Genomic DNA, 57,671 nt, shown 5'->3' with positions numbered 1-57,671 from the left:
TAATAGAATCTCTTTCGGCTTTTGTTGCCAAATATTCCATGTTACTGGAATGTTTACACTTTTCTTCGTAGACCTCTGCATTGGCCGATTTTTCACCATCTAAATACCGTTGTAATAAACGGTGTGCCATGACATCTGGATATCTACGTATAGGAGAGGTAAAGTGACTGTAATAATCGAAAGCTAAGCCATAATGACCAATATTATTTGTGGTATACTCTGCCTTAGACATGGTTCTAATAGTTAAAGTATCTACTAAATTTTGTTCTTTTTTACCTTGAACATCGCTTAATAATTTATTTAAGGATGAAGCAATATTGTTTTTACTTTTAAAATTAAGTTTGTGTCCAAATCGAGCCACAACACCTTGTAAGGCCATTAATTTGCTTTCATCTGGTTCATCGTGAACACGATAAACGAATGTTTTTTCTGGTTTTTGTTTTCCTACAAATTCTGAAACCTTCCGGTTTGCCAATAACATAAATTCTTCAATAAGTTTATTAGCATCTTTACTGGTTTTAAAGAATACACCAACTGGATTAGAGTCTTCGTCCAATTCAAATTTAACCTCAACTTTATCAAAAGAAATAGCACCATCTCGCATACGACGACCACGCATAATTTTTGCTAAGTCATCCATTTTTAAAACAGCATCTGCAATAGCCTGATCTGTTTTATACTCTTTTCCGGTAAGTGAAACTTCAGCTGGAATTAAATTGGTTTTGGTTTCTATAATCGCTTGTGCTTCTTCGTAAGCAAAACGCGCATCAGAATAGGTTACTGTTCTACCAAACCATTCTTTTTTAATTTCTGCTTTGTTATTTAATTCGAAGACTGCAGAAAATGTATATTTTTCTTCGTGAGGACGAAGAGAACATGCACCATTCGATAAAATTTCTGGTAACATTGGTACAACTCTATCTACTAAATAAACTGAGGTAGCACGCTCGTAAGCTTCATCGTCTAATACTGTTCCTTCTTGCAGGTAATGCGAGACATCTGCAATATGTATTCCTATTTCGTAGTTGCCGTTTTCTAATACTTTAAACGATAAGGCATCATCAAAATCTTTAGCATCTTTTGGATCTATTGTAAAGGTTAAATCCTTTCGCATGTCGCGACGCTTTGCAATTTCTTCAGGTTTAATAGTTAAATCGATGTTGTTTGCAAAATCTTCTACTTCTTTAGGGAATTCGTATGGCAAACCGTAATCTGCTAAAATCGCATGAATTTCGGTATTATGTTCACCTGCTTTGCCTAAAACTTTTATTACTTTTCCGTTTGGAGAATCGGCTTTTTCTGGCCATTCTTCCATTGCCACCAATACTTTATCACCATCATTTGCTTGCATGGTTTTATTAATTGGAACAAAAATATCTGTTTTCATTTTGTTACCATCGACCACTACAAAAGCAAAATTATTGTTTTTATGAAGTTGAATAATCCCTACATATTCCGTTTTAGCACGTTTAATAATCTTGGTAATTTCGCCTTCTAATTTGCCACGTTTTCTACGTTTGTAAACATACAACTCTACTTCATCGCCATTTAAAGCTTTATTAACATTGTTAGAAGCTATATAAATATCATCTTCAAAATCATCGCAAATAACATAGCCATTACCACGTTGCGCAGCATCGAAAATACCTGTATGGTATTCTGTATTATTTATTATTTGAAACTTGCCACGCTCAATTTCTTTAATTTCTTCCTTAGCCTTAAGTTGCGCTAATTTTTTTATAATCTGGTTACGACTACTCGCATCGTTAACACCTAATTTAGCAGCAATTTGCTTGTAGTTAAACGTTTGGTTTCTATCTTTTTTTAAAATACTAAGTATTGTATTTGTAAGGTTGGAAATCTTGTTATTTGAAGGTTTCCTGTGTTTCTTTTTTGTCATTTAAATTGTAATCAATTGAATTTCTATTATCCGAAGTGTCGGAGGAAATTCGGTTATTTTTTAGGTAATTATGAAGAAGAGAAGTTATTACCATTATTACAAAGCTACGGTTTTAATATTAAATAGAAATTTATTTAATATTATGTTAACGTAAACACTTATCCACATTTATATACATTATATACTTTTTCTTTTAAAAATTTAAAAAAATAATGATGATGATGATGGCTTGTGAATAGCGGTATAACTTTTTTAACCTTTGGTTTGATTTGTTAGTTTTCTCTTTCTACTAACATATTATAAACAATATAAAGTATTGGTTTTAAAAGGATTTACAAGTACTATTAACAACTGTTTATAACCTGAGTTCACAACTTATTTTTAATAAGTATTTTATTTTTTTATGTTGGTATGTGTTATTTTTTTACTGATAAATAACACAAAAAAACTGGCTAACTTTTTTGGTGATTCAGTTTTGGTTTTGGTTTGGAAAATTAACCGGATTATCCTAATAAAAGTTTTAAAAAACCATGAATAGATATTAACAAGTAGTCATTACTTAAAGTGGGTTTTATTAACACCACGTATAAAGACTATTTTTTAATTCAATTAATAAACCTATAAATTTTGAATAAGTTCATTGCTATAAGGTATTAATAGTTGTAAGCAATTATTAACTTTACATTTTTAGAAAGAAAATAACTTAAAGCAATAACCAATGAAAATTTCAATAGGAAACGATCACGCAGGAACAGATTATAAATTTGCGATAGTAGACCATTTAAAGACTAAAGGCATCACTGTTATAAATCATGGAACAGATGCAAGAGACAGTGTTGATTATCCAGATTTTGTACATCCTGTTGCTAATGATGTTGAAAACAAAACAGCAGATTTTGGTATCCTTATTTGTGGCAGCGCTAACGGAGTTGCTATGACAGCAAATAAACACAAAAATATTCGTGCAGGTATCTGTTGGAACAAAGAAATTACAGCGTTAACAAGACAACACAATAATGCTAATATTATTTGTATTCCTTCACGCTACACAGCAGTACAACAGGCAATAGCTATGGTGGATGTATTTTTAGAAACCGAATTTGAAGGTGGAAGACACCAAAACCGCGTTAATAAAATTCCATGTTAATTGGCAAACAATCATTCTCATAACCATGCTCATGATCACAGCGACCTAAAAGGACGTAATCTTTTAATATCTATACTTCTAAACATTGTTATAACAGTTGCACAAGTAATAGGTGGATTACTCTCTGGAAGTCTTGCTTTATTAAGCGATGCTTTACATAATTTTAGCGATGTAGTTTCTCTTGTTATAAGTTATGTTGCAAATAAACTCTCTAAAAAAGAAGCATCTTTAAATAGAACTTTTGGTTATAAACGCGCCGAAATATTAGCAGCATTTATTAACGCAGCGACTTTAATTATTGTAGCTGTTTTATTAATTATTGAAGCTGTAAAACGTTTTCAAAATCCACAAGAAATTGAAAGCACATTGGTTATATGGCTTTCTGCTATTGCAATTTTAGGTAATGGATTTAGTGTTTTATTACTAAAAAAAGACAGTAATTCTAACATGAATATGCGAAGTGCTTATTTACACTTACTCACAGACATGATGGCAAGTGTAGCGGTATTAATAGGTGGTTTATTAATGCAATTCTATCAACTATTCTGGGTAGACAGTCTACTCACTTTCGCCATTGCATTATATTTAATTTGGATGGGATTCGATTTACTTAAGGCATCTACAAAAGTACTTATGTTATTTACACCAGATACAATTCCTGTAGATGAAATAGTAAAAGAAATTAATAAGTTTGAAGAGATAAACAATGTTCACCATATTCATGTATGGCAGTTAAATGAAGATGAAATTCATTTTGAAGCGCATGTTGATTTTGAAAAAAATATTACTATTACCGAATTTGATGTTATTCTTACTCAAATTGAAGAACTCCTGTTAAATAAGTTTGAAATTAACCACGTTAATATTCAACCGGAATTCGATAAGGATGATGTTAAAGATGTAATAGTTCAAGACTAAAAAATGCTTAAAATAATAACAAAAACTTTTCAAGAATTAACAACCCAAGAGTTGTATAATGTGCTTCAACTACGAAGCGAAGTTTTTGTTGTAGAACAAAACTGTGTATATCAAGACCTTGATGGTAAAGATGAAAAAGCATTGCATGTAATAGGTTTTAAAAATGAAAAAATAGTAGCTTACACGCGCTTATTTAAACCAGGAGATTATTTTGAATTTTCCAGTATTGGTAGAGTAGTAGTAGCTGAAAAAGAAAGAAAATATAAATTTGGCTATGAAATAATGGAAGCCTCTATTAAAGTTATTAAATCTCATTATAATACCGACGAAATTAAAATTTCTGCACAATGCTATTTAAAAAATTTCTATAATAATTTAAGGTTTTTTGAAATAGGAGAGGAGTATCTTGAAGATGGCATACCACATATTGGCATGTTATACAAAGCATAAAAAAAAGTCAGCGCATTGCGCTGACTTTATAAGTAAAAAACCCTACTAAAAATTGATTACTTAGAAATATATCTTATTTTTAATTCTACTCTTCTATCTTCACTTGCATCTCCATTTAAGTTAAACCTTCCTGCCAAACCTTGGTATCTAATTCTGTTAGCGCTAACACCATTTTTAACTAAATAATCTCTAACAAATTTAGCTCTAACAATACTTAAGTTCACTTTTCCTGTTTCCTTATCTCTTGAATCTTTTCCGTTTTCTGTACAACATACATGACCATTAATTGTAAAGAAGATATCGTCTCTTTTAGCTAAATAAGCTGCTAATTCTTTTAAAGTTTCTGTAGACTCTGGTGTTGTGTAACGCAAACCCATTTCGAAGTTTAAATTATTTAATTTTATTAAATCTCCAGTTCTTAAATCTTCACCAAAAAAAGAACCAGCAATTAATTTTTTAGGAGCAACAACTATAGTCACTTTTCTGTTTAATGTTCTTAATTCCTTAAACAGAGCCTCTTCAGATGTTGATAATGCAACCTCTCCTTTTCCATTTACATTTAATACTTTAGGTTGCTTTAAACTTTTTCTGTAATCAACAATAATATTTTTAATAGCATTTGCTCTTTTATTAGATAATGCCTTGTTGTATGCTATACTTCCTCTGTCGTCGCAAAACCCAATTATAGACATTCTTTCTATAGCTACGTTTTCGGTTTCTTTAATAAACGCTAATAATTTTTTGAACTCTTTTTGAGTTAAAGAGTACTCATCTGTATTAAAAAACACATCATGGCTAATTCCAGAAACGTGATTTTTTAAGTTATTATTCTTGTGATTGTCTGAGGCATTTGCTGTAAAAAAAGTAAAAGCAAAACCAATGAGTAGGATTAGGTTTTTCATAATAGCATCATTTGGGGTGATGCATCAAACATAGAGATAGAACAGGTTTTGCGAAAAAATTTTAGTTCAATTTCAAAAATAATTGGTTTAAATGCGTAAAAATGGACAAGCGGTTTAATAATTACGATAAACAACAGTGCTTATCAACCGTTATTATTGACCTTTCAAAGATGCCTCTAAAAACCGTGTATAAAAAAACCATCAAAAAAAGATGGTTTTTACTGCCTGAAATGTATTTTAAGCTATTCGGAATTTCCAACATAAGTAACCAAAATCTCCACTCGTCTATCAAATTTTGGTTCTCCTCCAAGAGGAAATTTTCTACGCATGCCAACATACTTCATACGCTTTTTATCAACTCCTTTTTTTGCTAAATAATCGTAAATAAATTTGGCACGCGCTACAGATAAGTTTCGTTTTCTCGTTTTTTTATCTACAGCATCCCGACTGTTTTGTGTGCAACATACATGACCTTGTATGGTAAAATAAATATTTTTATTCTCTACTAAGGTTTTGGCTAATTCTTCAAGTGTTTTTCTAGAATCTGAAGTAACATAACTATAGCTGGTTTTAAAGTATATTTTATCTAAACGAATTTTATCTCCTTTTTTAACTGTACCTTTTTTTATATCATCGGTTGTTTTTTTCTTAGGACCATCGTTTATACCATCGCCTTCATCATTACTACTTGTGGCATCCTTAATATCTTTATACGGCGTTTTTTTAGTAACTATTATTTCAACTTTACGATTTAAACCGCGTATTTGGTGTACTTCTTCTTCATTTAAAACCTTTAAAAGTATTTCGCCTTTACCATTAACATTAGTAATTAAATTAGGATCTATACCATAACCAGAAAACATTTCTTTAATGGCATCTGCACGATTTTGAGAAAGCTCTAAATTATATTCATTAGAGCCTCTGTCGTCTGTAAATCCATAGATGGCTACTTTTTCAACAGGAATAGTATCTAATGAGGAGATAAATAGTAATAATCGGTTTTCTTCGGTAAGTGGTACCACATATTTATCTGTATCGAAATACACATCGTGTGTAAATTTTTCTTGCGAAAAACTGATGTGCGATACAAATAATAGTATGGCTATAAAATATTTCATTGTAAATAAATAGAATGTTAAATATACTTATTTTAAAGTATTTAAAGGATTTGAGAATAACCTCTTAGTTTAAATAGCGCTTGTATTTGGTAGGGCTCGATAGTATTTCGGTTGCCTTTTTAATTTCAGCATTATGTATTTTATAATAATCGTATAAGCCTTCTCTATATACGTAACGTTTAATAATTTCATCGCTTAATAAACTCATAAGTTGAGATTTATTATCGTCTACAGCTTTAAGTTTTGAGTTGTTTAAATTTTGTATTAATGTATTATAATCGCGTTGAATATCGTCGTTCAGGTTTTCTGTTTTAGCCACCTCTAAAGCTTTACTAAAAGACTTTTCTGTTTCTGTTTCAAACGAAAAATCTGAGGTTTTTAAAAAACTTTTAAAATCTTGAAAGTCTGAAGCTGTTAGTTCCCACTTGTTTATATCTTGAATATTAGGGTGACTATAATAGTATTTAGTTGCATAATCGAACACACTTTGATTGCTTAAAATAGCCTTAGTAATGGCCGAATTTTTAGAATAATCTAAAGCCTCATCTGGAAACACGCCTCCACCATCGTAAACTTTCCTTCCGCTTTTGGTTTTAAATACGTTATAATCTTTTTGCTTAACACGTACAGCATTACCTTTTTCGTCCTTATTCCAGTAATCTAATGCTTGAATGCAACGCCCAGAAGGCGTGTAATATCTCGAGATAGTTACTTTAAGCTGTGTACCATAAGTTAATTTTTTAGGACGTTGTACTAAACCTTTTCCAAAACTTCTGGCACCAACAATAACACCTCTGTCTAAATCCTGTAAAGTACCTGCTACAATTTCACTTGCCGAAGCACTGCTGCCGTTTATTAGCACCACGACAGGAATCTCTGTATCTATAGGATCTCTTTTCGTATAATATGTTCGGTTATATTTTTTAACTTTAGACTTTGTAGTTACTACTAATTGACCACTAGGGACAAATAAGTTTACAACATTCACAGCTTCGCTTAAAAGGCCACCAGGATTGCTACGCAGGTCTAAAATAATGCTTTTTGCGCCTTGTGCTTTTAAATCTTTTAAGGCATAGCCTGTTTGTTGCGAGGCTTTTTCGTTAAACTTTCTAAGCACTATGTAACCTGTTGTTTCATCAATCATTGAGAAATGAGGGACAGCATCTATTTCAATTTCGCTACGTTTTACGGTAGTCTTTGCTTTTTTGCCTTGTCGAAGGTAAGTAATATCAACAGTCGAGTTTGGAATTCCTTTTAATAAATTTCCGGCATCATCATCGTAATCTGCTACCACTTGTCCATCTACTTCAATAATTTCATCTCCTGCTTTAAGACCAGCTTTATCTGCCGGATAGCCTTGGTATGGTTCTATAACTACAAGTTTATCTTTTAAAATTCTAATTTGCGCTCCAACACCTGTATAATCTCCTGTTCTTTTTATTCTGGCATCTTCAACATCCTGCTCGTTGTAGAACTTAGTATAGGGATCTAATTCGTTTAGCATGTTTTTAATGGCATTATCCATTAAATCGCCAGGATTAGTTTCATCTACATAATTCATATTCAGCTCTTTAAAAAGAGTAGTGAAAATCTCGATTTGCTTAGCAATTTCGAAAAAATCGTTATTGTACGTTTTAAATGCTGAACCTGTTAGCAATATCGTTAATGCTAAAACGGGAATGAGGATTTTTCTTTTTAGTAAATTTTTCATTTTTTATATTTTTTCTTATACCATTTTCTAAACAAAAACACACCTAAAAGGATGAGGAGTAGAAGTGGCCAAATATTTAATAGTCCAAGGAAAAATAAAGATAAACCATTAAATCCAGATTTAATAGCTTTTCCCATTTTAGAACCATAGGACTGCGTAATTTTAGAATTTGCTGTTGTTTTATAGAACGTTATATTAATTGTGCTTAACGACACTCTATTATTTAAATATTTTAAACGGCCTTGCTTGGCTTCAATTTCTTCACGAATGTTAGCAAGTTCGCGCTCTATTTCTAACATTTCTTTTACATTTTTTGCTTTAGATAGCAATTGTAAATAGCGTGTTTCTAGTGTTCTTTTGGCATTTAGTCTTGCTTCGAGATCAATAAACTCTTCTGTAACATCTTTAGAAGAAATACGTTTAGTGTCGAAATACTCAACCGATTTACTTATAGAGTCTAAGGTGTTTTGGAACCCTTTAGCTGGTACACGTACGACTAAAGTTCTTGTGCTTCGATTATAGTTTTTAGAGGTATTATCGTTTTGAATAACACCATTATTTTGATTTACATAACGAAGAATATTAGCAAACGTTTTATCTAAATCCTTGGTCTCAAACTCTAAATACGATTCTTTTATTATTTTTTGGGGAATATCTTGTGGAGCAGGCACATCGTAATCTGCCTCCATATCCATAACTGTTTCCTCAATAGCATAATCATCCATTACTGCCTCATTTTTAGAATAGGCTGCATGTTCTTCATTACAACTAAAAAGAAAGAATGTTAGAAAAAAGAACACTAAAAGACGCATAATGGTGTTTATTTATTAATAAATTTGGTAAAAAGCGTTTTTATTTTGGTGTTTACCAGTTGAAAATCGGGCATATCTTTACTAAGATATAAAATCATAAACGCATAATTATCATCATTGTTGTTTTTTAACATAGATTTGTTTAGCCTGTAAGCCTCTCGTAATAAGCGTTTTATACGAATGCGATCTACGGCACGCTTAAAGTTACGCTTGCTAACCGAAACACCAACTTTTTGCGTTTCGCCATGTTTTAAATAAACTAACCGCAAAGGATATGCCGAAACCGATTTTCCTTCGAGAAATAATTTCTCAATGGTTTTCTGGCTTTTTAGTTTTTCGTTTTTGTTGTAGGTTAGTTTCATTACATATGAAAAAAATTGCTCTATTTATTTTCGTTTTTTTGTTTGAGCGCTAATAAATGGTTCTCTAGAGCTTGTAACTTGTGGTAAACACCAATAGGTTCTGGTATATCCTTAGAGGCAAACATGGTTACGTACCAAATTTCTACAATATCCTCGGTATCTAAAACAATGTCTGGATAGTTTCCATCTTGATTATCACTTTTTAATGTTATTCTATTTTTAGTGGTGTTGTAAACACGCTTTAAAACAACACCATCATTTTTAGTAACTATAACATAAACTTTGCCGTCTTTAATCGTATTTAAATCTTCCACATAGTCTCCAAAAACCAAATTATTATCAAAAAAAGTATTAGCCATAGAGTTACCTTTTACTTCAAAACACCTATAACTTCCATTTTGAAGATGCGGAATTCTAAAAGTGGGTAGTGTTTCTATAAAATCGGGGTCTCCATAACCGTCTAAATAACCTGCTCGCGCTTTTACTGGCACAAATACAATATTTTCTTGCTCATCCTGACCTACCGAAATTACCTGAGGTATTCCAGAATATGTTTGACTGTTTTTTATATCAGTTTTAAGCATTATTTTACTTTTACCAAACAGATAATCTGGATTAATATCAAAAGCATTAATTATGGCAGCTAAGACATCGTATCCAGGTTTGGTTTTTTTTCTAGTACCATCTGCCTGAGGCCTACCGTTAACAATACTGTCTATGGTAGTACCTGTTACACCTATACGTTTTGAAAACGCATAGTTGTTAAGGTTAAAATGATTAATAATATGCTTTATTTTAATGTCTATTGGGTTGTCCATACGTCTTAAAAAATAATACAATGCTAATATACAACATCACTTAGAAATCAAACATTTGTAAAAACAAAAAACCACATCTTTAGATGTGGTTTTTAAAATAATGATATAAATTACTTTTTATTGTTCTCTTTATTGATGTCTGCCATGAAATTTTTAGCATCTATTTCTACACTTTTAATTGCTTTTTTCGCGGTATAAGTATATGTAGGATGCGCCCAAGCCCAGTCTTTAACAATGGTTGCTGTTGTTGGTTTTTCGCCACGCATCATCTGTAAAGGAATGTAAATACTTTCGGTAGTTCCGTCTGTATAGACCACATCCAAGTCTATTGGCATTGGCATTTCCCCTATGCGTTCTAATGTTACAGTATTGCCTACAATACTTTTTACACCATAATCTATAGTGTTTGTAGTCATAGTCCAATCGGTTAAGTACCACTCTAACTCCAAACCAGAGACTTTTTCTGCCACGCGAATAAAATCGTTTGGTGTTGGATGTTTAAAAGCCCATTCATTATAATACTGCTTTAATGTTTTCTTTAAATTGTCTTCTCCAATAACGTAACCTAATTGCGACAAGAATACAGAACCTTTATTGTAAGCTGCAATTCCGTAGGCCATATTTGTTTCAAAACGGTCTGCGTGCGTAGTTTGAGGTTTTTCTTTCCCAGATTTAGCTAAATAATCGTAACCTCTGTATGCACTAGCAGCAGGGTTATCTGTATTCTTATTTGTTATATAATCCATAGCATGGTCGCTAATATAGCTTGTAAACCCTTCATCCATCCACTCATGTTTTGCTTCGTTAGTTGCTAATAAAAACTGAAACCATGTATGAGCCAGCTCATGGGCTGTTACTCCCATTAAGCTACCGAACTTTCTTTTTCCTGTAATTAAGGTACACATGGCATATTCCATACCACCATCACCACCTTGTATAACAGAGTATTGCTCGTAAGGATATTTGCCAATGTGTTCACTAAAATACTGCATCATCTCAACTGTTTTAGGCTGAAGGTTTTTCCAGTTTTCCAGGTTTTGGGCAGGTAAATCTTTTTTATAATAAAAATGAAGCATTGGCCCATTTGGTACTTGCATAGTATCGTGAATGTAATCAGGATCTGCAGCCCAGGTAAAATCGTGAACATTTGGTGCTTTAAAATGAAGCGTCTTTTTATTGCCTTTCATTTCTGGATTAGGTTGTAAGTAGCCTGTTCCACCAACAACGTAATCTTTGTCAATAGTCAATTTTAAATCGAAATCTCCCCAAACGCCATGAAATTCTCTTCCAATGTATGGATCGGCATGCCAGCCTTCAAAATCATATTCTGCTAATTTTGGGTACCACTGTGTCATTGAGAGTGCAACACCTTCTGCATTATTTCTTCCAGATCGACGAATTTGAACAGGAACCTGAGCATCGAAAACCATATCGAAAGTCACTTTTTCTCCAGGTTGAATAGCTTTGTTTAAAGTAACTTCTAAAACTGTTCCGGCAGTAATATGTTTTACAGAACTTCCGTTTTGTTTTAAAGAAGAAACATTAATATAACCAATCTCGTTTGGTTTTAAAGTACTAATTCTACTTTCTTTTTCTCCATTGGTTTCGGTTACCATTCTACCATCAGGATCTTCAATAGACTGTAATCTTGCATCCATTTCACTACCTGGTTGAAAGGCATTAAAATACAAATGATAAAACACTTTGTTTAATACATCTGGAGAATTGTTAGTGTATACTAATTTTTGTGTGCCTTGATATTGATAATTGTTTACATCCATGTCAATCTCCATTTTGTAATCTACATGTTGTTGCCAATAGGTAGATTTAGCTGAAGATGCTGTAACAGCCATTGGGCTGCTTTGGGACGAATTATTAGTTGTCGATACACTTTTAGACGTACCACAACCCATTAAAAACAATGAGGCTGAAAGGCTTAAAAGGAGAATTTTTTTCATTTTAATTTATTTAAATAAAAAAGCCTCAGTAAATTTATCTACTGAGGCTTTTTAGAGTTTTATAATTACTTAGATAATTGCGAGGCCATAATTAATGCATTGTAAGCATTAACCATTTTAGCCGATTTACTTAAATCTCCAAAAGGTCTAATATCTTCTGCATTACCACCAACAATTACTTTAGTGTTAATTGCTAAACCAGAATCTAAAATAACCTGCTTTACTTGAGCAGCAGTTAATTTAGGGTATTGAGACCAAACTAAAGCAGCAACTCCAGCAACAGCAGGAGCAGCCATAGACGTTCCGCCTTTAGTATCGTATTCGTTTTCTGGTGTTGTAGAATATATTTGAGCGCCTGGAGCAAAAACATCTACATTTTTCTTTCCGTAGTTAGAAAAAGTTGCAACCATTTTAGTTCCGTAGCTTGGTGCTAATGCACCAACACGAATATAAGTATTACCTACTTCTACGTAATTTACATTGTCGTCTGGAAAATTGGGTGCTACATCTACATCTTCGCTTGAGTTACCTGCTGCATGTACAAAAATAACATTATTATCACTTGCATATTTAATGGCATCTCTTACCCAGTCTGCATGAGGTGAAAAACTTTTTCCAAAACTTCCGTTAATAATTTTTGCACCATTATCTACGGCATAACGTATTGCTTTTGCAACATCCTTATCGTACTCATCGCCATTTGGTACCGCTCTAATCGACATAATCTCGACATTATTAGCTACACCATTTGCGCCTAAACCATTGTTGCGTTCTGCAGCAATAATTCCTGCAACGTGAGTACCGTGGCTTTCAGATTTTTTAACTGGTAACACGTTTCCGTTTCCGTAACCTGGTTTATCGTTAAAATCGTCTGGGTTATCTCCTGTTGTTCTTCCTTTAAAGTCTTTATTTAAATTAAAAGCTACTTGATCGCTATAATAGTCAACACCACCTTTTACTTGCTGTAAAACTTCTGGTAAAGAAGGCGCACCTCTTGCATACATATTATTAGCTGTATCTACAGCTTCTTTAAGCTTAGCATCTTCTGTTGTTATTGCAGCTACTTCCTTTGCAGTATAATCTTCTTTGTTAAAATGGGCAGTTAAGGTTTTATGTGCACCATCTACCATATTATAAATCCCCTCGTATTGTTGCTTTGCTGCAACAGCCTGATTATAATCTGCATCATATTTTGCTTTAGCTTCGTCATACCTTGGTGCTGTAGTATTACCACTTGCAATTAAACGAATGAATTCTAACTGCTCGTCGTAGGCATCGCCTAAAAAGTTCCAACCGTGGATATCGTCTACGTATCCATTTTTATCGTCATCAATGCCGTTACCAGCAATTTCTCCTTTATTGGTCCAAAGCACACCATCTAAATCTTCGTGGTTGATATCGATTCCAGAATCGATTACTGCCACAATAATTTTTTGTCCTTTTTTGCCTTTAATAATTTCACTATATGCTTTATCCACACTCATTCCAGGAATGGTATCTTTTTTAAGATCTAAATGTCCCCAATTATGAGCTTCTGCTTCGGTTAACTTAGCCTCCTTAATTGGTGATGTGTCAATATTTTCAACAGGTGTTGTTAAAATGGGCGCTCCACCACCACAGCTAGATAAAATAGCTGCTGAGAATACTGAAAATAAAAGTGTTTTATTAATTAATTTCATGTTATAAATTATTTAGTTGTTGTTTTATAAATTAAAAATGTCGTTGCAAGTATATGTGTCTTTTACACGCACACCTTTTTCTGTATGTTGCACAGTAATTAACTCATTATGTGCGTCGTGTTCCAAAAATAAGTAATAATTATGAGTTGCTGCTAAATTGAGGAATTTTTCTTTTTCGTCTAAAGTCAACAAAGGTCGTGTGTCGTAACCCATTACAAAAGGAATAGGAAGGTGCCCAACAGTAGGCACTAAATCTGCCATAAAACAAATTGTTTTGCCTTTGTAATTAATCATAGGGATCATCTGTTTTTCGGTGTGACCATCAGCAAAGAAAATATCGAAACCTAAAGCTGAATTTTTCAATATATCACCATCTTCGGATTTTGTAAAACGCAATTGCCCACATTGTTCCATTGGCAAAATATTCTCTTTTAAAAACGAAGCCGCCTCACGACGATTAGGCTGTATGGCCCATTGCCAGTGTTTTTTATTACTCCAAAAAATGGCGTTTTTAAAAGCCGGCTCTAAAAGCGTCTTGTCTTTATTATATTGTATGGCTCCACCGCAATGATCGAAATGGAGATGCGTCATAAATACATCTGTAATATCATCTCTATGAAACCCGTACTTAGCCAAAGATTTATCTATAGTATCGTCTCCCCATAGGTGATAGTAACCGTAAAACTTTTCACTTTGTTTATTACCCATGCCTGTATCTATTAAAATAAGGCGATCATCATCTTCAATTAATAAACAACGCGCAGCAATATCAATCATGTTATTATTGTCTGCAGGATTAGTTCTTGTCCAAAGCGATTTTGGTACCACACCAAACATAGCGCCACCATCGAGCTTGAAATTACCTGCATTGATTGGATATAAATTCATAGCCGCAAATTATAAAAAATGAAGTGATTCTACAGTAACGTTAAGTTTTTATTAAGAAACTACTTGTTGTAAGCGTTTTCCAAAATCGTAAAGCGCTTTAATTTCTTTTATGCTAGCTAAGCGTTCGCGACCAAAAATAAGCAGGTTGTGTCCGTTAGATTCAACGTGGTAATAGGGATTACTTTCGAAAAAATGGGTGATTTCATCAGTAAAAAATTCCTGAATGGCTTTAGTATCTTCACCAAGTAAGTAAAAGCGATTAGAAAAGTCTGTATGGTTTTCTATAGGGATATCTTTAAAACCAGCAAACGTATATACTTTTTCAAGAAAACCTTCGCGATCTAGCGTAAACTCTGGTATGGTTTTGTCAAGTTTAATGTGCAACATGGTTGACCTTACAACTTCTTTGGCTATAAATTCTCCTTCAGAGAACTCAATATCGAACGCGTTTAATGCTTCATTTCCACTTGAAAGCTGGTTATATATATAATTTATTTTCTTAATTCTGAAAAACAAAAAATCATTTAAAAAATGTGTTTCTCTTTGCTTTGTAGATAAATATTTTAAATGATAATCTTCGGCTAACTCCTCAATAGTTGTTTGGCGTCTTGTTAAACTTTTTTTAATCACGTTAGGTACAGGTAATAAGCGACGTAATGCGAAAGGGTGTTTAGAATCTGTATCGTGTAAATCGAGTCCGAGCACTTCAAAATGACCACCACGTTTGGTGAATACTTCCTGATAACTATTTAAACTCTCCATAACTGTATGGTCTACAAACTGGCACAAAGAAAAATCTAAAACAACATCTTCGGTTTCTGGTATGGCGTCTAATTTTGCTTTTAGTTTATAGTAATTCAAGAAACTACAAAAATGTTTGACACTTACATAATAATTACCTTCTTCTTGAAACATTAAAACATTAGGTTTCATAAAATTTTTTGCAAAAAGAACTATGCTTTTATTTAGGATTATATGAATAATGAAAGTGACAATTACTCCAGAGGTAATACCAGAAATTAATCCAATTTTAAGAGTAACAATGAGCGTGATAAAGAAAATAATTAATTGTTCTTTTCCAATTCTAAATATTTTTCTAATGTTTTCTGGAGAGGCTAATTTATAACCTGTATAAACCAATATAGCCATTAAAGCAGGTAATGGAATCCGGGTTAATTGTGAACTAAACAACACAATAAAAATGATTAAAAAAGTGGCATGAAAGAAGTTGGATGAGCGATTACTACCACCATTGTTTACATTTACAGAGCTTCTTGCAATAACAGTTACAACATTTAAACCACCAAGAAATCCACTTCCCACTGTGGCTATACCTAGCGCCTTTAAATCTTTATTCACATTACTTCTTCGTTTTTGGGGATCGAGTTTATCTACTGCTTTAATACTTAGAAGCGATTCTATACTTGCAATTAATGTTAATGAGAATACACTTGTCCAGAATGGGATTGTGCCAATTTTACTAAAATTAACGGTTGGAAGTTGATCTATAATTTGAGAAAATTCTGGGATACCAGAAATCATATAATCAATAGCAATAGGGTTATTTTCATGTGCCACTAACTCAAAATAATAACTAAATGTTACAGATAGAATAACTATCCACATTGGAGCAGGAATTAACTGCAAATACTTATTTCGAATTTTAGAATAAAACACCATAATTAACAAACTTAATATTCCTGCCGCAGCGGCATAAATAAGTCCAGTATTATCGTAATGTAAAGCATCGTTAATGGTAAATGGTATTTCTAAAAGATAATCTGCAGTGTCTTCTCTCTTTATTCTATGCGCGAGCATTATGTGAAACTGCTTACCAAGAATTATAAGGCCAATTGCAGCAAGCATGCCTTGTATGGCTGATGATGGAAAAAAGTCTGCCAATTTACCTAATCTTAAAAACCCGAGAGTTAAAACAACCAGACCAGAGCAAATAATAGCAGCATACGCACTTTCTAACCCTAAAGTAGCAATTGCGACTAAAAGCACACCTACCATTCCATTTCCAGGACCTGCAATGGTTACATTACTTCCACCCAAGACGGAAACCATAATACCACCTACAATAGCAGCAATTACACCAGCAATTGGAGGTGCTTCGCTGGCCATAGCCAGCCCTAAACCTAATGGTAAAGCAATTAAACTGACTACAAAACCAGAAAAAATATTTTTAGGAAGTGTTTTAAAAAATGTTTTTATATTATTTTTTTTTGGCCTCATTGAATGATTAAAACATCGGTTGGTAGCTCGGTTAAAATATGTTCAATATCGTGAGTGAATACACGATCCCAAAAGGTCATTTTCGTGGGTGCATTCATCACTAACAAATCGGCTCTTACTATTTGTGCATAATGACCAATAGAATAACCTTGAGTACCAAAAATGGGCTGCGATTTTATAGCAATATTATCGGTAAATTGCTTCGGGATGTCTTCTATAATATGATTTATTCTTGAACGTTCACGATTTCTTAAACGTTCTTTTAAAATTGTTGCTTTTCTTAAGGTTTTGTCATCATCTACTTTTACAGTAATTTCATTTTGTTTTATTTCTTCGACAATTGTTATTTTTTCAGATTTTAACTTGGCGCCAACATAAAAAGCGGAAGCAATGGTTTGTTCGGTTTTTGGATCTATTAATCCGTTTACCACAATATGTTGACAAGGGACACGGTCTATTGATGGATTGATAAGCAGCAATAAAGAGCATTTTGCACGACGCGTAATTTTTCTGGCAATAGAACCCACATAATAAGTGAGAAATTTTTCTCTTTTTGCAGCACCAATAATTAATAAATCGATGTTTTTTTCTAAAGAAGCATCTAAAATCACTTCAACAGGGTTTCCTGTTTTAAAAAGAACTTGGTATTCTAAATTGTCTTTTTTAAAGCTATTTAAAATAATTTTAAGCGTTTTTATCTTGTCTTCAGATTTATTTCCTACGTGAATTAACACCAGCTTACAGTCGAAAAACAACGCTAAACGTGCAGCTTCATAAAGATTTCCCTTTAGGTTTGGTGAGAAGGCAATACCTAAACCTATGGTTTTGAATGGTTTTATATTCACTTAAAAGTATTTCGAAAAAAGTGAAGATAGTTTTTTTAGTTATACCCTACAAACGATTAAGTAATCTTGATTGAGCTATAAATATGATTGAAAAATTTTTACATTAGCATTTTATAACTAACCGAAAACACATGGTAGAATTAGGAGGTATTATTATTTTAGGAATATTAGCACAATGGGTTGCCTGGAAATTTAAAATACCGGCTATTTTACCACTAATTTTAATAGGACTCTTAGTAGGACCAATTGCAGCAGAGTTTTTAAGCGAGGATGGAACCAAATGGATTGAACCAATCTGGAATGGGGAAGAAGGCTTGTTTCCTGGAGAAAGCTTATTTTATTTTGTTTCTTTAGCCATAAGTATTATTCTTTTTGAAGGCGGCTTAACCCTAAAAATGGGTGAAATAAAGAATGTTGGACCCGTAATTTCCAAATTAATATCCATAGGCTCATTAGTTACTTTTTTTGCTGCAGGAATTGCAGCCCATTATATTTTCGATTTAAGCTGGAAAATTTCTTATTTATTCTCCGCACTAATAATAGTAACAGGGCCAACTGTTATTACGCCTATTTTAAGAAACATTCCGTTAAAAAAAGATGTATCAGCCGTATTAAAGTGGGAAGGGATTTTAATTGACCCTATTGGTGCTTTAGTAGCTGTCTTGGTGTTCGAGTTTATAAGTGTGGATGCTGGTGGAGAATTTACAAAGACAGCCTTCATTGAGTTTGGAAAAATTGTACTCTTTGGTGCCACATTTGGTTTTACATTTGCTCACGGACTTAACTTTATACTTAATAAAAAACTAGTACCACATTATTTAATGAACGTCTTTACGCTGGCCACTGTTTTAGGCGTGTTTGTGCTTTCCGATGCTTTTGCGCACGAGTCTGGATTATTAGCAGTAGTGGTAATGGGAATGGTTTTAGGAAACTCTAAATCGCCATTTTTAAAAGATATCTTATATTTTAAAGAATCGTTAAGCGTACTTTTAATTTCTATTCTTTTCATCTTACTTGCCGCAAATATAAATATGGAAGAATTATATTTAATCTACAATTGGAAAACGGTTGTTTTATTTGCTATAATTGTTTTTTTTATAAGACCTTTGGGTGTGTTTTTAAGCACTTATGGTTCTACTTTAAAGCTCAACGAAAAACTATTTATTAGTTGGGTTGGCCCAAGGGGTATTGTAGCTGCAGGTATTGCTTCATTATTCGGACTAAAATTAGCTAAAGAAGGTGTTCCGGGAGCAGAATATATTACACCCTTAGTATTTGTTATTGTATTAGGAACTGTTTTATTAAATGCAACTACTGCCAGATTATTTGCGAAAATGGTGGGTGTGTTTTTAAAGTCTTCTAACGGCATATTAATTGTTGGCGCTTCGAAAGTGTCGAGATTGCTGGGCCACTATTTAGAGTCTCATGGTAGGCACGTGGTTTTAGTAGACAGCAATCAAAGTAATATAAGCAAAGCAAAAGAAATGGGATTAGAAGCTTTTAGTGCTAATATTTATTCTGATACTTTAATGGATAACATCGAGCTTAATGATGTAGGATATTTAATGGCGTTAACAGGAAGTGCAGACATTAATAAATATGCCATTAATAAATTCACTAAGCAATTTGGAGAAAACGGTTCGTTTAGATTAGTAACTACAGACGAGATGAACGATATGTCTAACAACCCAAAAGAAGGACTGTTTAGCCATACTGATGATTATAACACACTTACTAATGTGACCAGAAAATTTCCGAGCATTCAGGAAATTGACTTAAAAGATAAAGCACATTACGATAGCCTTATTGAAGTATCTAATAAAGATAAAGAAATAATACCATTGTTTATTAAAAATAGCGACGGTGAATTATCTATAATTCCTTCTCACAACAAAGACATTAAATCTCTTGACGAGAATTCACAACTCGTGTATTTGGGCAAACCTTTTGATGTTGAAACCGTAGAAACCGTATAAATAATTTAACTGTTATAAATACACTTTACATAATGTGAAGTTCTGTAAAATCTTTATCTATAATCATTGAGTTGTCTGGAGTGAATTTTATGTCTTTATATAGAATTTCAACGTTATCAATTTCTATTTTTTTAATTTCGAAAGGTAATCCAATAAGATTCAATTTAAACGTCTTATATGGTGCAATAAATTTCCCGTTTTTGTGCTGCTGAATAATTAACTCATTAGACTTCCCAGTTAATTTAAAGGTACGTAAGCTATAACGGCCTTTCGTGTAGTCGTAACCATCGTGAGCATCGTCATATAAATCTGAATTTTCTTTACCTTGCTTATAATAAACGTCTAAAGTAACTTGCTCAATTTCTTTTTCGCCAACATATTGTTGCACAGGATATTTAGGGATTATGGCTCCTGCTTTAACAAAAATAGGCATACTATCCAACGTGGCATCTACCCAAACTTCTTTACCTCCTTCTATAGAAATATTTGTCCAGAAATTATACCAAATCCCCTTTGGCACGTACATGCGCCTTCCTAAAGAATTTGGCTCTAAAATTGGGCAAACCAACATCTGTTTACCAAAAATAAATTCGTCTGTTCTGTAGTGCGTTTGTATATCGTGTTGATCGTGTAAAACCAAAGACTTTAGCATTGGAGTACCTTGGTTTAAATAATGCCAGAAAGAAGTGTATAAATAAGGTAAAAGTTGATAACGTAACTCAATAAATTTTCTAATCACATCGGTTATTTCGTCTCCAAACATCCACGGTTCTTGTTCACCATGATCTCCAGAAGAATGTGTACGGCAAAACGGATGAAACACTCCTAATTGAATCCATCTTGCATATAATTCGCCATTTGGCTGCTCAGCAAAACCACCTATGTCACTACCAATAAACGAAAAACCAGATAGTGCCATACGTTGCGCCTGGACATTTGCAATCCATAAATGTTCCCAAGTGGCTACATTGTCGCCTGTCCAAGATGAGGTATAACGCTGTGTTCCAGAATAAGCTGCGCGTGTTATAGCAAACGGACGTTTTGGATAAGAGTATTTTTTTAAACCATGATAAGTGGCTCGTACCATTTGCATGCCATAAACGTTATGTGCTTTTCTATGGCTACAAGGATTACCATCATAGTCATGTCTCACATCGTCTGGAAACGTTTTATTTGGTACTTCCATAACTGCAGGTTCATTCATATCGTTCCACACCCCTTTTACACCTATGTCTTCAATAAGTTCCTTAAACAAACCAGACCACCAATCTCTCACTTCACGTTTAGTAAAATCTGGAAAGTAACACTCACCAGGCCAAACTTTACCTTTCATATATGGTCCATCGGCACGTTTGCAAAAATAGTCCTTATCTAATCCCTCTTTAAAGACTGAATATTCTAAGTCTATTTTAATACCAGGATCGATAATAACAATAGTTTTAAAACCATCGTCTAATAGCTCCTTAACCATACGTTTAGGGTCTGGAAAGTAGTCCTTATTCCAAGTAAAACATCTAAAACCATCCATATAATCGATATCTAAATAAATAGCATCGCATGGTATTTTTAATTCTCTAAACTTATTGGCAATCTCTTTAACTTTAGACTCTGGATAATAACTCCATTTACATTGGTGATACCCTAAAGCCCAGAGCGCTGGTAATTGATGCGGCTTACCTGTTAAATCTGTGTAACTTTCAACAACATCGGTCATTTCAGGACCATAAATAAAGTAATAATTCATTTCTCCACCTTGTGCCCAAAAACTGGTTACGTTTTTACGCTCGTGTGCAAAATCGAAATACGATCTAAAGGTATTATCGAAGAAAATACCATAAGATTTACCTTGTTGTAAGCCTGTAAAAAACGGAATCGCCTTATAAATAGGATCTGTTTGCTTGCCATAAGCGTAAGAGTCTGTTACCCAATTTTGAAAACGTTTCCCTTTTAAATTTAAATGCTCTGGTTTGTCTCCTAAACCATAATAACTTTCTCCATCTTGAGCTGTCTTGCTCATTTTAACCACGTTGCCACCAAACTGATAACTTTCTTCCCAGTGAAAACCGAGCTCATCTTGATTTATTAAAGTTTCGTCTTTAGCATCGTAAAGAGAAATTTTTAAATTGGCTTTGCTTACCTTACAAATTAATTTCTTCGTTATGATATTATAGAAGTCATCATCTTCTGTTATTTCTAATTTATTGTAGCCACGACTTGCATAGCGTGTAATAGCATAAGAAAAATCATTCTCAAAACTAAGGTTTGTAGAATATCTAAATCTCAATACACTATCTCGTAATACGGTTATTTGAAGCGCAACATTATTCTTTGTTTTAAAATGAAGAATATCGATGTCTTTTTTATATGAAGTAACTTTTGAAGGGAATTGATTGCCTTTTTTCTCAAGTTCTGTATTTGTAATCATTATTGGGAAATTTTAAATGTAAACGTAATGTTTTAGTAGATTATAATTAGTTTTAATTCCTTAAAAATTATGGACATTTATTGCTAAAAATGAAATTTAACCGGTAAAAAATAAGAAGGTATTAATTAGCTATATTTAAACACCACAGCAGCTAATGGAGGCACTATTATAGTGGCAGAAAAAGGTTTACCATTCCAGCTTTTTTTAACTGTTTTAATAGCTTTTGTATTTATAGTATTACTGCCTCCAAAATCTTTAGCATCACTATTAAATATTTCCTTAATACTACCTTTTCTTGGCAATCCAATTTTATACGCTTTATGGGTGCTAGGTGTAAAATTACACACTACAATGACATCGTTTTCTGGGTCGTGTCCTTTTCTAATGTATGAAATGACACTATTTTGTGCATCGTCATAACTTATCCACTCGAAACCTTCAATACTAAAGGCTTTTTCGTAAAGGGCAGGTGTTTCTTTATAAAACGTGTTTAATGCTTTTACATGATTTTTTATACCAATGTGTGGCAAGAATTCTAATAAATTCCAATCTAAACTTTTTTGAAAATTCCATTCTTCATATTGCCCAAATTCATCACCCATAAAAAGTAATTTTCCTCCAGGATGTGTAAACATATAGGTATATAAAAGTCTTAAATTTGCAAAACGTTGCCATTCGTCTCCAGGTTGTCTTCCTAAAATAGAATTTTTACCATAAACAACTTCGTCGTGAGATAAAGGAAGCATAAAATTCTCTGTAAAAGCATAGGCCAAACTAAACGTAATTTCATTTTGATGGTGTTGTCTGTAAATAGGGTCACGCTCAAAATAGTTAAGGGTGTCATGCATCCAGCCCATCATCCACTTCATACCAAAGCCCAAACCGCCTATACTTACTGGTTTTGTTACACCTGGAAAAGCAGTAGATTCCTCGGCAATGGTTTGTACATCGTTATAGCGACTGTAAACCGCTTCGTTAAATTCTTTTAAAAATGAAATGGCTGCTAAATTTTCGTTACCACCAAACTCGTTTGGATCCCATTCACCATGTTCTCTCGAATAGTCAAGATAAATCATAGAAGCAACAGCATCTACACGCAAACCATCAATATGATAATGTTCTAACCAAAACAGCGCATTACTTATTAAAAAGGAACGGACTTCGTTACGTTCGTAGTTAAAAATGAGACTTTTCCAATCTGGATGGTAGCCTTTTTTGGTATCTGGATGCTCGTATAAGTGCGTGCCGTCGAAAAATCCAAGACCATGAGCGTCACTAGGAAAATGCGAGGGTACCCAATCTAGAATCACACCTATATTGTTTTGATGAAACGCATCGATAAGTTGCATGAATTCTTGTGGATTTCCAAATCGTGAGGTAGGCGCAAAGTAACCAATGAGTTGGTATCCCCAAGAAGGATCGTAAGGATACTCCATTATTGGCATAAACTCTATATGCGTAAAATTCATCTCCTTGACATAATCAACAAGCTCTTTAGAGAACTCTTTATACGTTAGGCTGGTGCCATCTTCTTTCTTTCGCCAGGAATCTAAATGTACTTCATAAACGGAGTATGGCTTGTCTAAATCGTTTTTATCTTTTCTATAATTTAACCATTTTTTATCTTTCCATTTATAATCTGAAATGTCCCAAATAATTGAGGCTGTATTTGGTGGTGTTTCAAAATATAGCGCATACGGATCAATTTTTTCGGTAACAATATCACCGTTATTTGATAAGATCTTATATTTGTATCGCATGCCTTTTTTAGCTTTGGGAATAAAACCTTCCCAAATGCCAGAAGAATCCCAGCGAACGTTTAATACATGTTGGGAATCATCCCAAAAATTAAAATCTCCAATTACAGACACCGACTTGGCAGATGGCGCCCAAACAGCAAAATAGACACCTTCTTCTTCTTCGTGGGTGACTATGTGTGCGCCAAATTTTTCGTATAATTTATAATGCTTTCCAGATTTGAAAAGGTTAATGTCGAAGTCTGTAAACAGACTATATACTTTAGTTTTACTCATTAAACAAGTTTAAATCCAGAAGGAATTACAGCACCTTTTTTAATCACAACAATACCATCCTTAACTAAATATGTATCGGTTTCTATATCTTCAAGATGTTTTCCTCCTTTAATTTCTACATCGTTACCAATACAGCAGTTTTTATCTAAAATGGCATAGCTTATTTTACAATTTTTACCTATACCAAATAAGGGTTTCGATTCCTTCGAAATAGTATTTAGGTTTTGGTATTTATCACTACCCATCATGTAAACATGGCTAAGCACGCTATTGCTTCTAATTCTTGAACGAATGCCTATTACAGATCTTTCAATGGTATCTGCGCTTATTATGCAGCCTTCCGCAATAACGGCTTTATTTAATTTAGTTCCTGAAATCTTAGAGGTTGGTAACATACGTGCTCTTGTGTAAACTCTATTTTTACTATCGTATAAATCGAATTTTGGCAAATCGTCTGTTAAGCCAATATTGGCTTCAAAAAAGGAATCAATGTTTCCAATATCTGTCCAATAGCCTTCAAATTGATAACTTAAGACCTTATGTTGGTTTATAGATTGTGGTATAATTTCCTTACCAAAATCTATGGTATCAGGATTCTCCATAAGCTCTTCTAACAATTTTCTGTTAAAAATATAGATACCCATTGAAGCCAGGTGGTTTCTGTTTTGAGCTTTCATTTCTTCACTCACATCAGAGGTCCACTCTGGTAATAAGCTCTCGTCTGGTTTTTCAATAAAAGATGTAATTACATTTTCATTGTTAGTCTTTAATATTCCAAATGAAGTCGCTTCTTTCTCTTTAACAGGAAGTGTGGCAATAGAAATTGCAGCATTACTTTCTATATGCTTATTCAACATATCGTTAAAATCCATATGGTATAATTGGTCTCCAGAAAGTATGAGTGCATATTCATAGTCGTGTCTTTTAAAATGATGCATGCTTTGCCTTACGGCATCTGCGGTACCTTGAAACCAAGTTTTATTTTCTGGTGTTTGCTCAGCTGCTAAAACATCTACAAAACCATGACTAAAAAAACTAAATCTAAAGGTGTTTTTTATATGGCGATTAAGCGAAGCCGAATTAAATTGTGTTAAAACAAACATGCGTTTAATGTCTGAATTTATACAATTTGAAATTGGGATGTCTACTAAACGGTATTTACCCGCAATTGGTACTGCTGGTTTAGAACGTGCTTCGGTTAATGGGTACAAGCGCGAACCTTGTCCGCCTCCCAAAATTATTGAAATGACTTTGTTGTTTATCATTTTAGCTTAGTTTTATATAGTTCCTGATATGCTTTGGCCGATTGTAACCACGAATGGTCAATAGACATAATATGCTTTTGAGTTTTTTTAAATAATTCTTTTTTATTGTAAAACTCTTTCGCTTTTAAAATACCATTCACGGCTTCAGAGATTGTGGCTTCGGGAATGACGATTCCAAAACCACCATTAGAAACATCTGCTATGGTGTCTTTTAATCCTCCAATATTGTTTACTATGGCAATAGTACCATAACGTAGTGCGTATAACTGATTTAATCCACAAGGTTCTACGCGCGAAGGCATGATTAAAAAATCGGAGCCAGCGTAAATAATATGCGAGAGTTTCTCGTCGTAACCAATAAAGTGGTTATAATTTTTATACTTTGAAGATAAGGATTTTAGAGCATTTTCTGTGTCCGCTGCACCAGAACCTAACAATAATATCGAGATGTCCTCATTGTCAAGAACTTGACTAAATATTTCGGGAAACAAATCGGCACCTTTTTCACCAACTAACCGACCAATAAAAGAAAAAAGTGGCTTAGTTTCATCTAAATTAAACTCCTTGCATAGCCATTTTTTATTCGCTTTTTTACCCGATGCTACGGTTGAATGACTATAATTTTTAACGATAAAGTTATCTGTTTCTGGATTCCAGACTTCTGTATCAATACCATTTAAGACACCTACGCATTTATCTTGCTCAGAGGCTAAAAGCGATTCTAAACCGTTGGCGCTTTCTTTAAGCTCTTCCATATAACTTGGTGATACAGTAGTAACTTGCCAAGCACATTTTATACCTGCAGCTAAAGGATTTATCTGGTGGTTCCAATCTAATAATCCAACATGATCGAAATTAAAACCTGGAATTAAATGCACTAAATCATGAGAAAACCAGCCTTGATATTGGGCATTGTGAATAGTAAAAATTACTGGTATTTTATTTAGTGTTTCATATTTATAACTTTCTTGAAGCATAAATGGTGTTAAACCTGTATGATGATCATGACAATGGATAATATCTGGTTTATGGTCTTGTGTTATAACCCAATCTAATGCTGCAATTTGGAACGCTAAAAACCGCTCGGTATCATTAAATGAATACACATAATCTTTATATAGTAGTGCTTCAACATCAATAAAATAGATATTAAAACCTAATAAATTTTCAGTTAAGGTTAAAACGTCAAAAGCATAGCTGGTTTCTCCAAGGGATAATTCTGAAGAAAATATAGAAGTAAAGTGATTAGACTGGGTAAATTTATTATTATAAAAAGGCATAATAACGGCCGAGTCATCACCTAAATCATTTTGATATTTTGGCAAAGCTCCAACGACATCTGCCAATCCACCAACTTTGGCAACAGGATAACATTCTGCACTTATGTGAATAATTTTCATGAGGTTGGTTTATAACGAATTATAAACTTACTCATATTATGTTAAAAATAATAATGAAACTATATTTAATACTATTTATTTAACTACTTAATCGTTATAGTTAACCTGAAAACTTTAAAACAACCATAAATTTCTAATACAGTAACAACACCATGAGGTAAACTATTAAGATTAGGTGAGTTTAATTATATGCCAATTCAACCTTTTTTTAACCCAACTCATCAGAATTGACTGTTTTGCATCGGAATAAATAAAGACATTTATACTGTTAATTAAAATCAATCAATTATGAAATTAAAAACTACAATTACTTATTTCTTTTTATTTATCGTAATTTCTTTAAACGCACAGCAAAATATTTCGGGTACGATTACAGAAAACAATCAACCTCTTGAATTCGCCAATGTCATACTGTACAGTGCTAATTCAAACCAGGTTATTACAGGCGTTGTTTCAAATGATGAAGGACAATATATTTTTAAAGAGGTTTCAACAGGCAGCTATTATATAGAAGTATCAGTTTTAGGCTTTAAGATTGAAAAAACAGATGTGTTTGAACTCACCACGGAACCAAGAACTTTCAATTTTTCTTTAACAGAGCAGGCTCAAGCTTTAGACGAAGTTGTTTTAAAAAGTAAAAGACCTGTTATAAGACAAACTGCAGAAAAACTAATAGTAGATTTAGAAAAATCTGAGATGATTAATTCAAACTTACAAGATGTTATGAAACGTGTTCCGGGAGTAATTGTAACAAATAATGGAATTAGCTACGCAGGACAAAGTAATATTAGAATTTTAATTGATGGCAAAACTACAGACTATATGGATATGGACACTTTGTTACGCGACATGCCTGCAGATAATATCGCCAGAGTAGAACTGGTAGAGCAACCAGGAGCAGAGTTTGATGCCGAAGGATCAGGACCTATTATAAACATAATTTTAAAGAAAAATATAAAATTAGGAACTCACGGTAATGTTGTGGGATGGGTTGGAGAAGATGAGGGATTTGAATATGGTACAAGTGCCTCAATAGCCAGTTATAAAAACAAATTAAACTGGCAACTAAGCGTAGGGCATTCAAGTCCTACGTGGAGAGAGGATTTATTTATTAAAAGAAGAGTTGGGAACGATACATATGATCAAGCCACAATTGAACCTTATAATCCTATAAGATATAATGCAGGTGCGAGTGTAGATTATTATATTAACGATAATCATACTGTAGGAATTGGAGTAAGACGAAACTCAACAAATTCTGATAGAATATCTAAAAGCACAAACATTATTACAAGCGCATCGAATACCGACTTTTTATTGTCCCAAAACAGTTTTGATCGAGACCAAATAGTATTGAACATTAATCCTTATTACGAGTATAAAACTGAAGCACAAAAATTTACAACAGATTTTAATTTTGTAGATTATTCTAATAACAACTTAAATACTATTTCTTCACTTTCAGGAAGCACTGTTCCTTACACAAACCAACGCTACAGACAAAATGGAGATTACCAAATTAAAACCTACAAAGCAGACTATTCGAGAATGTTTTCCGAAGATTTTAAACTTAGCTTTGGTACCAAATACGCACAAGTAAATACAGATAGTGATTTAAAATCTTTCATTCAAAATGGTAATGACGGCTTCGATTTTGAGGGCAATAATAGTAATCGATTTCTTGTAGACGAAAAAATTTTCGCTCTATACTCTAAATTAAATTTAACAAAAGGAAATTGGTCTTTTTCAGGAGGTTTACGCTTTGAAGATAGCAATACACAAGGCATTTCAAGTAGTAATAACGAAAGTAGGGAACGCAAAATCTCTAAGCTATTTCCAAGCGCATCTCTTAGCAGAAAAATAAACAAAAGTTTAAGTGCAAGTATCGCATACAGCTACCGTATTCGTCGACCTAATTACAATACCTTAAATTCGTTTGTTACGTATTACGATCCGTTGTCATCAGACGTTGGAAACGAAAATTTAAAGCCCTCTTTTACTAATAATTATCAATTTAATTTAACTTACGATAGCCAACCTTTTTTTACAGTAGGATATCGCACCACAAAAGACGATATGTTTCAATTTATTTCTCAAAACAATGAAACAGCAGAAATAATGAGAACTACAATTAACTTATCGAATAGTAAAAACTGGAATTTTAGATTATTTGGTCCGTTAAGCTTTATAAAAGACGTGGAAGGTTACACAGGATTTATTGTAAATTATAATAAATTTGAATCTACCCCTAATAACCTAAGCTTACAGAAATGGAGTGTCATGTGGTTTACACAAGCGAGTTACGAGTTGCCATGGAAAATAAATGCAGAAATTAGCGGTAATTATGGTACTGGAGCATTAGAAGGTGGAATTGATGCAGAATGGTTTGCAGGATTAGACTTTTCCTTTGGTAGAAAATTTTTAGAGGAAAGGCTAAAAGTAAATTTAGGCTTTAATAAAATGCTTAATAGAGGTTTTGTAGGCAAAATAGATTACAATAATTTACAAGCAGATATTGAGAGTAATCAATCAAGACAAAATATACAGCTAAGAATGTCTTACAGTTTTGGTTCTAGATATGGGAAGAAAAAGAATCGCGAAAACGCATCAAAAGACGAGGAAAATAGAATTAACGATAATAATTAATACATTCGTATTTTAACACCCTATGAATAATAAAATCAACAAATCAGACCTCCTTATTTTAGCCATTTATTTTGCTGTTTCCTTTGCAATTCAAGGTAATGGGTATTATGAGAGAGGAGCTCTATTAAGAGAATATTTAATAGATTTTCCGGTAGAAATCATTAGTGTTACCAGCATGATTTTTATTTATGTTTTTTGGTTGGTACCAAAATTTGTTAAGGAAAGAAAGTATGTTTTTTTCATTGTTGTCGGACTAATTGTATTAGTCGTAATCCCAGGTATAGATTATACTATTGGTTACTGGACAGGAAATAACGATTGGAGTAAATTCCCAAAAGGATTAAACTTTGTTTTACAAATGATAGATAGAGGCACCTTTCAAACCGCATTTCCATTTGCATTATTGCTTACCAAAAAGTTTTATGAAGGCCAAAATGAATTTTTAAAAATTGAAAAGCAACAAAAAGAAAATGAACTCAAATTACTACGTTCGCAAATAGATCCTCATTTCCTGTTTAATAATCTAAATACTTTAGATGCTTTAATAGATAGTAATAAGGAAAAAGCTAAAGAATATATTAACAGGCTGTCTTTAATTTATAGATATTTAATAAAAACAAAAGATGCAGAGGTTATGGAGCTCTCTAAAGAAGTTGCCTTTGCCGAAAATTATATTTTTTTAATTAAAACACGTTTTGCCAACGATTATAGTTTTGATATTATTAGCGACCATTCGTTAGCCAATAAATTTATTCCTATAGGAGCATTACAAATTTTGCTTGAAAATGTAGTAAAGCATAATAAGATAGTTAATGGCAAAACTATTAATTCTACTATTGTAATTACAGAAGATTGGGTAACGGTTATAAATACAAAGTCTCGCACTAAAGTTAATCCAGAATCCTTAGGGACAGGATTAAAAAATTTAGAATCCAGATACAAACTACTTAGCGACAAGCGAATTGAAATAGAAGATACAAACGAAGCATTTAAAATTACAATTCCAATTATAAAATTAAGCGACGAAAACTAAGATGATGAAAATTTTAATTTTAGAGGACGAAATACCAGCATACCAAAAACTAATGAGTTGTTTACAATCGTTTTTTTCTGAAGGGTTTACTCTCGATTGGGCGCGATCGATAATGGAAGGAAAAGAGCTGTTAACTAATAAAAGCTATGATTTTATATTGTCAGATATTCAATTATTAGATGGTACTTCTTTCGATTTATTTAATAACGTAGAAGTTGAAGCTCCCATTATTTTCTGCTCTGCGCACGACGATTATTTATTTCAAGCTTTTAATACTAATGGTATTGCTTATATTTTAAAACCCTATACACAAACCGATTTTAATAAAGCGATAGAAAAATATCAAGCCCTATTTAAACAAGGCGATTATAACGCCTTAAATAATTCTACTATAAATGCATTAAAATCTGCATTGCATGAGGAAAATGCAAACTATAAAAAACGGTTTGTTATTAAAAAAACAAAAGGAATTCAATTATTAAATGCTTCGGATATTAGTGTGGTTACAGCCTCGGGTGACTTTTGTATTGCTAACGACAATCAAGGAAAACGCCACTCTATTTCGCAAAACATTAGTTCTATTTACAGTCAATTAAACCCTAAAAAATACTTTAAAATTAATAGAAGTGAGATTGTTCATATCGATTATATAGAAAACATAGAAAGTCATTTTAAGAACAGACTATTAATAACAATGAAAGGGGTTAAGGAAAAAGTAATGACGAGTTCTTCTACCACCTCTGAGTTTAGAAAATGGTTAGAGCAATAAAAAAACCTTCAGCTAAAAAACTGAAGGTTTATAAGTAATTATAAATTTGTAATGTTAATCATTAAGTTTTAAAACAGCCATAAATGCTTGCTGAGGTATTTCTACATTACCCACTTGGCGCATACGTTTCTTACCTTTTTTCTGCTTTTCAAGTAGTTTTCGCTTACGCGAAATATCTCCACCATAACATTTTGCAGTTACATCTTTACGTAACGCTTTTACAGTTTCTCTGGCAATAATTTTAGCACCAATAGCTGCTTGAATAGGAATATCGAATTGCTGACGCGGAATTAACTCCTTAAGTTTCTCCGTCATTTTCTTACCTATTGAATGGGCATTATCGGCATGAATTAAAGCAGAAAGTGCATCTACTGGTTGAGCGTTTAGTAAAACATCTAAACGTACTAATTTAGACGTTTTCATGCCAATTGGCGAATAATCGAAAGAGGCATAACCTTTGGAAACTGTTTTTAAACGATCGTAAAAATCGAAAACAATTTCTGCTAAAGGCATATCGAAAGTTAACTCAACTCGCTCTGGAGTTAGGTAAGTTTGATTGGTAATCATACCTCGTTTTTCAATACACAAGCTCATAACGTTGCCAACAAAATCTGCTTTGGTGATAATGGTTGCTTTTATAAAGGGTTCTTCCACACGATTTATCATCGTTGGTTCTGGTAAATCACTTGGGTTATTTACTATAAAAGGCACATCTGGTTCTTTATTAGTATAGGCGTAGTATGACACGTTTGGTACTGTTGTAATTACCGTCATATCAAACTCACGTTCTAAACGCTCTTGTATAATTTCCATGTGTAACATTCCTAAGAATCCACAACGAAAACCAAAACCTAAAGCCGCAGAACTTTCTGGTTGAAAGACCAAAGAAGCATCATTAAGTTGTAACTTTTCCATCGAGCTTCTTAGTTCTTCATAATCCTCTGTGTCTACAGGGTAAATACCAGCAAAAACCATAGGTTTTACGTCCTCAAAACCTTCAACAATATTAGTTGTTGGGTTTGCAAAATCGGTAATAGTATCACCAACTTTTACTTCTTTTGCTGTTTTTATTCCGGTAATTAAATAACCTACATCACCTGTTTTTACACTTTGCTTTGCGACTTGCGTTAGTTTTAAAGTTCCCACTTCGTCTGCATAGTACTCTTTATCTGTAGCGACGAATTTGATTTTTTGTCCTTTTTTAATTTCACCGTTAAATACTCTAAAATAAGTTTCAATCCCTCTAAACGTATTGTAAACCGAATCGAAAATTAAAGCTTGTAATGGTGCATCTGGATCTCCTTTTGGTGCAGGAATACGCTCAATAATTGCTTTTAAAATGTTCTCGACACCAAAACCAGTTTTACCACTGGCATGTATAACTTCTTCGGCATCACAGCCTAATAACTCTACTATATCGTCTGTTACTTCTTCTGGGTTTGCGCTAGGTAAATCGACTTTATTAAGTACAGGAATTATTTCTAAATCATTTTCAAGAGCCAAATATAAATTAGAAATAGTTTGCGCTTGGATACTTTGTGCAGCATCTACAATTAATAAAGCACCTTCACAGGCAGCAATGGAGCGAGACACTTCGTAAGAAAAATCTACATGACCAGGTGTGTCTATAAGGTTTAAAACATATTTCTCACCATTTAAAGTATAGTCCATTTGTATAGCGTGCGACTTAATGGTAATACCACGTTCACGCTCCAAATCCATACTATCTAATAATTGCGCTTGTTGTTCTCGAGCCGTTACAGAGCCTGTGGCATCAAGTAAACGGTCGGCAAGTGTGCTCTTTCCATGATCAATATGTGCAATAATGCAAAAGTTTCTAATATTCTTCATAATCTTGTGTCTCTAACTAACAAAGAGAGTGCAAATATAGTGCAAAAATTGACGAATTTTCAGTTTTTCTTCGCAAGAGAATTCCTTATAATTTACGGCTTTTACCGTACAAAAAACTAAAAAACTATTGTTATCTTGCCCTTTGGTTAATAGCACTTAATGAAATTTTTTATATCTCTCATATTATTTATTTTCTCTTCCCCAATTATAGCTCAGCAACTTACTATATCTGGAACTATTGTAGATGAAGAAAATAATGCTATTCCTTACGTAAATGTAATGCTTCACGAATCAGTTATTCCTACTATAGAAGGGAGTTCTGGAATTTCGGGAGAGAATAAAAAAGGAGCAGTAACAGATGAAAACGGTAATTTTGAATTTACCAATTTAAAAAAATATGCCTATTTTATTAAGCCTTCTTATATTGGTTATAAATCTGAAAAAGCACTTTATCCTATTCAATTATCAAAAGACGAATATATTAAAATTGTCTTAGAGGAAGACGCTCAAATACTAGAAGGTGTAACTATAAACGCAACTAAGCCAACGTTGGAAAAAGAATTAGACCGTCTGGTATTTAATGTTGCAAATACAGCCTTAAGTGAAGGTAGCCTACTGGATGTTTTACGTAGCACACCTGGCGTTTTGGTTTTAGGCGATGCTATTTCCGTTAAAAATGGAACACCAGCCGTGTACATTAACGATAAAAAAGTAAACCTCTCGGCGAGTGAGATTACCCAGCTCTTAGAAAGTTCACCTGCAAATACGATAAAAAAAGTAGAGGTTATTACAAATCCACCAGCTAAATACGATGCTGAAAGTGGTGCTGTTTTAAACATTGTAATGAGTAGAAATTTAATTACTGGTTACCGTGGTAATGTCTTTACTAATTATACTCAAGGTGTTTACCCAAGATATAATGCTGGGATCAATCAGTTTTATAAAACCAAAAAAGTAAATGTAAATTTAAACTATAGCTTTACAGATAGTAAAACAAACAGGTCTAGTGACAATACCATAAATTATAATGATAACACTGGTCTTTTAGATGAGAAATGGCAAACAAACAATAATAGAAATACCAGCACTAAAACACACAATGTTAATTTAAACTTCGATTATTTTATAGATGATAGAAATACGTTAAGATTTTCAGCAAACACATTGTTATTGCCATATTTCGATTATAGAATAAACGGACAAACTGAAGTTACAGATAATGCTAACAATAACCTTTTTAATTTTAACACAAATAACCATTCTCAAGATGAAAAATATAATCTGGGTTTCGACTTAGATTTTACCCATCATTTTAAAAATAAAGGAAAAGTGGTTTTTAGCGCACATTTTACAGATTATGATTACCAGAGAAACCAGCGAGTAAATAACCATTATTTCTTTGCTAACGATGTTAATAATTTTAGAACAGCTTTTGTAACAGATAATAACCAAAATACTAATATTTTAACGGGTCAAATTGATTATAATTTACCTGTGGACGACAGTTCCGATTTTGCTTTCGGTATTAAAACATCTAATATAGATACCAATAGTGATATCACGCAGTTTGATATTAACCAAAGTACTGGAACAATTGATTTTAATGCTGAAAATTCTAATGCGTTTGACTATACAGAATCCATTTTTGCAGCTTATACCAGCTACAATAAATCTTGGGAAAAGTGGAGCTTAAGCGGTGGGTTAAGAGTGGAGCACACTAATGTCGATGGTTTATCTGTTTCAAACAATTTAAAAACCACTCAAGATTATTTGGAGCTATTTCCAACATTAAATTTAAGCCATCAAGTTTCTGAGAAGGTAAATGTTTACACAAATTATAAACGTACACTTTCTAGACCAAGTTATCAATTATTAAATCCGTTCAACTTTTTTTTAAACGATAATACCATTGTTACTGGTAATCCAAACATTCAACCTTCTTTTACCAACCACTTTGTTGTTGGTACAACATTAAACCAACGCTATACTTTTGAAGCATATTACAAAGATATTACAAACGATATTATTGAATTACCAAGACAAGACAATGCTAATAATCTTTTAATCTACTCGCCTACAAACATTGGTAACACTAAAGAATTTGGCTTCGATTTTATTACTTATTTCGATGTAATGGACAACTGGTTTGTTTATTTTGTAACCTCTTTTTACAACATACAAGATGAAGCATTTATTGATAATCAACTGCTTAAAATGAACCAATGGAGTAACTATTCTATATTGAGTAACGATTTTTCTTTTTTAAAAGATAACAGCCTTAAAGCCAATTTTACTTTAACTTATATTGGTAAAAATCAACAAGGTTTTCAAATCGTAGATTCTCGTTTGGCATCAGACCTATCCCTTAGTAAAACGGTTTTAAAAAAGAAAGGCACTTTATCCTTAGCCATTTCAGATTTGTTTAACGCTCAAGATTTTGCCGTAAAATCGAAATTTGGAAATCAAGACAATCGTAATTTTACAAATTTAGATAACCGTTATATCAAGCTTGGTTTTAACTATAAATTTGGTAATACTACACTAAAAACCAACGAGCGTACAACAGAATTAAAAGAGCGTAATCGTTTGGAGAAGGAATAATCCTCTTACTTGTATAGTACTTTCACAGCAAAACAATATAAGAAACACAAATTCCTATGTATAACATAATTTTTAATCCACCCACTCAGCAATAAACAAATTCGTATCGCGACCACCACCATTATTTCTGTTAGACGAAAACGCTAATTTTTTACCATCGTTAGAAAATACCGGAAAAGCATCAAAGGTTTCACTGTGTGTAACGCGTTCAAGGTTTTTACCATCAATATCTATTAAATATAAATTGAACGGAAATCCACGCTCAGCTTCAAAGTTTGAAGAGAATAATATTTTTTCGCCCGAAGGATGAAAAAACGGACTCCAATTGGCGTTTCCTAAGTCGGTTAATTGGCGTAAATCGCTACCATCGGCATTGCAAATGTAAAGCTCCATGTCTGTTGGTTCCACTAAACCTTCAGCTAATAAATCTTTATATTCTTTAATTTCTTGTTCTGTTTTTGGGCGCGACGAACGGAAGATAATTTTAGTACCATCTGGTGAGAAAAAAGCGCCACCATCGTAACCCAATTCATCTGTAATTTGCTTAACATCACTACCATCAAGATTCATGGTATATAATTCTAAATCGCCACTTCGTGTTGAGGTAAATACAATTTTATCGCCTTTTGGCGATACGGTTGGCTCGGCATCGTAACCTTTTTCGTTGGTTAATTGCTTTACAATATTGCCTTCTAAATCGGCAACAAAAATATCGAACGTATCATAAACTGGCCAGATGTATTTTCCGTTTTTACGTAATGGTGTATCTGGGCATTTTTCGTCTCCTAAATGGGTAGATGCATAAATAATATGCTTATTATCTGGCATAAAGTACGAGCACGTTGTACGTCCTTTTCCAGTACTTACCATTGGCGGCGCAACACTATCGAAAGTGTCGTTAGCATTCATTAAAAACATCTGGTCGCAACTTACATTCCATTTTGTGTAGTTAGATTGAAATACAATTTGCTTGTCATCGAAACTCCAATACGCTTCAGCATTATCACCTCCAAAAGTGACTTGACGCAGGCTTTTAAAATGAACTTCCTCTGGATAAATTAATAGGTTTTTATTTTCTGAAACTTTAGTTTTTGTTTCGGTTGCTGTTTGTTTTTCTTCGGTTTTACAAGAAACGATTGCTATAAGAATCAAAAAGAAAGAGAGTTTTTTCATATTAAAATACTAAAAAACCTGCGAGGTTTTTAAAACCTTGTAGGTTTAAATTATGATATAATTTTGACTAATTTTGTGCAAAATTAATACTTCTTATAATGAAAAACGGAATCCTTATCATTTTTTTAGTCATTTTAACGGCTTGTAACTCAGAAAACACGAAACCAATTTCTATTAAAGACGATGTTACTGTTTTGGCTTCCGATGCCATGGAAGGCAGACAAACCGGAAGTAATGGCGAACAAAAAGCGGCCAAATACATTGCTGAAAGATTTAAAAATTTAGGTTTAACTGAAAAAGGAACTAAAGGTTATTTTCAAACCTTTTCGTTTCGCCCAAAAACCGATCCGCATCAAGAAGTCAATTACACGGTAAAAGATGGCGATAGCACCATTACAGGAACAAACGTTATTGGTTTAATAGACAATAAAGCAGAAAACACCATTATTATTGGCGCGCATTACGACCACTTAGGTTTAGGTGCTGAAGGTTCTTTACATAGAGGCGAAATAGCAATCCACAATGGAGCAGACGATAATGCAAGTGGAATAGCTGTCATGCTAAATTTAGCTGAAAAATTAAAAGCTAAAAACACAAATAACAACTATTTATTCATGGCTTTTTCAGGAGAGGAAATGGGTTTATTGGGTTCTAACTATTTTGTAAAAAATCCAACCATAGACACCAAAAAAGTAAATTACATGATTAATATGGATATGGTTGGCAGACTAAAAGCCGATAGTACTTTGGCAGTTTACGGTGTTGGTACGTCTCCAATTTTAAAGCAAACGGTGTCGTCTAACAATTCGAAATTTAAATTGGTTCAAAAAGAATCTGGAGTTGGCCCAAGCGATCATACAAGTTTTTATAATGCAGATATTCCTGTATTGCATTTTTTTACTGGTCAGCATGAAGATTACCACAAACCAACCGATGATACCGAAAAGTTAAATTACGATGGTATGCAAACTATTTCAAATTACATTTTTGAAATCATTACAGACCTTGATAACAATGGTAAATTACCGTTTAGGGCAACTAAAAATGAAAGTGATGATTTACCAAAATTCGAGGTTGGTTTAGGCGTTATTCCAGATTATTTATTTGATGGAAAAGGTTTAAGAATAGATGGTACGCGTGAAGATACACCTGCAACAAACGCAGGCATACAAAAAGGTGATATTGTAGTGAAAATGGGGGGAAATAATGTAACAGATATGAAAAGTTACATGGGCGCATTATCCAACTATAAAAAAGGTGATACAACAAAAGTTACTGTAAAGAGAGGCGAAGAATTAATTGAGGTTAGCGTTACTTTTTAATTTGCTGTCACTTCGAGTGATTCTGAAGCATGAAGAATTGTATCGAGAAACAATTTAGTTTGAAGTAGTTCTCGATACATTTTGTTCGTGCCTCACAAAACACTCGAACTGACAATAAACTGCATGCTTTCTTCGAGTGATTCTGAAATATGAAGAATTGTATCGAGAAGTGTTATCCAAAAATGAACTCGAAGAAATTAGTTTCACATTTTAAGTCAAACACATCGATTTTAATAACCATAAATCATCGCACCACAAATCCCGAAGCTAATAATTAGGTAAACAACGCCTAATATCCAACAGATTTTTGAGGCTTTCTTTTTGTTTTTTAAACCTAAAACTGCAGCAATAATAAAAAGCAATACGGCTGGACCAACCATGATTAATGCAATCATGATAAAGAGTCCGTCTAAATTCATATTTGGTCCTAAATACAACATATTTAAATTTAATTCATCATGGCACCACAAGCGCCAAGACTAATTATAGTATAAATTACTGAAATTATAAACAATACTTTACTGGTTTTAGGTTTTGTTTTTTTTATCCCAAGTCCAATAAGCGTCAAAATAATTGCTGGTAGTAGCATTATAACAAGAAACATGATTACAACTCCAGTATAATCTCCACCACCTTCTATAAATAATGTAATCATACTATTTCGTTTCTAAGTGCTTCTAATCGCTCTTTTTTATCATCACGATAAAATAAATTCATGGTTTCAAAAGGTATTATTTTATTGTCTTTATCCACAATATGCACGCACGATTTTTTAATAGCGCGTACATCAAAATTATAAGCATCTATAAATTGCATAATAATCACACGAAACAAATTATCGTAACCTAAATTAGGCGCATCAATATTGGGTAAACAGCACATAATAGACTTTAAGTTTTCCTCGGCTACTTCAACAGAATTTCCTGTACTAAACAACGCAATCATTTTATCTTGAAGCTGTTCATCTTGTTCGTAAATAATGGTGTTTTTACTATTATCTAACAAATCGGCAGGATTAATATAGCGCGTTAAAGGAAATACTTCATCTTCCAATTTAAGTGCATAGCCCATAACTAAAGCATCAGGATTACAAGGCACAGGAATAAGATCGTCGCTTTTAAAAACAGTGGTTTGTTCCATTATTTTTCGTCGTACTTCGGTTAGCGTCATGCGATCTGTTTCCGGATTAAAATGCTCTAATCGACCAGCAATTTGCGTTGGCTGAAGCGTTACACCGCGACAACATTTTTGCTTTAAAGCGTAATCGATAATTTTTCCAATTTCGTGGTCGTTTAAGCCTTTTTGAAGTGTGACAACTAATGTTGTTGAGAGATTAACTTTGTTGAGGTTTTCAATCGCTTGCTTTCTAATATCATTTAAGTCGGCACCACGCAACTCGCGAAGCACACTGTTTTCAAACGAATCGAACTGTAAATACACCTCAAAATCTGGTGCGTAGGTTTTAAGTCGTTCCGCGAAAGTGATATCTTTTGCAATTTTAATTCCGTTGGTATTCAGCATTAAATGCCTTATTGGTAACGACTTCGCATAATCCATTATCTCCCAAAACTGCGGATGAATGGTTGGTTCACCACCAGAAATTTGCACCACATCTGGCTCTTTTTCATTTTTCACAATGGTGTCTAACATCGCTTTAACTTCGTCTAAAGTACGATGTCTGCCATAGGTAGGCGACGAGCCAGCATAACAGGTTGGGCACGTTAAATTACAACGGTCTGTGACTTCAACTACGGTTAGACAAGAGTGTTGCTCGTGATCTGGACACAAACCACAATCGTATGGGCAACCATAGTGTGTTTTGGTATTAAAGGTGTAAGGTGTTTCGCTTGGCTTATTATAATTTCTAATATTTTTATAATACTCAATATCGTCCGCAATGAGCACTTTACTATTACCGTGTTCGTTACAGCGTTTTAGCATGTAAACATTACCATTTTCAAAAACAATTTTTGCATCCACACGCCGTAAACACTCTGGGCATAAGCTTAAAGTAAAATCGTAATAGGTATAGTTTCTAACGGGCATTTTTTAGTTTTTCAAAGATGAATTTATAATAATACAACCAACAAATTACACATAATATTTGAATGCTGCTCAAACCGAAAACATAAAAGACGTTTGGTTTTAAAAATTCAATACAAAAACGCAATCCGAAATACAAAACCATAAACCACTTAAATAAGTCACCATTTTTTAAAGAGGAATTGCTTAGCAATCGTTTTAAGCCGAAAAACAGAATAACAAGAAACACTAATTCATACAGTGAAGTTGGATGCCTTAAGATACCATCGCCTAAATCCATCCCGAAAATTGAAGTGGTTTCTCGTCCGTAGGTAAACTCTTCTACACCAGACAAAAAGCAACCAATACGACCAATAAAGATGCCCAGAATAATAGGAAGCACAAATAAATCACCAGAAGATTCCGTTTCACCAATGTACTTTTTAGCTAATTCTACGCCAAGCAAACCGCCAAATAAACCACCCATAATGGTTTTGGTATTTAGCAAATTAAGGAGGTTTTGTTGAGACCATTCTACAAACGGATTTTCCAGTAAACCAACCAATCGCGAACCAACCAGAGCACCAATAGCGGCACCTAAAATTATTGAGAGCCTGTTGTTTCCTGAAATATGATCTTTTGAGCGTTTTCTTAAATACACATAATATCTAAAGGCAACAAAAAAAGCCAAATACTCTAAAACAAGGTGAATGTTTATGTTATAACCGAAGAGATTGGGTTCGAAAGGAATTTGCAAAAGCTATTTTTTTATGGAGAAAAGATACTCATTTTCCCTGTTAGACCTCACAGGTTTTTAAAACCTGTGAGGTCTTTTATCATGAATTCGAGAAAAAGCACTAATTTTGCCACAAAATCAAACACTTTGGTAAAAATAGACAACATAGAACTTCCAGATTTCCCATTGCTTTTAGCACCAATGGAAGATGTTAGCGACCCACCATTTCGAGCATTGTGCAAGGAACAAGGTGCAGATGTTGTGTATACCGAGTTTGTAAGTAGCGAAGGCTTGATTCGTAACGCTGCTAAAAGTGTAATGAAATTAGACATCTACGAAAAAGAACGACCTGTTGGTATTCAAATATTTGGAGCCAATATGGATAGCATGCTGGAAACCATTGATATTGTTTCGGCATCGAAACCAGATATTATTGATATTAATTTTGGCTGTCCGGTTAAAAAAGTAGTGAGTAAAGGCGCAGGCGCAGGTATTTTAAAAGATATCTGTTTAATGGAACAACTTACTGCGGAAATGGTAAAACGTACCAATATTCCTATTACAGTAAAAACGCGCTTAGGTTGGGATCACGACTCGATAAAAATTGTTGAGGTAGCCGAAAGATTGCAAGATGTTGGCTGTAAAGCTATTGCTATTCATGGTAGAACGCGAGCACAAATGTATAAAGGTGAAGCCGATTGGAAACCTATTGCTCAAGTAAAAAACAACCCAAGAATGCATATTCCTGTATTTGGTAATGGCGATGTTACAACGCCAGAACGCGCTATGGAGATGCGAGATGAATTTGGATTGGACGGCTGTATGATTGGTCGTGCAACTATTGGAAACCCATGGTTTTTTAAACAAGTAAAACATTTTTTTGAAACAGGAGAACATTTGGCGCCAATTACTTTAGCCGAACGCGTGGAAGCTGCACGCAGACATTTACAAATGGCCATTGATTGGAAAGGCGAAATACTTGGCGTTTTCGAAACCAGAAGACACTATACCAACTATTTTAAAGGTATTCCACATTTTAAAGAATATCGCATGAAAATGGTTACCAGCGATGCCTCGGCAGATGTATTTGCTGCTTTCGATGAGGTTTTAGAGAAATTTGGTGATTATGTTTTTACAGAATAATCTGCAAACAATTAACTTGTCTTTATCATTTCTTTGGTAATACGAACAGAAGCAATTTTTGAAGCTATAATGCCCAAAATGGTAATTGTAATAAATACAATAAACAAGTTTTCTACATGAAAGGAAACAGGGTAAGCCAGATTTTCGGTAATCATTATTTTGGTATTATCTGGTCCGTAGCGCTGAAACAATACAAGTAATGTGCTTACAACCAAACCAATTATTCCACCAATAACACTCATTAAGGCACCTTGTAAAAAGAATATTTTACGAATATCTTTTACTGTGGCACCAACATTAAATAATGTGTTTAAACTTTTTTTCTTGTCGAGCATCATCATTATCAAAGAGCCAACAACGTTAAAAAAAGCGATTATTAATACTAATGTAAAAATGAGATAAACTGCTAAGTTTTCGGTATTTAACATTTTGTACAAGGCGTCATTAAGTTGAGCAGTGGTTTTTAAAGTAATATTATCACCTAAAACAGCTTGAATTTGAGATTTAACGTCATCCTCATCTGCCTCTTCTTCTAATCTAAATTCAATATGCGTTAACTGATTTGGTTTAAAACTAAGCAATTCTTGTGCAAGATCTAAACTTGCAAAAATATGGCTATCGTCTAGATTCTCATTCACTGCAAAAACACCTACATTTATAGCATCTACCTGATTAAAAGCCTGATTTATTGAGGTAATTTGACCTTTTCCTGGTTTTGGTACAAATAGCGAAACACGTTTCCCGTAATCTAAAACACCAATATTTAAATTGTTAGAAACTCCCATACCAACAACAATCTGGTTGGTTTTATCTGTAAGCCAACTCCCTCGCCACAAAATAGAATCAACAGTATTTACTGTTTTGTAATTAGCATCTACTCCTTTTATGTATAAAGCTTGCTTATTACCATCGAAAGAGGCAATTACACGTTCTTCTGCTATTTTAGAATATTCTGAAATACCGTTTATGTTATTGAGTTTTTGGTCTTGAAGAGAATCTAAAACAAAAGACTTTCCAATGGTAGCTTCAGCTTTTAAATCGGGATCAATAATAGTAGTAAACTCTAATGTAAAATCACGCAGACCGGCAAAACCTGAGAGCACAATAAATAATGATGCCGAACCTAAAATAATACCAGCAACAGCAATATAGGTTATAAAGTTAATAGCATTATTAGTGCTTTTAGAGCGTAAATAACGTTTTGCTATGTAGAGAGGAAAGCCCAAAAACAGTTTAAGATTTTTTACGTTTTCCTAAAAGGTCTGGATCTCTTAATGGGTTATCTTTTCCCTTTAAAGATTGTTCAATTTTATCGATATGCTCTAAAGAATCGTCTACAAAAAAGTATAGTTGAGGCATTCTTCGTAGTTGGTTTTTTGTACGTTGCGAAAGTTCATGACGAATAAATGGCTGGTTAGATTTTATGCCTTCTACTAATTCTTTCGCTTTGTCATTTGGAAAAATGCTTAAATAAACTTTTGCAACCGATAGGTCTACGGTTACCGCAACCTTTGTTACCGAAATAATAACACCACGCATACCACCTTGTGTAGCTGCTGTTTGTAATATATCTACCAGATCGCGTTGTAAAACCGATCCTATTTTTTTTTGTCTTTGACTTTCTTCTGTTTTCATCTATTGTGTTAACTCCAAAATTTTAATAGTTAATTTGGACTGCAAAAATACGCTTTTTAAATATTATAGTATTTTTACATGCAAAATATGTGCCTGATATATAAGAAGATTAGAATTTAAAAACATTAGTCTCGCTTTTTTTAATAATTAACTATGAATAAAATAGAACACATTGGAATTGCTGTAAAAAGTTTAGAAAACTCTAATATATTGTTTAAAAAACTGTTTGGAGAGCAGCATTATAAAATTGAAGAAGTAACGTCTGAAGGTGTAAATACCTCCTTTTTTAAAATTGGAGAAAATAAGATAGAATTACTTGAAGCCACAAAAGAAGATAGCCCAATAGCAAAGTTTATAGAAAAGAAGGGAGAAGGTATTCACCATATTGCTTTCGATGTAGACGATATTGAAGCAGAAATTAAGCGCTTAAAGGCTGAAGGGTTTATTATATTAAACGAAACTCCCAAGAAAGGCGCAGACAATAAATTAGTTGTTTTTCTCCATCCAAAATCATCAAATGGAGTGTTAATTGAGCTTTGTCAAGAAATAAAGAAATAAAATCTTGTAGTCTTTTAAAAATAATATTAGATTTGCACACCAATTTTGGTCCCATAGCTCAGTTGGTTAGAGCACCTGACTCATAATCAGGTGGTCCTTGGTTCGAGCCCAAGTGGGACCACATAAAATTGTAAAGCCTTTCATTAAGTTGAGAGGCTTTTTTTTTGTTTAAATATTTATTAACATTTTAAGGAATTTAAACCCACATAGATTAAACAAAAACCCTACAGATTTAGGTTATTTTTGGTATTTTGTCGAAAAAAAATACCGTTCATAGTGTTTTTTTGTCGAAAAAAATGTTGAAAAGTTTTGTAGCGAGAGTTTTTTTTATACATTTACCGCCTGATTATGATAAAATATAAAAAGACATTTGCCTCAATCTTATTTATATTAATAAGTTTTGTATGCTCAGCTCAGGAATTTCCTCCTCCACCGCAGCCTCCCACAGGTCCTGTTGGTCTGCCTATTGATGGTGGTTTAATTATCTTATTGGTAGTAGGCGCTGTGTTTGGTGTCTATAAAATGCTTCGATTTAAAAAGCAAGCATTTTAATCTTTCAAAGCGGTCAACCGCGTAATATATTTACCTATAACATCAAATTCTAAGTTTACTATTGTACCCTTTTTAAAAGTTTTAAAATTCGTGTGCTCATAAGTGTAAGGAATTATTGCAACACTAAATTCATCACGTTTAGAATTGACAACAGTAAGGCTTACTCCGTTAACCGTAATAGAGCCTTTCTCTATAGTAATATTGTTTAAAGCGGGATCATACTTAAATGCAAATAACCAACTGCCTTGTGTTTCTGTTACATTAACACATTCCGCAGTTTGATCTACGTGGCCTTGCACAATATGACCATCAAGCCGATCTCCAAGTTTCATGGCGCGCTCCAAATTAACAGCATCAGAAACCTTTAAGCCTCCAATATTAGTTTTATCAAGTGTTTCTTTAATTGCCACTACAGTATAGTTGTTATCTTCAATATTTACAACCGTTAAGCATACACCATTGTGGGCAACACTTTGATCTATTTTTAATTCTTTGCTAATGCTGCTTTTAACAGTAATGTGTAAATTATCTAATTCATGTTTTAGATTAGTAATTCTACCTAAGGTTTCAATAATTCCCGTAAACATACTTTTAACTGTATTATTTGGTTAAATTTGTGCGTATAAAATTACGAACAATAGTTAGCATTATAATGAAGAGAGAAGAAAAAATAATTGTAGGCATATCTATAGGCGACTTAAACGGAATAGGAGCAGAAATAGTGTTGAAAATTTTTGATGATAACAGAATGTTGGATTTTTACACTCCAGTTATTTTTGCGTCCATAAAAACCATGACATTTATTAAAAACCATTTTAATTTAAGCATCAACCTATATGGAGTTAATAATTTAAACGAAGTGCTTCATGGAAAAGTGAATGTATTCAATTGCTGGAAAGAAAACGTGGACATAAATTTTGGGAAAGAAGATATTAAAATTGGAGAATATGCTATTAAATCTTTAGAAAGCGCAACAAAAGCTTTAAAGAGCGATGCTATAGATGTTTTAGTTACGGCTCCAATAAATAAAAGCAATATTCAATCTGAAACATTTAAATTTCCGGGCCATACAGATTATTTAGCTCAGGAATTAGAAGGAGACAGTTTAATGTTTATGGTTACAGATACGTTAAGGGTTGGTTTACTTACAGACCATGTGCCTGTAAAAGATATAGCGAGCCATATCACTTCAGAATTAATAACAGAAAAAATTAATACGGTTTATAATTCTTTAAAAAAAGACTTTAGAATACGAAAACCAAGAATTGCTGTTTTAGGTATCAATCCACACACAGGAGATAATGGTGTTATTGGCAATGAGGATGACACTGTTATGCGACCAACATTAAAAAAAATAAAAGAAAGTGGTAAACTGGTATTCGGTCCTTATGCTGCAGATAGTTTTTTTGGAAGCGATAATTTCAAAAATTTCGACGCTATAATAGCTTCATATCACGATCAAGGTTTAATACCATTTAAAACATTGTCATTTGGACAAGGTGTAAATTTTACAGCTGGACTAAATAAAATTCGTACCTCTCCAGATCATGGTACAGCCTACGAAATAGCTGGAAAAGGCGAGGCAGATACAGGTTCTTTTAAAGAAGCCCTCTTTACTGCAGTAAGCATTTTTAACAATCGAAGAGAGTACGAAGAACTAAATAAAAACCCGCTCGCAATTAGTAAAAGAAAGCGATTTGATGAGAGAAAATTCGAATCAAAAAAGAAGTAAACAAAAAATTGTTAATAAGTCTGCTGAATTAATAAAAAATTGTATATTTGCGGGCTCAAAAGAGATGTGATAATGAAGCCATTGAAAGCGTTTACAATTCCATTTGTAGGACTTAAAGTCGGGAAACATCACTTTGAATATGAGATTGAAAAAGAGTTCTTTGAATATTTTGAGTATGACGACTTTAATAATAGTAATTTAAAAGTTGATGTTTTTTTAGAAAAAAAGACAACACTTTTAGAATTGCATTTTGAAGTTTCGGGAACAGTTAATGTCAATTGCGATGTAACAAACGAACCTTACGATCAAGTATTAGACAATGCGTTTGATTTGGTTGTTAAGTTTGGGGATGAATATAACGACGAAAATATCGATATATTAATCATACCTCATGGTGAATACGAAATTAGTATACAGCAATATGTCTATGAATTAATTGTATTAGCAATGCCAACAAAACGCATTCACCCTGGAGTTGAAGACGGTACATTAAATTCAGACATACTCGAAAAATTAGAAGAATTAAGTCCTAAAGTAAAGGATATAAAAGAAGACCAAGAGGAAATAGATCCTCGCTGGAATACATTAAAGAAACTATTAACGGATAAATAAAATAATAAAATGGCACATCCTAAAAGAAAAATCTCGAAAACCAGAAGAGATAAGAGAAGAACACATTATAAAGCAACTGCGCCACAAGTTGCAACTTGCCCAACAACAGGTGAGCCTCATCTATATCATAGAGCTCATTGGTTCGAAGGAAAATTATATTACAGAGGTCAAGTTCTAATTGACAACGCAGTAACTGAAGAAAACGCAGCATAATTACTATGCATGCATATAGAAAAACGCTCACTTGTGAGCGTTTTTTTTGTGATATATTTTTCTTTAAGTTAAAAACAACTTAATTTGCATGTAATTAACCAAAAAACCCTATTTTGGACGAAATTTCGCCTTTTTTAGACGATTTTCAGCATTTTTTGGTTAAATTAACTTGAAAAGTATGAGTAAAATCTCAGCGGCAATTACAGCTGTAGGCGCTTATGTGCCAGACTATATATTAACCAATAAGATTTTAGAATCTATGGTTGATACTAACGACGAATGGATAACCACAAGGACAGGAATCAAAGAACGTCGTATTTTAAAAGGAGAAGGCAAAGGAACTTCATATATGGCTATTAAAGCCGCTCAAGACCTTCTTAACAAATCTAAAATAAACCCAGAAGATATTGAACTTGTTATAGTGGCCACTGCCACACCAGATATGCAAGCAGCCTCAACAGCAGCCTATACAGCAACAGAAATAGGAGCTGTAAATGCTTTTTCTTTCGATTTGGAAGCAGCCTGCTCAAGCTTTTTATTTGGTATGTCCACAGCAGCAAAATATATTGAAACAGGACGTTATAAAAACGTACTGTTAATAGGAGCAGATAAAAATTCTTCGATGATTAATTACGAAGACCGATCAACCTGTATAATATTTGGTGATGGCGCAGGTGCCGTATTGTTTCAGCCTAACGAAGAAGGTTTGGGTTTACAAGACGAATACCTTAGAAGTAATGGAGCAGGAAGAGAGTTCTTACAAGTAAAATCAAGTGGTTCTTCTTATCCGGTGACAGCCGAAACGTTGGCAAGGAAAGAAAATTACGTCTTTCAAGATGGTAAAACAGTATTTAAAAATGCTGTTTTCAATATGGCAGATGTTGCAGAAAAGATTCTTGAAAGAAATAATCTTACAAAAGACGATATCGCTTGGTTAGCTGCACATCAAGCTAATAAGCGAATAATAGATGCCACCGCAAACCGCATAAATCTTGAAAGCGATAAGGTAATGATGAATATAGAGAAGTATGGTAACACCACTTCGGCAACATTACCATTGCTACTTAACGATTACGAATCACAACTAAAAAAAGGCGATAATATTATTTTTGCAGCCTTTGGTGGTGGCTTTACTTGGGGCTCAGTATATTTAAAATGGGCCTATAATTCTTAATAAACTAACAAAAATAAATTAAATAAACTCTTAATTATGGATTTAAAAGACATTCAAAACTTAATCAAATTTGTAGCAAAATCGGGTGCAAGTGAGGTTAAATTAGAAACCGATGACGTTAAGATTACAATAAAAACAGGGTCTGAAGAAACGACGATTGTACAGCAAATGCCAATGCAGCAAATGCCAATGCAACAAATGCCTCAACAAGCAGCAACACCTGTGACACCTGTTGAAGCAACTACAGCTCCAGCGGCAGATGATAACTCTAAATACATTACTGTAAAATCTCCAATAATTGGAACATTTTATAGAAAGCCATCACCAGATAAACCATTATTTGTTGAAGTAGGACAAACTATTGCAGAAGGCGATGTACTTTGTATTATTGAAGCTATGAAACTTTTTAATGAAATTGAATCTGAAGTTTCAGGTAAAGTAGTTAAAATTTTAGTAGACGATGCTTCTCCAGTAGAATTCGATCAGCCATTATTTTTAGTAGATCCATCTTAATATAAATCCCAATTTTCAATTCCCAAATTCCCAGTAAATTTTGGGATTTGTTTTTTGAATATTGAAAATTATCCGCATTTATGTTTAAAAAAGTACTAATTGCCAATAGAGGAGAAATAGCACTTCGTGTTATTAGAACCTGCAAAGAAATGGGCATCAAAACAGTAGCGGTATATTCTACTGCAGATGCCGAAAGTCTTCATGTTAAATTTGCAGACGAAGCGGTTTGCATTGGTCCAGCACCAAGCAGCGAATCGTATTTAAAAATGTCGAATATTATTGCAGCTGCAGAGATAACGAATGCAGACGCCATACATCCAGGTTATGGATTTTTATCTGAAAACGCTAAATTTTCAAAAATTTGTGCAGAGCACGACATAAAATTTATAGGTGCCTCTCCAGAAATGATTGATAGAATGGGAGACAAAGCTAATGCGAAGTCAACCATGATTGCTGCAGGAGTTCCTGTAGTTCCTGGCAGCGAAGGCGTTATAGAAAGTTTTGAAGACTGTAAAAAAATCGCTAAAGAAACTGGCTATCCAGTAATGCTAAAAGCATCTGCTGGTGGTGGTGGAAAAGGAATGCGAGCCGTTTGGAAACCAGAAAATTTACAAGATGCCTGGGAGTCGGCAAGACAAGAATCTAAAGCAGCATTCGGTAATGACGATATGTATATGGAGAAGCTTATTGAAGAGCCACGCCATATAGAAATACAAATTGTTGGAGACTCTAACGGTAAAGCCTGTCATTTGTCCGAAAGAGATTGCTCAATTCAACGTCGTCACCAAAAATTAACTGAAGAAGTGCCTTCTCCGTTTATGACGACTGCATTACGCAAAAAAATGGGTGAAGCTGCAGTAAAAGCAGCAGAATACATTAAATATGAAGGTGCGGGAACAGTTGAGTTTCTCGTAGATAAGCATAGAAATTTCTATTTTATGGAAATGAATACACGTATTCAAGTGGAGCACCCGATTACAGAACAGGTAATTGATTTCGATTTAATTCGTGAGCAAATATTAGTAGCAGCAGGAGTGCCTATTTCAGGTAAAAATTATTTACCTCAATTACACTCAATAGAATGTAGAATTAATGCAGAAGACCCGTTTAATGATTTTAGACCATCTCCAGGAAAAATAACAACATTACATGCTCCAGGAGGTCATGGTGTGCGTTTAGACACACATGTATATGCAGGATATTCTATTCCGCCCAATTACGATTCAATGATTGCTAAGTTAATTACAACTGCGCAAACAAGAGAAGAGGCTATTAATAAAATGAAGCGTGCTTTAGACGAGTTCGTAATAGAAGGTATTAAAACAACGATACCGTTTCATAGACAATTAATGGATCATCCAGATTATTTAGCTGGAAATTACACTACAAAATTTATGGAAGATTTTGTTATGGAAAAACCTGTCGAAGAATAACAATAAAAAAGCGATTTGAATTTCAAATCGCTTTTTTTATAGTTTAAAAGTTTCGTTAATTGAAGTGATAATCTGTGGGACTTCGTCTGTTTTAAAATCTAAAATCAAGTGGTATTCTTCGTTATTGATTTTTGTTAAATTTAGGTTGCCTTGTGTAATATTATAATAACCTGTCTGTCCACGGCAAAAACAAATTCTTCCAAACCCAAGATTCACTTTTTGTAGCCCTAAATTTTTAAGTTCTAAGTTTTTAACATCTTCATCTACTTCTAAATATACAAACTCGTTATAACTTGCATCTTGAAGATTGTCCGGAACATTTCTAGAATATTCAAATTTAAGAACCGTTTTATTTCCCTCTGATAATTCAGAATAGCTATTGCCAAACTCATCGCTTTTAATTCTAAAATTTTTATTTCTTAAAACCTCGAAAGTGCAAACGCCGTCTTCAGGACACAAATTAGAACTTGCCGCTATTTTAGCATTGGTATTAATATTTTTATTTGTATTACAACCCACTATACTAAGTAGAATAATAAATATGTTTAAAATCTTCATATCCAAATATAAACTATTAAATTTTACTTTAAAAATTTGCTACTTCAATGATATCAACTATCTTTAAACAGATAATTTTAAAAATAAGATGAATATGAAAAACTTTTACTTTAATTGGGTATTTACTTTGTTGCTTTCAGCATTAGTAATTACACCCATATTTTCACAAAATAATAAGTCGTTGTGGACAAAGACAACACAAGTTGAAACGTCTAAAAAGCAATTAATGTACAGAAAAAGTGAACCTAACAAGGCTAACTTTTATAAATTGAATATAGAGGCATTAAAAACTGAACTTTCAACAGCACCTAATAGAAATACTTTTACAGGAGTTTCTAATGTTATAATAGATTTCCCTTCTGCCCATGGTACTTTCGAATCGTACAGAGTTAAAGAAGCGCCAATTATGGAAGCAGCACTTCAAAACCAATATCCAAATATTCGCACCTATTTAGGAAAAAGTATAAACACGCCAGGAAAAGTTATTCGATTTAGTATAACGCAACAAGGATTACATACCATGTCTATGTCTAATAAAGATGGTATTGAATTTATAGACCCATACACCAAAAATAGTGATGAATACATTGTTTATGCTAAAAAAGATTTACCTGTTTTAAACCAACAATGGGAGTGTGGTGTAGTTGATGGCGAAATTATCGAGGAAAACAGAAACTTGGATTATAGCACTTTTAAAAATGCGGACGATAGTATGCTAAGAAATTTTAGACTAGCAGTTGCAACAACAATTGAGTATTCGGCATTTCATTGGATGGCTGCCGGATTAACTGCTGCAGATACAGAGGCAGCAAAAAGAGCTGCAGTTATGGCTGCTGTTGTTGTTACAATTAATAGAAATAATCAAGTGTACGAAAGAGATTTATCGATAACGATGACTTTAGTAGGTAATAATAACAGCATTATTTTTATCAATTCTGATAATTTTTCTAATGATAGTGCGGGAGCCTTAATTGGTGAAAGTCAAACAGAAATTGATGCAGCAATTGGTAATGCAAATTATGATATTGGTCACACATTTAGCACAGGTGGAGGTGGTTTAGCCTCATTAAATTCACCGTGTGTTACTGGAAATAAAGCAAGAGGTATTACAGGTTTACCAGCACCTGTAGGTGATGCATACGATATAGATTTTGTAGCTCACGAATTAGGACATCAATTTGGAGCACCACATACTTTTAATGGCGATGCAGGAAATTGTGCTGGAGGAAACAGAACAGCTTCAAATGCTTACGAGCCAGGAAGTGGGTCTACTATAATGGCATATGCAGGAATATGTGCACCTCAAAATGTACAAAATAATAGTGACGCCTATTTCCATCAAAAGAGTTTACAAATGATTTGGGATAACGTAACTATTGGCAACAGTACATGTGCTAACCAAACAGCTACAGGAAATAGTGCACCTACATCTAACGCAGGAGCAGACTTTACTATACCCGCACTTACTCCTTATAAATTAACAGGAAGTTCTACCGATCCTGATGGAACAGGAACGCACACCTATACATGGGAGCAATACGATTTAGGTCCAGCAGGTTTGCCAGACGAGACTAATACTACAGGTCCTTTAGTTAGAAGTTTTGAAGGTACAGATGACCCAACAAGATATGTTCCAAGATTTGAAAGTGTTTTAAGTAATGGTGGAGTCTCGACGACTTGGGAAAAACTGTCTTCAGTTAATAGAAATATAAACTTTAGATTAACTGTTAGAGATAATGGAGCTAGTGGAGGCCAAACTGCTGTTGATCAAATGACAGCGACTGTAAACGCAGGAGCTGGTCCTTTTGTTGTAACCTCGCAAAACACAAATGAGATTGTATGGACTCCTGGTGATATCGAAACTATTACGTGGGATGTTGCAGGAACAACAGGGAATGGAGTAAATACGGCTAATGTTAATATATTACTCTCAACAGACGAAGGTGTAACATTTAGTGCAATTGCATCTAATGTTCCTAATAATGGTGCTTACAATATTACTGTACCAAATGTAGAAGCTCCTAAGTGTCGAATTATGGTAGAAGGTGCTGGCAACATATTTTATAATGTTAATGATTTCTTCTTTGCTATTGGAGATTATACATACGTAACTACTCCAGAAGTTTGTAATGATTTTGCATTTAACTTAAACCAGGCCATTCCGTTTAGTGATACAACATATTCTGGATATGCTTTACAAGTGAATACATCTCAACAAGTTGATGATGTAGACGTAAGAATTGACATCACTCACCCAGATAACGGACAATTATTTCATGCTATTAGACCAGCTGGTCAAGCTGATATTATTAGAACATCAAATGGAAGTTGTCCTGGTACTGCTAATCTGGATCTAATTTATGATGATGAAGGTACGGCAGTTGACTGTACAAACACCACAAGTGGTGCCAATACCATACCATTTAATCCTTTATCTGCTGCAGACGGCATTGATTCTCAAGGACAATGGGCATTTTTTATTACAGATATAGTAGATGATGCAAATACAGGAACAGTTAATACAGTAACTTTAACAATATGTACAGCAGGAACTTCTGAACCAGTTCTTTCTGTTGATGAATTTAATTTAGAAAATTCTTTTGCAGTTTATCCTAACCCTAACAACGGAAACTTTAATATTAAATTCAATTCAAATTCAAATAAAATAGGCATCTCAGTTTACGATGTTAGAGGACGTTCTGTTTACGACAAATCTTACATTAATGATTCTGGAACTTTTGATGAAAACATTAATTTAGGAAATGTACAGTCTGGATTGTATTTATTAAATGTTAATGACGGAGAACGCACAGTAACTAAAAAAGTTATAGTTCAATAGGAATAATATCTTTTAAGATATAAAAAACTCCAAAATTAAGTTTTGGAGTTTTTTTATGCCCAAAAACAAAGATATCGTAGCTTAAGAAATTAGGATATTCAAGTATAATATTACTCATTATTCATGATGAAATAAATTATAAAACCATGAATATGAGAGTGTTTAGGAAACGTTTTTTGTTAAAAAACAGGTTTTCTGTCTTTTTTTATTTCAAAAAAGTTAAATTTAACGCCTTAATTTAAGCAGAATTTATAATTAAAGAAACTACTATGAAAAAAATTACTTTTTTTGTTTTAACTATTTTATTATTCTCTTGTGTGAGCTTATATGCACAACAAGATAATGTAAAAAGAATGACACAGGTTAATCAAGACGTTTTCGAATTAACGAACGAAACCATTCAATCAATTAACACAACTGGTTTTGCACGATGTTTAACAGACGAGAATGAAATTGCTTTACAAAAAGAATTTCCAAACAGATCAACAACTCAACAATTCGAGGACTGGATAGCACCAAAAATTGCGCAAATTAAAGCAGATAGATTGGCAGGACGCTCGTCTCAAGCAGTGTTTAACATTCCAGTTGTAATACATATCATTCATGATGGAGATGCAGTTGGAACAGGTGAAAACATTACCGATGCTCAAGCATTATCTCAAATTCAAGTAATGAATGAAGATTTTAGGAGATTAACAGGAACGAGAGGTGGAGCGAATACAACTGGTTTAGCAGTAGATGTAGAATTAAATTTTTGTATCGCACAAGTTGATGAGAGTGGAGCTCCTACTACTGGAGTAATTAGACATAACATTACACCTTATAGTAATGATGTAACAGATGGAGCAGGTGGACCAGATTGGGAAGTTAGAACAGATGTTCAGCAAATGAAAACCACCACGCAATGGGATCCAACAAAATATCTTAACATGTGGACTATTAGACCAGGTGGCTTATCTTTAATGAATGGTGGTTTATCAGGACTTTTAGGCTATGCACAATTCCCTGACAATACCCCTAATTTACCAGGATTAAATACAACTGGTGGAGCAGCAAATACAGATGGCGTTGTAGCAGCATTCGATGCTATGGGTACTCTTGATGCCAATGATGGAACATTTATTTTAAACCCAACTTATAATTTAGGGCGTACCATGACTCATGAGGTTGGACATTGGTTAGGTTTAAGACATATTTGGGGAGATGGAGACTGTACAGCAGACGATTTCTGTGCAGACACACCTAATGCAGGAAATCCTAACTATACATGTAATTTATCTGCAGATTCATGTACAGGCTCTGCAGGAAACGATATGGTTCAAAACTATATGGATTATACTAACGATGCATGTATGGATACCTTTACTCAAAACCAAAAAGATAGAATTCAAGCTATTATGGCTGCATCACCAAGACGTATGGAATTAAATACTTCTAATGGATGTAGTATCGAGCCTACTGTTTATATTGCATCTACTTTACCATCTAACATTGTAGAAGGTAGCGATTGTAACTTTACAGATATCGTGGTTGACTTAGGAGTTTCTACTGGAGCTTCTGCAAGTGCTACAGTTGTTTTAACTAACACAGGTACTGCGACAGAAAATGAGGATTTCGAGTTTATAAACAACTCTGTAACAATTGCTCAAGGCGCTACAACAGGCAGTAACAGTGTGACACTTCGTATATATAATGATGGATTTGTTGAAGCCTCTGAAACAATAATCTTAGGTGTTAACGTAACTACAACAGGAGATGCTGTTGCAACAGCTTCAACAAACGAAATAGGCATATTAAATGATGATGAGGTAGTTTCAGAAATGTCAACTGTAACTTATTTTTCAGACGATTTTAATGATGAAGATATTTCAGATTGGACCCTAACAGATAGTGATGGAGATGGTAATAATTGGGGAGATATATTTGCTGTTGGAGATGGTGCTGGAGGTTTTGTTACTCCTGTATCTTTAATTTCAAGATCGTGGCAAAATAATGTCCCTTTAACACCAGATAACTGGGTTGTGTCTCCTGCTATAGATTTATCTTCTGCCAGTGGTGTAATTAACCTTAGCTATATTACTCAAGTGGCGGCTCAAAGTTGGGATGAAGAAAAGTATAGTGTACACGTTGGTACAACAAATGATATTTCAGTGTTAGTAAATTCTGCAACGTCTTTAACAGAAGTGTTAGGGGATGCTGGTAATACTGGCACGCCAACACCTCATATTATAGACATCTCTGCTTTAGCAGGACAACCTCAAGTATATGTTGCATTTAGACATTGGGATTGTACAGATGAAGATTTTTTATCTATCGACGACGTTGCTGTAATGGGAGATGTAACAACAAGTATTCAAACAGATGTTAATGCTGCAACTGCTGCGAGTAACAATTTAAATGGTGCAGGAACTGCTTATTATAGCGATACTGCTTCAAATAATATTATACTTGATATTGATAACACTGCAGGTTTCGACTACGGTTGCACAACTGCCGAAGTTTCAAGAGATACTGCTACTGCTGGAGCAGACGCTGTGATGTATAGTGCTACAGACCCTTCTACCTTTGTAACAGCAAAAACGTTCGATATTACATCTATTAACCCAAACACTTCAGATGTTACTAGCATATCATTTTACTTTACAGAGGCTGAAATAGCTGGATGGGAAACCGTAACAGGTAATAGTAGAACTAGTTTATATGCTAAAAATGATGATACTGCAGATGTAAGCGCAATAACCATTACATCTTTTGGATCTGGACATAGATTAACAGGTTCATTCGATTCTGGTGTTGCAGGTACTTTTTATTTTGGTACTCAAAATGCATTATTATCTATTGATGATTTTAGTTTAAATAATACTTTCGAAATTTATCCTAACCCTAACAATGGGCAATTTAATATCCAGTTCACTTCGGTTTCAAATAACATTGAAATTGCGGTTTACGATGTTAGAGGACGTTCAGTTTATAACAAACTATACAACAACTCCGGGACGTTTAACGAAAACATTAACATCGGAAACGTTCAATCTGGACTGTACTTACTTAATGTTAACGACGGAGAAAGAACAATAACTAAAAAAATTATCGTTGAGTAATTTTATTAGAAATTAAAAAATAGAAACTCCGAAAGTAATTTCGGAGTTTTTTTATGCCTAAAAAGTATAAATAATTAAAGTAATTTAGCACTATGAATTTATCTTACTGGGAAATACAAACATGGTTAACCAATGTAGATTACACTATTGTTGGCAGTGGTATTGTTGGGCTTAGTTGTGCCTTACAATTAAAACAGCGATTCCCAAAGGCTAAAATTTTAATATTAGAAAAAGGTTTCTTACCTCAAGGCGCAAGTACAAAAAATGCAGGTTTTGCCTGTTTTGGAAGCTTAAGTGAAATTATAGACGATTTAAAACAGCATACAGAACAAGAAGTATTAGAAATAGTAAACCAAAGGCAGAAGGGTTTAAAATTGCTAAGAAACACCTTAGGTGACAAAATATTAGAGTATAAAGCATTAGGCGGCTATGAATTGTTTTTAAAAACCGATAACACCTTATTTGAACAGTGTATTGCTAAAAGAGCATCAATCAACCAATTTTTAAAACCATTATTTAACAAAGAAGTTTTTAGTTTGGTGCCTAATAGTTTTAGGTTTAAAAATGTAAAAAACAAAGCCATACTCAATCAATTTGAAGGTCAAATTAA

General features: G+C 33.5%; 47 protein-coding genes and 1 tRNA gene (2 of these 48 cut by a window edge). 22 read left to right on the top strand and 26 right to left on the bottom strand.

From position 1 onward, the window contains the following. A protein-coding gene (gene rnr / locus ACVC43_RS15370) for a ribonuclease R (RefSeq protein ID WP_452225428.1) crosses the window boundary here: on the bottom strand, nucleotides 1-1,900 show its 5' portion. 299 nt of this gene lie to the left of the window's left edge; the window shows 1,900 of its 2,199 coding nt (coding positions 1-1,900); the start codon lies at nucleotides 1,898-1,900; its stop codon lies beyond the left edge, outside the window. Between the two features lie 718 nt (nucleotides 1,901-2,618). Between rnr and rpiB the strand changes: the two genes are divergently transcribed. Genes rpiB through ACVC43_RS15355 form a run of 3 tightly spaced genes read left to right on the top strand, consistent with a single transcriptional unit; the run spans nucleotide 2,619 to nucleotide 4,415 of the window. After that, nucleotides 2,619-3,047, top strand: coding sequence for a ribose 5-phosphate isomerase B (gene rpiB, locus ACVC43_RS15365; protein WP_452225427.1), 429 nt, complete (start codon nucleotides 2,619-2,621; stop codon nucleotides 3,045-3,047). After that, nucleotides 3,048-3,965 carry a cation diffusion facilitator family transporter gene (locus ACVC43_RS15360; protein WP_452225426.1) on the top strand — a complete coding sequence of 306 codons (918 nt, stop codon included), beginning with the start codon at nucleotides 3,048-3,050 and terminating at the stop codon, nucleotides 3,963-3,965. It abuts the gene before it with no gap. Between the two features lie 3 nt (nucleotides 3,966-3,968). Then, the gene (locus ACVC43_RS15355) at nucleotides 3,969-4,415 is read left to right on the top strand and encodes a GNAT family N-acetyltransferase (RefSeq protein WP_452225425.1); all 447 of its coding nucleotides are present in this window, start codon (nucleotides 3,969-3,971) and stop codon (nucleotides 4,413-4,415) included. Nucleotides 4,416-4,471: 56 nt separating this feature from the next. On the opposite strand, the gene ACVC43_RS15350 is transcribed toward ACVC43_RS15355, so the two are convergent. The 11 genes from ACVC43_RS15350 to ACVC43_RS15300 all read right to left on the bottom strand — a co-directional run bounded on the left by ACVC43_RS15350 (nucleotide 4,472) and on the right by ACVC43_RS15300 (nucleotide 17,746). Next, entirely contained in the window at nucleotides 4,472-5,317 is an 846-nt protein-coding gene (locus ACVC43_RS15350; protein WP_452225424.1) for an OmpA family protein, read from the bottom strand. A gap of 242 nt (nucleotides 5,318-5,559) precedes the next feature. Continuing rightward, nucleotides 5,560-6,435, bottom strand: coding sequence for an OmpA family protein (locus ACVC43_RS15345; RefSeq protein ID WP_452225423.1), 876 nt, complete (start codon nucleotides 6,433-6,435; stop codon nucleotides 5,560-5,562). Between the two features lie 64 nt (nucleotides 6,436-6,499). Continuing rightward, nucleotides 6,500-8,146, bottom strand: a complete 1,647-nt coding sequence (locus ACVC43_RS15340; protein ID WP_452225422.1) for a S41 family peptidase — start codon at nucleotides 8,144-8,146, stop codon at nucleotides 6,500-6,502. Further along, nucleotides 8,143-8,958, bottom strand: a complete 816-nt coding sequence (locus ACVC43_RS15335) for a DUF4349 domain-containing protein (RefSeq protein WP_452225421.1) — start codon at nucleotides 8,956-8,958, stop codon at nucleotides 8,143-8,145. Before ACVC43_RS15335 ends, ACVC43_RS15340 begins: the two co-directional genes overlap by 4 nt. Before the next feature lie 8 nt (nucleotides 8,959-8,966). Then, complete coding sequence (rnpA, locus tag ACVC43_RS15330) at nucleotides 8,967-9,320, bottom strand: ribonuclease P protein component (RefSeq protein WP_452225420.1); 354 nt, start codon at nucleotides 9,318-9,320, stop codon at nucleotides 8,967-8,969. A 20-nt stretch (nucleotides 9,321-9,340) separates the two neighbouring features. After that, the gene (locus ACVC43_RS15325; protein WP_452225419.1) at nucleotides 9,341-10,138 is read right to left on the bottom strand and encodes an XRE family transcriptional regulator; all 798 of its coding nucleotides are present in this window, start codon (nucleotides 10,136-10,138) and stop codon (nucleotides 9,341-9,343) included. Between the two features lie 110 nt (nucleotides 10,139-10,248). Then, entirely contained in the window at nucleotides 10,249-12,096 is a 1,848-nt protein-coding gene (locus tag ACVC43_RS15320; RefSeq protein ID WP_452225418.1) for a M1 family metallopeptidase, read from the bottom strand. A 65-nt stretch (nucleotides 12,097-12,161) separates the two neighbouring features. After that, nucleotides 12,162-13,775 carry a S8 family peptidase gene (locus ACVC43_RS15315; RefSeq protein ID WP_452225417.1) on the bottom strand — a complete coding sequence of 538 codons (1,614 nt, stop codon included), beginning with the start codon at nucleotides 13,773-13,775 and terminating at the stop codon, nucleotides 12,162-12,164. A 24-nt stretch (nucleotides 13,776-13,799) separates the two neighbouring features. After that, nucleotides 13,800-14,663, bottom strand: a complete 864-nt coding sequence (locus tag ACVC43_RS15310) for an MBL fold metallo-hydrolase (protein ID WP_452225416.1) — start codon at nucleotides 14,661-14,663, stop codon at nucleotides 13,800-13,802. Between the two features lie 51 nt (nucleotides 14,664-14,714). Beyond that, on the bottom strand, nucleotides 14,715-16,901 hold the full coding sequence (locus tag ACVC43_RS15305; protein WP_452225415.1) for a SulP family inorganic anion transporter: 2,187 nt from the start codon (nucleotides 16,899-16,901) through the stop codon (nucleotides 14,715-14,717). Continuing rightward, nucleotides 16,898-17,746 carry a universal stress protein gene (locus tag ACVC43_RS15300; protein WP_452225414.1) on the bottom strand — a complete coding sequence of 283 codons (849 nt, stop codon included), beginning with the start codon at nucleotides 17,744-17,746 and terminating at the stop codon, nucleotides 16,898-16,900. Before ACVC43_RS15300 ends, ACVC43_RS15305 begins: the two co-directional genes overlap by 4 nt. Before the next feature lie 131 nt (nucleotides 17,747-17,877). On the opposite strand from ACVC43_RS15300, the gene ACVC43_RS15295 reads away from it, so the two are divergent. Beyond that, on the top strand, nucleotides 17,878-19,722 hold the full coding sequence (locus ACVC43_RS15295; RefSeq protein WP_452225413.1) for a cation:proton antiporter: 1,845 nt from the start codon (nucleotides 17,878-17,880) through the stop codon (nucleotides 19,720-19,722). Nucleotides 19,723-19,747: 25 nt separating this feature from the next. On the opposite strand, the gene ACVC43_RS15290 is transcribed toward ACVC43_RS15295, so the two are convergent. The 4 genes from ACVC43_RS15290 to ACVC43_RS15275 form a co-directional block, all read right to left on the bottom strand. After that, on the bottom strand, nucleotides 19,748-22,147 hold the full coding sequence (locus ACVC43_RS15290) for a glycoside hydrolase family 31 protein (protein ID WP_452225412.1): 2,400 nt from the start codon (nucleotides 22,145-22,147) through the stop codon (nucleotides 19,748-19,750). Between the two features lie 125 nt (nucleotides 22,148-22,272). Further along, nucleotides 22,273-24,180 carry a 1,4-alpha-glucan branching protein GlgB gene (glgB, locus tag ACVC43_RS15285; protein ID WP_452225411.1) on the bottom strand — a complete coding sequence of 636 codons (1,908 nt, stop codon included), beginning with the start codon at nucleotides 24,178-24,180 and terminating at the stop codon, nucleotides 22,273-22,275. Then, entirely contained in the window at nucleotides 24,180-25,445 is a 1,266-nt protein-coding gene (locus ACVC43_RS15280; protein ID WP_452225410.1) for a glucose-1-phosphate adenylyltransferase, read from the bottom strand. The genes glgB and ACVC43_RS15280 overlap by 1 nt, the downstream gene beginning before the upstream one ends. Next, nucleotides 25,442-26,845 carry a glycogen synthase gene (locus ACVC43_RS15275; protein ID WP_452225409.1) on the bottom strand — a complete coding sequence of 468 codons (1,404 nt, stop codon included), beginning with the start codon at nucleotides 26,843-26,845 and terminating at the stop codon, nucleotides 25,442-25,444. Before ACVC43_RS15275 ends, ACVC43_RS15280 begins: the two co-directional genes overlap by 4 nt. A 288-nt stretch (nucleotides 26,846-27,133) precedes the next feature. Here ACVC43_RS15275 and ACVC43_RS15270 point away from each other — a divergent pair, with 288 nt between their 5' ends. Genes ACVC43_RS15270 through ACVC43_RS15260 form a run of 3 tightly spaced genes read left to right on the top strand, consistent with a single transcriptional unit; the run spans nucleotide 27,134 to nucleotide 31,293 of the window. Then, the gene (locus tag ACVC43_RS15270) at nucleotides 27,134-29,491 is read left to right on the top strand and encodes a TonB-dependent receptor (protein WP_452225408.1); all 2,358 of its coding nucleotides are present in this window, start codon (nucleotides 27,134-27,136) and stop codon (nucleotides 29,489-29,491) included. Nucleotides 29,492-29,513: 22 nt separating this feature from the next. Then, nucleotides 29,514-30,524: a sensor histidine kinase gene (locus tag ACVC43_RS15265; protein ID WP_452225407.1), complete on the top strand. Its 1,011-nt coding sequence runs from the start codon at nucleotides 29,514-29,516 to the stop codon at nucleotides 30,522-30,524. A 1-nt stretch (nucleotide 30,525) separates the two neighbouring features. Continuing rightward, on the top strand, nucleotides 30,526-31,293 hold the full coding sequence (locus tag ACVC43_RS15260) for a LytR/AlgR family response regulator transcription factor (RefSeq protein ID WP_452225406.1): 768 nt from the start codon (nucleotides 30,526-30,528) through the stop codon (nucleotides 31,291-31,293). 54 nt (nucleotides 31,294-31,347) lie between these two features. Here ACVC43_RS15260 and lepA read toward each other — a convergent pair whose 3' ends face one another. Further along, nucleotides 31,348-33,144 (bottom strand): translation elongation factor 4, encoded by a 1,797-nt coding sequence (gene lepA, locus ACVC43_RS15255; protein WP_452225405.1) that lies wholly within the window; start codon nucleotides 33,142-33,144, stop codon nucleotides 31,348-31,350. A gap of 159 nt (nucleotides 33,145-33,303) precedes the next feature. Between lepA and ACVC43_RS15250 the strand changes: the two genes are divergently transcribed. Next, the gene (locus tag ACVC43_RS15250; protein ID WP_452225404.1) at nucleotides 33,304-35,745 is read left to right on the top strand and encodes a TonB-dependent receptor domain-containing protein; all 2,442 of its coding nucleotides are present in this window, start codon (nucleotides 33,304-33,306) and stop codon (nucleotides 35,743-35,745) included. Between the two features lie 72 nt (nucleotides 35,746-35,817). Here ACVC43_RS15250 and ACVC43_RS15245 read toward each other — a convergent pair whose 3' ends face one another. Further along, nucleotides 35,818-36,918, bottom strand: coding sequence for a TolB family protein (locus ACVC43_RS15245; protein WP_452225403.1), 1,101 nt, complete (start codon nucleotides 36,916-36,918; stop codon nucleotides 35,818-35,820). A gap of 98 nt (nucleotides 36,919-37,016) precedes the next feature. Here ACVC43_RS15245 and ACVC43_RS15240 point away from each other — a divergent pair, with 98 nt between their 5' ends. Then, nucleotides 37,017-38,240, top strand: coding sequence for a M28 family peptidase (locus tag ACVC43_RS15240; protein WP_452225402.1), 1,224 nt, complete (start codon nucleotides 37,017-37,019; stop codon nucleotides 38,238-38,240). 230 nt (nucleotides 38,241-38,470) lie between these two features. On the opposite strand, the gene ACVC43_RS15235 is transcribed toward ACVC43_RS15240, so the two are convergent. From ACVC43_RS15235 to ACVC43_RS15220, 4 genes are read right to left on the bottom strand one after another with little or no spacing between them, the layout of a single operon-like run. Next, on the bottom strand, nucleotides 38,471-38,680 hold the full coding sequence (locus ACVC43_RS15235) for a hypothetical protein (protein ID WP_452225401.1): 210 nt from the start codon (nucleotides 38,678-38,680) through the stop codon (nucleotides 38,471-38,473). An 8-nt stretch (nucleotides 38,681-38,688) separates the two neighbouring features. Then, nucleotides 38,689-38,895 (bottom strand): hypothetical protein, encoded by a 207-nt coding sequence (locus ACVC43_RS15230; RefSeq protein ID WP_452225400.1) that lies wholly within the window; start codon nucleotides 38,893-38,895, stop codon nucleotides 38,689-38,691. Beyond that, nucleotides 38,892-40,286: a radical SAM protein gene (locus ACVC43_RS15225; protein ID WP_452225399.1), complete on the bottom strand. Its 1,395-nt coding sequence runs from the start codon at nucleotides 40,284-40,286 to the stop codon at nucleotides 38,892-38,894. The genes ACVC43_RS15230 and ACVC43_RS15225 overlap by 4 nt, the downstream gene beginning before the upstream one ends. Beyond that, complete coding sequence (locus tag ACVC43_RS15220; protein WP_452225398.1) at nucleotides 40,276-41,019, bottom strand: prolipoprotein diacylglyceryl transferase; 744 nt, start codon at nucleotides 41,017-41,019, stop codon at nucleotides 40,276-40,278. The genes ACVC43_RS15225 and ACVC43_RS15220 overlap by 11 nt, the downstream gene beginning before the upstream one ends. 126 nt (nucleotides 41,020-41,145) lie before the next feature. On the opposite strand from ACVC43_RS15220, the gene dusB reads away from it, so the two are divergent. Continuing rightward, nucleotides 41,146-42,141: a tRNA dihydrouridine synthase DusB gene (gene dusB, locus ACVC43_RS15215; protein WP_452225688.1), complete on the top strand. Its 996-nt coding sequence runs from the start codon at nucleotides 41,146-41,148 to the stop codon at nucleotides 42,139-42,141. Between the two features lie 11 nt (nucleotides 42,142-42,152). Here dusB and ACVC43_RS15210 read toward each other — a convergent pair whose 3' ends face one another. Together ACVC43_RS15210 and rbfA are read right to left on the bottom strand one after the other, a co-directional pair. Beyond that, nucleotides 42,153-43,367 carry an ABC transporter permease gene (locus tag ACVC43_RS15210; protein WP_452225397.1) on the bottom strand — a complete coding sequence of 405 codons (1,215 nt, stop codon included), beginning with the start codon at nucleotides 43,365-43,367 and terminating at the stop codon, nucleotides 42,153-42,155. A gap of 7 nt (nucleotides 43,368-43,374) precedes the next feature. Then, nucleotides 43,375-43,776: a 30S ribosome-binding factor RbfA gene (gene rbfA, locus ACVC43_RS15205; protein WP_452225396.1), complete on the bottom strand. Its 402-nt coding sequence runs from the start codon at nucleotides 43,774-43,776 to the stop codon at nucleotides 43,375-43,377. A gap of 153 nt (nucleotides 43,777-43,929) precedes the next feature. On the opposite strand from rbfA, the gene mce reads away from it, so the two are divergent. From mce to ACVC43_RS15190, 3 genes are all read left to right on the top strand, one after another. Continuing rightward, a complete protein-coding gene (gene mce / locus ACVC43_RS15200; RefSeq protein ID WP_452225395.1) occupies nucleotides 43,930-44,334 on the top strand; it encodes a methylmalonyl-CoA epimerase in 405 nt (134 codons plus the stop codon). 47 nt (nucleotides 44,335-44,381) lie between these two features. Further along, a tRNA-Ile gene (locus ACVC43_RS15195) sits at nucleotides 44,382-44,455 on the top strand. Between the two features lie 227 nt (nucleotides 44,456-44,682). Beyond that, nucleotides 44,683-44,886 (top strand): PID-CTERM protein-sorting domain-containing protein, encoded by a 204-nt coding sequence (locus tag ACVC43_RS15190; RefSeq protein ID WP_452225394.1) that lies wholly within the window; start codon nucleotides 44,683-44,685, stop codon nucleotides 44,884-44,886. On the opposite strand, the gene ACVC43_RS15185 is transcribed toward ACVC43_RS15190, so the two are convergent. After that, nucleotides 44,883-45,473 carry a riboflavin synthase gene (locus ACVC43_RS15185; RefSeq protein WP_452225393.1) on the bottom strand — a complete coding sequence of 197 codons (591 nt, stop codon included), beginning with the start codon at nucleotides 45,471-45,473 and terminating at the stop codon, nucleotides 44,883-44,885. The two genes, ACVC43_RS15190 and ACVC43_RS15185, sit on opposite strands and share 4 nt — an antisense overlap. Nucleotides 45,474-45,538: 65 nt before the next feature. Here ACVC43_RS15185 and pdxA point away from each other — a divergent pair, with 65 nt between their 5' ends. The 6 genes from pdxA to accC all read left to right on the top strand — a co-directional run bounded on the left by pdxA (nucleotide 45,539) and on the right by accC (nucleotide 50,563). Next, nucleotides 45,539-46,618, top strand: a complete 1,080-nt coding sequence (pdxA, locus tag ACVC43_RS15180; RefSeq protein ID WP_452225392.1) for a 4-hydroxythreonine-4-phosphate dehydrogenase PdxA — start codon at nucleotides 45,539-45,541, stop codon at nucleotides 46,616-46,618. A gap of 72 nt (nucleotides 46,619-46,690) precedes the next feature. Next, nucleotides 46,691-47,230, top strand: coding sequence for a YceD family protein (locus tag ACVC43_RS15175; RefSeq protein ID WP_452225391.1), 540 nt, complete (start codon nucleotides 46,691-46,693; stop codon nucleotides 47,228-47,230). A gap of 9 nt (nucleotides 47,231-47,239) precedes the next feature. Then, the gene (rpmF, locus tag ACVC43_RS15170) at nucleotides 47,240-47,443 is read left to right on the top strand and encodes a 50S ribosomal protein L32 (RefSeq protein ID WP_452225390.1); all 204 of its coding nucleotides are present in this window, start codon (nucleotides 47,240-47,242) and stop codon (nucleotides 47,441-47,443) included. A 178-nt stretch (nucleotides 47,444-47,621) separates the two neighbouring features. Continuing rightward, nucleotides 47,622-48,617: a beta-ketoacyl-ACP synthase III gene (locus tag ACVC43_RS15165; RefSeq protein ID WP_452225389.1), complete on the top strand. Its 996-nt coding sequence runs from the start codon at nucleotides 47,622-47,624 to the stop codon at nucleotides 48,615-48,617. Nucleotides 48,618-48,653: 36 nt separating this feature from the next. After that, nucleotides 48,654-49,130: an acetyl-CoA carboxylase biotin carboxyl carrier protein gene (gene accB / locus ACVC43_RS15160; protein ID WP_452225388.1), complete on the top strand. Its 477-nt coding sequence runs from the start codon at nucleotides 48,654-48,656 to the stop codon at nucleotides 49,128-49,130. A gap of 80 nt (nucleotides 49,131-49,210) precedes the next feature. Next, nucleotides 49,211-50,563: an acetyl-CoA carboxylase biotin carboxylase subunit gene (gene accC, locus ACVC43_RS15155; protein WP_452225387.1), complete on the top strand. Its 1,353-nt coding sequence runs from the start codon at nucleotides 49,211-49,213 to the stop codon at nucleotides 50,561-50,563. Between the two features lie 36 nt (nucleotides 50,564-50,599). Here accC and ACVC43_RS15150 read toward each other — a convergent pair whose 3' ends face one another. Next, on the bottom strand, nucleotides 50,600-51,121 hold the full coding sequence (locus ACVC43_RS15150; protein ID WP_452225386.1) for a hypothetical protein: 522 nt from the start codon (nucleotides 51,119-51,121) through the stop codon (nucleotides 50,600-50,602). Nucleotides 51,122-51,215: 94 nt separating this feature from the next. Between ACVC43_RS15150 and ACVC43_RS15145 the strand changes: the two genes are divergently transcribed. From ACVC43_RS15145 to ACVC43_RS15135, 3 genes are all read left to right on the top strand, one after another. Further along, nucleotides 51,216-53,960, top strand: coding sequence for a reprolysin-like metallopeptidase (locus tag ACVC43_RS15145; RefSeq protein WP_452225385.1), 2,745 nt, complete (start codon nucleotides 51,216-51,218; stop codon nucleotides 53,958-53,960). Between the two features lie 269 nt (nucleotides 53,961-54,229). Beyond that, the gene (locus tag ACVC43_RS15140; RefSeq protein ID WP_452225384.1) at nucleotides 54,230-57,061 is read left to right on the top strand and encodes a T9SS type A sorting domain-containing protein; all 2,832 of its coding nucleotides are present in this window, start codon (nucleotides 54,230-54,232) and stop codon (nucleotides 57,059-57,061) included. A 92-nt stretch (nucleotides 57,062-57,153) separates the two neighbouring features. Continuing rightward, a protein-coding gene (locus ACVC43_RS15135; protein WP_452225383.1) for an NAD(P)/FAD-dependent oxidoreductase crosses the window boundary here: on the top strand, nucleotides 57,154-57,671 show its beginning. Its footprint extends 598 nt past the window's final position; 518 of the gene's 1,116 nt are visible here — the first part of the coding sequence; the start codon lies at nucleotides 57,154-57,156; the stop codon falls past the right edge of the window.

This window comes from Lacinutrix chionoecetis, assembly GCF_053604665.1.
This window is presented reverse-complemented; position numbering and strand designations above follow the sequence as displayed.

Bases quoted from the DNA above. Each gene is read 5' to 3' on its own strand.
- ACVC43_RS15340 (WP_452225422.1), bottom strand. From the start codon at position 8,146: ATGAAAAATTTACTAAAAAGAAAAATCCTCATTCCCGTTTTAGCATTA.
- rnpA (WP_452225420.1), bottom strand. From the start codon at position 9,320: ATGAAACTAACCTACAACAAAAACGAAAAACTAAAAAGCCAGAAAACC.
- ACVC43_RS15345 (WP_452225423.1), bottom strand. From the start codon at position 6,435: ATGAAATATTTTATAGCCATACTATTATTTGTATCGCACATCAGTTTT.
- ACVC43_RS15140 (WP_452225384.1), top strand. From the start codon at position 54,230: ATGAAAAAAATTACTTTTTTTGTTTTAACTATTTTATTATTCTCTTGT.
- ACVC43_RS15185 (WP_452225393.1), bottom strand. From the start codon at position 45,473: ATGTTTACGGGAATTATTGAAACCTTAGGTAGAATTACTAATCTAAAA.
- accB (WP_452225388.1), top strand. From the start codon at position 48,654: ATGGATTTAAAAGACATTCAAAACTTAATCAAATTTGTAGCAAAATCG.
- ACVC43_RS15245 (WP_452225403.1), bottom strand. From the start codon at position 36,918: ATGAAAAAACTCTCTTTCTTTTTGATTCTTATAGCAATCGTTTCTTGT.
- ACVC43_RS15265 (WP_452225407.1), top strand. From the start codon at position 29,514: ATGAATAATAAAATCAACAAATCAGACCTCCTTATTTTAGCCATTTAT.
- ACVC43_RS15145 (WP_452225385.1), top strand. From the start codon at position 51,216: ATGAAAAACTTTTACTTTAATTGGGTATTTACTTTGTTGCTTTCAGCA.
- rbfA (WP_452225396.1), bottom strand. From the start codon at position 43,776: ATGAAAACAGAAGAAAGTCAAAGACAAAAAAAAATAGGATCGGTTTTA.
- ACVC43_RS15325 (WP_452225419.1), bottom strand. From the start codon at position 10,138: ATGGACAACCCAATAGACATTAAAATAAAGCATATTATTAATCATTTT.
- ACVC43_RS15350 (WP_452225424.1), bottom strand. From the start codon at position 5,317: ATGAAAAACCTAATCCTACTCATTGGTTTTGCTTTTACTTTTTTTACA.
- ACVC43_RS15320 (WP_452225418.1), bottom strand. From the start codon at position 12,096: ATGAAAAAAATTCTCCTTTTAAGCCTTTCAGCCTCATTGTTTTTAATG.
- lepA (WP_452225405.1), bottom strand. From the start codon at position 33,144: ATGAAGAATATTAGAAACTTTTGCATTATTGCACATATTGATCATGGA.
- ACVC43_RS15310 (WP_452225416.1), bottom strand. From the start codon at position 14,663: ATGAATTTATATCCAATCAATGCAGGTAATTTCAAGCTCGATGGTGGC.
- ACVC43_RS15240 (WP_452225402.1), top strand. From the start codon at position 37,017: ATGAAAAACGGAATCCTTATCATTTTTTTAGTCATTTTAACGGCTTGT.
- ACVC43_RS15280 (WP_452225410.1), bottom strand. From the start codon at position 25,445: ATGATAAACAACAAAGTCATTTCAATAATTTTGGGAGGCGGACAAGGT.
- ACVC43_RS15230 (WP_452225400.1), bottom strand. From the start codon at position 38,895: ATGATTACATTATTTATAGAAGGTGGTGGAGATTATACTGGAGTTGTA.
- mce (WP_452225395.1), top strand. From the start codon at position 43,930: ATGAATAAAATAGAACACATTGGAATTGCTGTAAAAAGTTTAGAAAAC.
- ACVC43_RS15315 (WP_452225417.1), bottom strand. From the start codon at position 13,775: ATGAAATTAATTAATAAAACACTTTTATTTTCAGTATTCTCAGCAGCT.
- ACVC43_RS15305 (WP_452225415.1), bottom strand. From the start codon at position 16,901: ATGAGGCCAAAAAAAAATAATATAAAAACATTTTTTAAAACACTTCCT.
- ACVC43_RS15260 (WP_452225406.1), top strand. From the start codon at position 30,526: ATGATGAAAATTTTAATTTTAGAGGACGAAATACCAGCATACCAAAAA.
- ACVC43_RS15355 (WP_452225425.1), top strand. From the start codon at position 3,969: ATGCTTAAAATAATAACAAAAACTTTTCAAGAATTAACAACCCAAGAG.
- ACVC43_RS15165 (WP_452225389.1), top strand. From the start codon at position 47,622: ATGAGTAAAATCTCAGCGGCAATTACAGCTGTAGGCGCTTATGTGCCA.
- ACVC43_RS15270 (WP_452225408.1), top strand. From the start codon at position 27,134: ATGAAATTAAAAACTACAATTACTTATTTCTTTTTATTTATCGTAATT.
- ACVC43_RS15175 (WP_452225391.1), top strand. From the start codon at position 46,691: ATGAAGCCATTGAAAGCGTTTACAATTCCATTTGTAGGACTTAAAGTC.
- accC (WP_452225387.1), top strand. From the start codon at position 49,211: ATGTTTAAAAAAGTACTAATTGCCAATAGAGGAGAAATAGCACTTCGT.
- ACVC43_RS15290 (WP_452225412.1), bottom strand. From the start codon at position 22,147: ATGATTACAAATACAGAACTTGAGAAAAAAGGCAATCAATTCCCTTCA.
- rpiB (WP_452225427.1), top strand. From the start codon at position 2,619: ATGAAAATTTCAATAGGAAACGATCACGCAGGAACAGATTATAAATTT.
- ACVC43_RS15150 (WP_452225386.1), bottom strand. From the start codon at position 51,121: ATGAAGATTTTAAACATATTTATTATTCTACTTAGTATAGTGGGTTGT.
- pdxA (WP_452225392.1), top strand. From the start codon at position 45,539: ATGAAGAGAGAAGAAAAAATAATTGTAGGCATATCTATAGGCGACTTA.
- glgB (WP_452225411.1), bottom strand. From the start codon at position 24,180: ATGAGTAAAACTAAAGTATATAGTCTGTTTACAGACTTCGACATTAAC.
- ACVC43_RS15235 (WP_452225401.1), bottom strand. From the start codon at position 38,680: ATGTTGTATTTAGGACCAAATATGAATTTAGACGGACTCTTTATCATG.
- ACVC43_RS15190 (WP_452225394.1), top strand. From the start codon at position 44,683: ATGATAAAATATAAAAAGACATTTGCCTCAATCTTATTTATATTAATA.
- ACVC43_RS15295 (WP_452225413.1), top strand. From the start codon at position 17,878: ATGGTAGAATTAGGAGGTATTATTATTTTAGGAATATTAGCACAATGG.
- rpmF (WP_452225390.1), top strand. From the start codon at position 47,240: ATGGCACATCCTAAAAGAAAAATCTCGAAAACCAGAAGAGATAAGAGA.
- ACVC43_RS15275 (WP_452225409.1), bottom strand. From the start codon at position 26,845: ATGAAAATTATTCACATAAGTGCAGAATGTTATCCTGTTGCCAAAGTT.
- ACVC43_RS15250 (WP_452225404.1), top strand. From the start codon at position 33,304: ATGAAATTTTTTATATCTCTCATATTATTTATTTTCTCTTCCCCAATT.
- ACVC43_RS15335 (WP_452225421.1), bottom strand. From the start codon at position 8,958: ATGCGTCTTTTAGTGTTCTTTTTTCTAACATTCTTTCTTTTTAGTTGT.
- ACVC43_RS15225 (WP_452225399.1), bottom strand. From the start codon at position 40,286: ATGCCCGTTAGAAACTATACCTATTACGATTTTACTTTAAGCTTATGC.